This is a genomic window from Bradyrhizobium sp. NAS96.2 (genome assembly GCF_001908235.1).
In the GTDB taxonomy this organism is placed as follows: domain Bacteria; phylum Pseudomonadota; class Alphaproteobacteria; order Rhizobiales; family Xanthobacteraceae; genus Bradyrhizobium.
Genome location: NZ_LGHK01000082.1, coordinates 1 through 50,475, shown reverse-complemented (window position 1 = coordinate 50,475; position 50,475 = coordinate 1). Strand labels below are relative to the sequence as shown.

Here is a 50,475-nt window from a genome sequence, read left to right as displayed (position 1 = left end):
AGCCCCGCCGCGTCACAGACCCCGGCGCCGCCGCCGGCCGCCCCGGTGCAGACCGCCGATCCGTTCGGCGAGCCGTTCACGCTGGAGCCGAAGAAGGTCGTGATGCTGAAGGGCACGGCCAATTGGGATTCCGCCTTCGACGCGCTGATCGAGGCGTTCAAGCAGCTCACCGCCCTGCTCGACAAGGACGGCATCAAGGCATCGGGCAACCCGATGATCGTCTACACCTCGACCGACGACACCGGCTTCACCTTCATCGCCGAAATCCCGGTCGATCAGGATGCGAAGAACCTCGGCAAGAACATGAGCATGGGCAATTCCCCCGACGGCAAGGCGCTGAAGTTCGTCCATCGCGGTTCCTACGACAACATGGACAACACCTATGAGGCGATCACCAATCACCTCGACGACAAGAAGCTCGAAGCCAAGGACACCTTCATCGAGGAATACATCACCGATCCCTTGAAGACCGCCGAAGACAAGCTTGTGATCAACGTCTACGTACCCCTGAAGTGAACCAGATGACCAATCGCCTTCCTTTCGCCGCCACCCTCATCGCGACCACCCTGCTGGCGGCACCTGCATTAGCCGACAGCGACTTTCCCCCGGCGATCTCGGTCACCGGCGAGGCCACCGTATCGGCGGCGCCCGACCAGGCGCAGCTCGACGCAGGCGTTACGACCGACGGCAAGACCGCACGCGAGGCCACCGAAGCCAACAATGTGACGATGGGCAAGGTGCTGGCGGCGCTGAAGGGCGCCGGCATCGCGGAAAAGGATTATCAGACCTCGCGGCTGTCGCTGCAGCCGCAATTCGCCAACCGGCCGCCGTCGTCGCCTAACGCGCCGCCCAGCATCGTCGGTTATCACGCGAGCAATCGCGTCACGATCAAGCTGCACGATGTCAGCAAGGTTGCTGGTGTCATCGACGGGCTGGTGGGCGCCGGCGCCAACGATGTCGGCGCACTCAATTTCTCGGTGTCGCAGGCCTCGAAGCTGCTGGACGACGCGCGCGAAAAGGCTGTCGCCGACGCCCGCCGCAAGGCGGAGATCTACGCCAAGGCCGCCGGCGTCACGCTCGGCGCGCCGTTGAACATCGCGGAAGTCGGCTCGGCGCCGGTGCCGATGTTCCGCGCCAAGATGGCCACGGCCGGATTCGCCGCGGCACCGACGCCGGTGGCGCAGGGCGAGGAGACGCTGACGGTGAATGTGAGCGTGTCCTGGGCGATCAAGGAGAAGTAATTCGAGACGGCCCAATCAGTGTCGTCCCGACGAAGGCCGGGACGACGGTTAAATCTCGAATACCTGTCCCGGCTTCAGCGTCAAAAACTTCTCGCGCGGCACGCTCGCCGCGTCGAGCGCTTGGCCCAGCGCGATCGCGGGCGCGTCGATCGCTTCGTCGGTCAATTGGAACGTGCCGTGGTGATGCGCCAGCGCTTGCGCCGCGCCGCAATCGGCGAGCGCCTTCACCGCATCCTCCGGGTTCATGTGCTGGTCGCGCATGAACCAGCGCGGTTCATAGGCGCCGATCGGCAGGATCGCGAGCCTTAAGGGGCCGTGCGCCTCGGCAACCCGGCGGAAATGCCGCCCGTCGCCGTAACCGGAATCGCAGACGATGTAGAGCTTGCCGGCCGGCGTCTCCAGCACGAAGCTCGCCCACAGCGCCTTGTTGCGATCGAACAGGCCGCGCGCCGACCAGTGCCGCGTCGGCGCCAGCGTCGCCGCGAGTCCGTTGCCGAGCTCGACGCGCTGATGCCAGTCGAACGCCTCGGCCTTGATCGCGACATCGGACGCACGCATCGTCACATCATTGCCGAGCGGCGTGATCACCCGCGGCGCAAACGCGGCATGCAGCTTCGACAGCGTCGCGACGTCGAGATGGTCGTAATGGCCGTGCGACACCAGCACGACGTCGATGTGAGGCAATTTGTCGAAGGCAATGCCGGGATCATTGTGCCGCTTCGGCCCGGCAAAGCTGAACGGCGAGGCGCGCATCGACCACACCGGATCGACCAGAATGTTGCGGCCTGAGGTCTGGATCAGCCAGCTGGCATGGCCGACGAAGCAGAACCGCACTTTATCGCCCTCGACGCGCGGCGGCGGCGTATCGGCATGGGGGCTTGGCGCCCATTCCGGCCAGACTGCGCGTTTCCGGCCGCCCCCGAACTGCCAGCGCAGCACCTCGCCGAGCGATTTCGGCGGCGAGCCATCCGGATCGAAGAAGTGCAGGCCGTCGAAATGATCCGAGACGGGGCCGTCATAGGTTTTCATGGTAGTCATCCAGATCGAGGGCACGCCGATCGCAGCGGCGGCTCCGGTCAAGGTTGCGAAAAGGCGGCGGCGGGTGATGGGCAAGCGGGTTCCCGAATAGGAGGCAGGCTCCGTTTATATGGGTGGCAGCGGCGAATTCGGAATCGACGGAGCAAAACGACATAATTTCAATACCTTAAGGTCAAACCCAGACCGACTGCAGCGAAACTTTCCTTGACTTTGCCGCCCCGGCAGCGTTTAACGCCGCGACTTTCTCGGAAAGCTCCGTCTTTTCGACCCGCCGACTGGTCCTGGAGGCCAGAGGCCAACGCCCGACAGCGCGATGCGCCCTCGGGCGCGAAAGTGTTTGGATTTCCTTCTCCCTCGCCCCGCTCTTGCGGGGAGAGGGTCGGGGTGAGAGGCTCTCTCCGCGGATGATGCGCGTGGATAGTCCCGTACCCCCTCACCCGGATCGCAAGGGCGATCCGACCTCTCCCCGCAAGCGGGGCGAGGTGAAAAGAGGACAACGGCATTGTTCGACAATCTGTCGGAACGGCTTGGTGGCATTCTCGATCGTCTGACGGGGCGCGGTGCGCTGACCGAAAAGGATGTCGATGCCGCGATGCGCGAGGTGCGCCGCGCGCTGCTCGAAGCCGACGTCGCGCTCGAGGTGGTCCGCAGCTTCATCGACCGTGTCCGCGAGCAGGCGATCGGCGCAACCGTCGTCAAGTCGGTGACGCCGGGCCAGATGGTGGTGAAGATCGTCCATGACGAGCTGGTCGCCACGCTCGGTTCCGACGGCCAGACCATCGACATCAACTCGGTGCCGCCGGTGCCGATCATGATGGTCGGTCTGCAAGGCTCCGGCAAGACCACCACCACCGCAAAGCTCGCGCGCCGCATGGTCCAGCGCGACAAGCGCAAGGTGCTGATGGCCTCGCTCGACGTCTACCGCCCGGCGGCGATGGAGCAGCTCGCGGTGCTCGGCCGCGATCTCGACATTCCGACGCTGCCGATCGTCGCGGGCCAGATGCCGCCACAGATCGCGCGGCGCGCGCTCGAGGCCGGCAAGCTCGGCGGCTACGACGTCGTGCTGCTCGACACCGCCGGCCGCACCACGCTCGACGAGGACATGATGAAGGAGGCGGCCGAGATCAAGGCCGCCGCCAACCCGCACGAAGTGCTGCTGGTCGCGGACTCGCTCACCGGCCAGGACGCGGTCAACCTTGCGCGCTCGTTCGATGAGCGCGTCGGCCTCACCGGCATCGTGCTGACAAGAGTGGACGGCGACGGCCGCGGCGGCGCCGCGCTGTCGATGCGCGCAGTCACCGGCAAGCCGATCAAGCTGATCGGCACCGGCGAAAAGACCGACGCACTGGAAGACTTCCATCCGAATCGCATCGCCGGCCGCATCCTCGGCATGGGCGACGTCGTCTCGCTGGTCGAGAAGGCCGCCGCGAACATCGACGCCGAGAAGGCCGCGCGCACCGCCGAGCGCATGCGCAAGGGTCAGTTCGACCTCAACGACATGCGCGAACAGCTGCAGCAAATGGCCAACATGGGCGGCATCGGCGGCCTGATGGGCATGATGCCCGGCATCTCCAAGATGAAGAACCAGATCGCCGCGGCCGGCATCGACGACAAGATTTTGAAACGCCAGGTCGCGATCATCGATTCAATGACGCGGCAGGAGCGCAAGAACCCGGATCTCCTGAAGGCGAGCCGCAAGAAGCGCATCGCGGCCGGCGCCGGCCAGAGCGTCGAGCACGTCAACAAGCTTTTGAAGATGCACCGGAACATGGCCGACATGATGAAGGCCATGGGAAGCGGCAAGCGCGGCCCGCTCGCCGGCATCGCGCAGGCGATGGGCTTTGGCGGCGGCATGAAGCCGCCCTCGCCCGAGGAGATGAAGGCGATCGCCGAGAAGATGCAGGGCGGCGCCGGCGGCGGCCTGCCCAACCTGCCGAAAGATTTGCCCGCAGGGCTGCGCGGCGGCCTGCCGAACGTGCCGGGCCTGACCGGCCTTTCCGGCAAGCCGATGCTGCCGGGCCTCGGCGGCTTCCCGGGCAAGAAAAAATGACTCTCTTTCGTCATTGCGAGCGCAGCGAAGCAATCCATCTCACCGCCCGCGGAGACATGGATTGCTTCGTCGCTTCGCTCCTCGCAATGACGGCGTAACTGACCAATACAGACTTCAAACCAACACTTAAGGAGAACTAGATGTCCGTTGTTATCCGCCTCGCTCGCGCAGGCACCAAGAAGCGTCCGGTCTATCACGTCGTCGTCGCCGACTCGCGCTTCCCGCGCGATGGCCGCTTCATCGAGCGTCTCGGCCACTTCAACCCGCTGCTGCCGAAGGACAACGAAGCGCGCCTGAAGCTCGACATGGACAAGGTGAAGGCCTGGCTCGCCAAGGGCGCGCAGCCGTCGGATCGCGTGACCCGCTTCCTCGACGCCGCCGGCGTCAAGAAGCGCGCGCCGCGCAACAACCCCGAGAAGGCCGTGCCGCGCAAGGAGCGCAAGGCGCAGGCTGAAGCCGCCGCCAAGGCTTAAGCTGAACGGCGACCACGGTGGCTGCACCGGTCTGTGTCGCCCGTATCGGCGCTGCGCATGGTGTGCGCGGCGCCGTCCGGCTGTGGACCTTCACCGAAGATCCGCTGGCCGTGAAGGATTACGGCCCGCTGATGACCAAGGACGGCACGCGCCAGTTCGAGGTCACGCATGCGCGCGAGGCCAAGGACCATCTGGTGGTGACGCTGACGGGCGTCGCCACCCGCGACGACGCCGAACGGCTCAACGGTCTCGAGCTCTACGTGCCGCGCGACCGGCTGCCGGACACCGACGACGGCGAATACTACCACACCGATCTGATCGGGCTCGCCGCGGTGACGACGGCAGAGCAGCCGCTCGGCAAGGTGATCGCGATCCATAATTTCGGCGCTGGCGACATCATCGAGATCGCCCCGCCGCAGGGCGCGACGATGCTGCTGCCCTTCACCAACGCGGTGGTGCCGACTGTCGATCTTGCCGGCGGCCGCGTCGTGATCGACCTGCCGCAGGAAATCGACGGCGACGATCCGTCGGCGGCCTGACCAGGAAACACTCCTTTTTTTGAGCATGATCTTTTCTGAAAACCGGTTCCCACTTTTCCGGATCATGCTCTAGCCTGTCATTCTGCCCTGCTGCTCGAGCCAGTCGCAGAACACCGCGCTGTGCGGATCGTTGCTGCGGCCCGCCGGAAAATACGCGAAGTAGCTCCGCGCCGGCAGGCTGACGTCTGGAAACGGCGTCACCAGACGCCCGGCCGCGAGATCGTCCGCGATCAGCGCAGTCGGACCCATCGCGACGCCGAGGCCATCGAGCGCGGCTTGGATCGTCAAATAGAAATGATCGAACGTCAGCGCCGCTGCCGGCTCGAGCGCGGAGTGCCCCGCTTCGGTCAGCCAGTCGCGCCACAGCCGCGGCATCGACGTGACATGCAGCAGCGTGTGCCGCGAGAGGTCCGCGATCTCGTGCAGTGGCAATTGCGCGAGCAATGACGGGCTGCACACCGGCAACCGCCGCTCCGACACCAGGAAGCGCGACGAGAAACCGTGGAAGGTGTCGGGCCCGCCGCGGATCACGACGTCGAAGGATTCAGGCAGCGCATCCACCGGATCGTTCGACGTGCTCAGCCGCACCTCGATGTCAGGATGCTCGGCGCGAAACCGGCTCATCCGCGGCAGCAGCCACCGCAAACTGAATGTCGCGAGCGCGTTGACGCGCAACACCGCCACCGCGGCATCGCCGCGCCGCTCGCGATGCTGCTGTACGGCGGCCGAGATCCGGTCGAGCGCCGGCGCGAATTCCGCCAGCAGCGCCGCGCCCGCCGGCGTCAGCACCACCCGCCGCACCGAGCGCCGGAACAGCGCCGGCGCGCCCAGCCATTCCTCGAGCAGGCGGATCTGCTGGCTGACGGCCCCGTGCGTCACGCTGAGCTCGGCGGCGGCTTCCTTGAAGCTGCCGAGCCGCGCGGCGGCCTCGAAGGCACGGACCGCATTGAGCGGCGGCAGGCTGCGGCGTGGGACGAACATGCCCCCTCAATACCAGATTTTCTAACGCATGATCCGATTATTACTGATTTGTGACAGACGTTTAGGCGGCGCATAGTGTCTTGCAAGCTTCTCGTATCTCTTCTCTTTCTGGAAATCTCGCCTGATGCCCATCCGCCCAAACTTTAGATTTTCTTGTGCCGGATGGCTGCAATGAGCGTATCCGCAGAAGCCGGCGCATCCTCCCCCGGCAGCGTCAGGACGACCCGCACGTTGACGGTGACTGGGTTGAACCACGCCCTCCACGACGGCTACACCGACCTGATCTACGTGCTGTTGCCGGTCTGGCAGGCCGAGTTCGCGCTGAGCTACGCGCTGCTGGCGCTGCTGCGCGGGCTCTATGCCGGCGCCATGGCCGGCTTGCAGATTCCGGTCGGGCGCATCGCAGAACGGATCGACGGCAAGATCATCCTGATCGCGGGCACGGCGCTGTCGGCGCTCGGCTATGTATTCGCCGGCTTCTCCGGCGGCGTGATCGGACTTGGCCTCGCGCTGGCGCTCTCCGGCGCGGGCTCGAGCACGCAGCATCCGATCGCTTCATCAGCGGTGTCGCGCGCCTATGGCGCGGGCGCGCGCGGGCCGCTCGGCATCTACAATTTCTCGGGCGATCTCGGCAAGGCGGCGATCCCGGCGCTGACCTCGATCCTGCTCGTGATCATGTCATGGCGGCACACGCTGCTCGTGCTCGCATTGGCAGGATTGCTTGTCGCGATCTGCATCGCGCTCTGGATGCCGTGGGTCGGCAAGGGCGCCGGGCACAAGGCGACCACGGCATCGCGCCGCGAGGGTGCAGGCGGCGGCTTTCCCTGGCTGCTCGCGATCGGAATTCTCGACACCGCGGTCAGGATGGGCTTCCTCACCTTCCTGCCGTTCCTGTTGCGCGACAAGGGTGCGTCGCTGCCGACCAACGGCCTCGCGCTGGCGCTGGTGTTCATCGGCGGCGCCGCGGGGAAATTCACCTGCGGCTGGCTCGGCGAACGCGTCGGCACGCTGCGCACCGTGCTGATCACCGAAGGCGGCACGGCGGCGCTGATCGTTGCGGTCCTCGTATTGCCGCTGGCGCCAGCCATCGTGCTGCTGCCGCTGCTCGGCGTGATGCTCAACGGTACCTCCTCGGTGCTCTACGGCACGGTGCCCGAGCTCACGCCGGCGCATCAGACCGAGCGCGCTTTCGCGCTGTTCTATACCGGCACGATTGGATCGGGCGCGATCGCGCCGGTGCTCTACGGCCTGCTCGGCGACGCACTCGGCCCGACACTCGCCACCACCGCGACTGCGCTCACGGCGCTGGCGATCTGTCCGCTTGCGGTGGCGCTGGCGCGGCATCTCGCGGACGAGCCAAAGGCGGCGTGACGCACAGCGCGCCAAGCCCGGGCGACTGCCTGTCTTCTCCTTCCCCCTGAAAAGGGGGAAGGTCGGGATGGGGGTCAGCCGCAGGCGACGCTAGATGTGGAGAGACTTGATCCCCACCCGCTTTGCTCTGACGAGCAAAGCGACCTCCCCTTTTCAAGGGGAGGTTCGAGCTGTAGCCCGGATTGCGCTTCGCTCCATCCGGGCTACTTAATCGGGGTGTCGAGGAGCATACTAATGACAAGCACGCACAAGGCCTGGCGGTTGCACGCCCACAATGATCTTCGCTTCGAGGATGTCGCAACGCCCCAGCCCGTGCCCGATGGCGTCGTGGTGCGGATCGAGGCCGGCATGGTGCTGTCCTACACCAACAAGCTGCTCTCAGGCGCGCTGCCCTACAGCCTGCCGCCGATGCCGTTCGTGCCGGGCACCAATGCGATCGCACGCGTCGTCGCTGCCGGCGAGAACGTCACGCATGTGCGGAGCGGCGACCGCGTGTTCCTGAGCCCGCATCTGCGCGGCGACGTGCCGGATCGCGATCCGCCGCAGATCCTGATCGGCCTCACCGCGACGGTGACGACGCCGGAGGCGCTCGCCTTGCAGGCGCGCTGGCGCGACGGCGTGTTTGCCGAGATCGCGCACTGGCCGGCCGCCTGCGCCACGCCGCTCGCCAATCTCGACGACAAACCGGCGACCGAGCTGATCGGGCTAGCGAAACTGATCGTGCCGTTCGGCGGCTTGCAGCGCTCCGGCCTGCGCGGCGGGCAGACCATCATCGTCAACGGAGCGACCGGCTATTTCGGCTCGGGCGGCGTGATGCTCGCGGTCGCGATGGGCGCGGGCCGCGTCGTCGCCGTCGGACGCAAGCAGGCCGCACTCGAGCAGTTGCGCGATGCATTCGGCCCGCGCGTCATCCCCGCCGTCGTCAGCGGCGATGCATCGGCCGATCTTCAGACCATCCGCCGCGCCGCCGGCGGCAGCGCCGATGTCGCGCTCGATTTGCTCGGCACCGCGAAGAGCACCTCGACCACGCTCTCGTGCCTGCGCGCGCTCAAGCGCGGCGGCCGCATGGTGCTGATGGGCAGCGCCGAAGTGCCGCTCGAGCTCTCGTTCCGCGAGATGCTGGCCAATGACTGGGAGGTGGTCGGGCAGTTCATGTACGACCGTACCGCACCCGGCCAGCTTGCCGCTCTCGCCGCCGAAGGCCTGCTCGACCTGCGCAAGATCAACGTCGCGAGCTTCGCGCTCGCCGACTTCCGCCGCGCGGTCGACGCCGCCGCCATGATGCAGAGCCTCGACCTGACGGCCGTGGTGCCGTAACCAAAGGCCATGACATCGCAAGAGTCCCCATCCCAAGCGGCAGCATGGCGCGCCACCGTGCTGACCCTGTTCCCGGACATGTTTCCGGGACCGCTCGGCGTGAGCCTCGCCGGCAGGGCGCTGGCTGGCGGCCTCTGGTCGCTGGAGGCGCGCGATATAAGGGCATCGGCGACCGACAAGCACCGCAGCGTCGACGACACGCCGGCCGGTGGCGGCCCGGGCATGGTGCTGCGGGCCGACGTGCTGGCGGCGGCGATCGATGCCGCCGCGATCGCGCCTGATCGCCCACGCCTCTTGATGAGCCCGCGGGGTCGGCCATTGACCCAGACCCACGTCGCCGAGCTGGCGGCCGGGCCCGGCCCCCTGATCGTCTGCGGTCGCTTCGAGGGCATCGACCAGCGGGTGATCGAGGCGCGGGGACTGGAGGAGGTCTCGATCGGCGATTATGTGCTGTCCGGCGGCGAAATCGCCGCGATGGCGCTGATCGACGCCTGCGTCCGCCTGTTGCCGGGGGTGATGGGGAAGCCGGCCTCGGGAACCGAGGAGAGCTTCTCCGAAGGACTACTGGAATACCCCCAATACACCCGTCCGCAGGAGTTCGAGGGCCGCCAGATCCCGGAAATCCTGATTTCCGGCGATCATGCCAAGGTTGCGGCCTGGCGGCTGGCCCAATCCGAGGCCCTGACGGCGGCCCGGCGGCCCGATCTCTGGGCTAGGCGCGCCGGCCAAAAAGCCGCTCCGCGACGGACAAAAAACACGACAGACGGGTGACAAACCCTGCGCTTTGCCTTATAGGCACGGCCTAATCCGCACACGCGCAGGATAGATGGACGTTTGCGCAGCCCGCACAGGCTGGGCGCGCCGCCGATGGAGATTTCGATGAACCTTATTCAGCAGCTCGAAAAAGAGCAGTTCGACAAGCTTGCCGCCACCAAGGAAATCCCGGAGTTCGGCCCCGGCGATACCGTCATCGTCAACGTGAAGGTGGTCGAAGGCGAGCGCACCCGCGTGCAGGCCTATGAAGGCGTTTGCATCGGCCGTTCCGGCCAGGGCCTCAACGAGAGCTTCACCGTGCGCAAGATTTCGTACGGCGAAGGCGTCGAGCGCGTCTTCCCGGTGATGTCGCCGATGATCGACTCGATCAAGGTCGTGCGTCGCGGCAAGGTGCGTCGCGCCAAGCTCTATTACCTGCGCAACCTGCGCGGCAAGTCGGCCCGCATCGTCGAGAAGCAGGACCGCCAGACCGCCGTCGGCGAGTAACGTTTCCATCAAAAGGGGATGTGACCAAAAGCGCGGGGCCAGCCCCGCGCTTTTTTGTTGCGGCATACCTATCTGACGTAGCACCCCGCGCATCGATCGATTGTCGCGGGCGCGAGCCCTGTGTTAGAAATTTAGAATGGTTCCGGATCAAGCAAGCCAGCGCTGCCCAAGTCAGACCTGCAAGCGCGTCGTGATCGACGATCGCTCGCGGCTGCCCGGCCGCTTCTTCGGGCGCTTTGCGACGTCGGCAACGTCTGAGCTTAGACGCGCAGCTTAACGCTGCCTGGACGCTTTCGCCTGCTCGTGCGCCTAAGACGCGCTCAACGCCATTCACCACTGAATATCTTCTGGAGCTGAAGCTCATGTCCAAACCGACCACGCTGTACGACAAGATCTGGAACGACCATCTGGTCCATGAGGCCGAAGACGGCACCTGCCTGCTCTATATCGATCGCCACCTGGTGCACGAGGTGACCTCGCCGCAGGCGTTCGAAGGCCTGCGCGCCGCCGGCCGCAAGGTGCACGCGCCCGAGAAGACGCTCGCCGTCGTCGACCACAACGTCCCGACCACCGATCGCTCGAAGCCGAACCCTGACCCCGAGAGCATCGAGCAGATGCGGGTGATGGCGGAGAACGCCAAGGAATTCGGCATCGAATATTACAACGAATTCGACAAGCGCCAGGGCATCGTCCACGTCATCGGCCCGGAGCAGGGTTTTACGCTGCCCGGCACCACCATCGTCTGCGGTGACAGCCACACCTCGACGCATGGCGCGTTCGGCGCGCTGGCGCACGGCATCGGCACGTCAGAGGTCGAGCATGTGCTGGCGACGCAGACGCTGATCCAGAAGAAGGCCAAGAATATGCGCGCGATCGTCGACGGCAAATTGCCGGAAGGCGTGACCGGCAAGGACATCATCCTGGCGATCATCGGCGAGATCGGCACCGCCGGCGGCACCGGCTATGTGCTGGAATATGCCGGCGAGGCGATCCGTGCGCTGTCGATGGAAGGCCGCATGACGGTCTGCAACATGTCGATCGAAGGCGGCGCACGCGCCGGCCTGGTCGCGCCCGACCAGAAGGCGTTCGACTTCCTGCGCGACCGCCCGAAGGCGCCGAAGGGCGCCGCATGGGATGCCGCGATGCGCTACTGGGAGACGCTGCGCTCCGACGAGGGCGCGCATTTCGACCACGAGCTGCGGCTCGACGCCGCCAAGCTGCCGCCGATCGTCACCTGGGGCACGAGCCCTGAGGACGTGATCTCGATCACCGGCTTCGTGCCCGATCCCGACAAGATCGAGGATGAGGCGAAGCGGCTCTCCAAGCACCGCGCGCTGAAATATATGGGCCTGACCGCCGGCACCAAGATCACCGACATCAAGCTCGACCGCGTCTTCATCGGCTCCTGCACCAACGGCCGCATCGAGGATTTGCGCGCTGCTGCGAAGATCGCCGAGGGCAAGACCGTCAACGCCAGCGTCAACGCGATGATCGTGCCGGGCTCGGGCATCGTGAAGGAGCAGGCGGAAGCCGAAGGCCTCGACAAGATCTTCATCAAGGCCGGCTTCGAATGGCGCGAGCCGGGCTGCTCGATGTGCCTTGCGATGAACCCGGACAAGCTGAAGCCGGAGGAGCGCTGCGCCTCGACCTCGAACCGCAACTTCGAGGGCCGCCAGGGCTTCAAGGGCCGCACCCATCTGGTGTCGCCCGCGATGGCCGCGGCCGCCGCGATCGCCGGTCACTTCGTCGACGTCCGCGACTGGCGGTAAGGAGAGGTTTCGCCTCAAGCTCGAGCCGTTGCGGAAACGGCTCGTTAACGGAGCGCACGCACACTGCCTCCTTGCGAAAGCAACCTTCGCAAGGAGCGCGTGCCGTGGCCGATAAACCCGAATTCGTCGACATGATCAGCGACGCGACGCGCCAGAAACGCCGTCGCCGCGCCGCGCCGCGCATCATCGATCCGCTTCCCGAGGTGAAGGAGACCTCGCGCCTCAGCCACTGGCCGCCGGAGCGCTGGACGCAATGGCGGATGGAGAACCTGACGCCGTGGAAGATCAAATCCTGGAAGCTGAAGAACTGGGACTAGGTGCATGATCCGGAAAAGTGCGAAGCGGTTTTCCGAAAAGATCATTCTCAAACAAGAGTCTAAGGCGCGATCAACCTCATCTCATCGCGCTTCAGCTTGACAAGCCGGGCGCCGCGAGGCGCCCGCTGTCATTTTCAGGCCTTACCAATAAACCCCGTACGGCCGCCAATGGTGACGGTGATGCCACCACGGCCGGCAGATCCGCCGCGGCCCGTAATAGGTCCAGACCACCCGACAGTGCCGGTGGTGATAATAGGCCGGGTAATAATACGACGGTCCGTAGAAGTAGCGCCGGTGATGGAAGTGCCGGCGATAGCCGTAGCGGTAACCGCCGCCATAGAAGCGGTGGTAGCCGCCGTAATGGCGATGGAAGCCGCCGTAGCGATAGCCGCCATGAAACGCCGGCGCGGCGCGGAAGCCGCCACCATGGAAGCCGCGAAAACCGCCGCCATGGAAGCCACCGCCGTGAAATCCGCCACCGTGGAAACCGCCGCCATGAAAGCCTCCGCCGTGGCCACCGCCACCGCCATGCCGAACCTGGGTCGTCATTCCGTCTGCCGCGGATTTCGCCGCAGGCGCGGTGCCCGGGCTCGCCAGCGACAGCGCTTCGGCGCGTTGCTGCGCGGCGATCGACAATGCGAACAACGCGGCCGCCGCAACACCAAGGCGGCGCACCAGTCGACGCCGCAAAGAGCTCTCCCTCATCTCCGAACTTCCCTGACAACAGCAATGACAGCCGTGCTGCATGGCAGCCGGTCGCATTGCGTTCATTGCAGTCGCTCCCGGCATGACGCTAAGAATGCGCAACTGAATGCGTCATGAACGCGCAAGGCGCGCACGACGGAAAATCCGGAGAGAAGCCCCGTGACTGTCTATGTGGTCGTGCAGCTCAAGATGACCGATCGGGCCGCCTATGACCGGTATCAGGCGCGCTTCTTCGACGTGTTCAGGAAGTTCAACGGGCGGCTGCTGTCGGCCGACGAACATCCCGCGGTGCTCGAAGGCAATTGGGATCGCGACAAGCTTGTGCTGATGTCATTCCCCGACGAAGCCGCATTCCGCGCCTGGTCGGAATCGCCTGAGTACGTCGAGATCTCCAGGAATCGCAAAGCGGGTGCGCAAGGCATCGTGCTGCTGGCGAAGGGCTTTGCGCCATGACGCCGCCGGAGCAGCTCCGATCGGAGCCGCTCTGCCGTTGCACCACGTGTGTCGCGCGCCGTGCGACGACGTTTTTCACCAGAATGGGCCGAACCCGAAGCCGAAGGTAAACGGCGCCGGCGAAGCGTAAGGATACGGCCGATAGTAGTAGGGCCGTCCGTAATAATAGGAGCCGTACGGCCGATAATAGGAATAGGGCTGATAGTACGGCCGGTAATAGGGCCGGTAGCCGTGGTGATGATGGTGACGATGATAATGGCGATGATGGCGCTGCGCGCTGAAGTCAGTCGCCTTGCCCGCTTGCCGCCCTTGTGCCGCAGCCTGCGGCTTGGCTGATGCCGCGGCGGTCGCCGATGCCGGCGCCGTCAACGCGAATGCACAAGCGACAGCGGCGACAACGATCCATCTCATCATGATCAACTCCTGCAGATTTCGATTGATATCATCTCACGCGCGCGAATCTGCCGGTTTGATGGCTGAGAACGACGACAGGCCCGCTGCTCACGGGCCTGTGTCTCAACCGCGCTGATACGCCGCGCGATCAGCGGCGCCAGTGGCGGCGATGGCCCCAGCCACGGTGATGTCCGCGACCCCAGCCGCGATGCCAGCCACGACCATGGCCCCAGCGCACCTGCGTGGTGGTCTGGTTCGCGTTGTCCTGAACCGTTGCGGCGGTGCCTGGCGTGGCGAGCGACATCGCGTTCGCGCGCTCGGCCGGCGCCGCCAAAACCAGCCCGGCACCGACGGCCGCAAGCCCCAGAACCTTCATCACCTGCATGAGTTATCTCCTTGATCCCTTGAGGTCACGTCTTGCAACGACGATTGGTTTTCGAATCGACCCCGTTGCCGCGACGCAGATCGCGAACTGGATGCGGATGACGTGAGTGGGGAAATGAATATCTGCGCCACAATCATGAATGCCGGTGGCGCGCGCAGGTTCCGACGGGCCGCACGATTTTTCGCGCAGATGCGCAAAACCCGGCATGGACTATGGTCGTATCTCGCGTGCTCTCTGTTGCAGGAGATTGCCGTGACACACACAGGCACACGCAGCCGCGTGCTTCGAACTGCCGTTGCGACGCTCACTGGTTCCATGCTCGCCGATGTCGCGCTCGCCTCGCAAGGACCGGGCGGCGGCATGGGAACGGCGAGCCATCTCACGCAAATGCTGATGGCGCTCGCGGTCTATGGAACGATGGGAGCGATCGCAGCCGTCGCGCTGATCAGTGCGACACGCCAACGTATGCGCAGCTAGCCCGGGCGCCAGAAGCAGTTCATGCGCGGCGTGATCACGGTGCCGCTCGGCCGGTGCTCCTGCACATAGGTCGCGGTGCAATCGCGCACGGCGTTCGGGCCGGGATTGTAGCGCGGGATCACATCCGGTTCCCAATGATCGGGCCGCGACCGGTAGATCGGCACGCGCCTCAGGTGGCGGCGCTCGACGACCCGCTCGCGGACGACCGGTGCCTCGCCGATGCGCGCTTCGGCCGCCGCGCTCTGCGCGCGCGCCTCTCCGGCCGGAAGCAAGAGCCCGACTGATGCCGCCAACAGCGCTGCCGCCACGATCCTCTTCATCACGCCACCCGAGCCCCAATTATTGGCCGCACGGTCTCCCATTGCGCCGCCAAGGTCAACTGCGCTGGCGCCGCTGGAGGCACTCGCGCTAAAGGAGTGTCATGTGGACCACAGCAAAAGCCCCCTCGCTCGCCGAGATGGAGGCCATGGCGCACGAGGTTTTCGCGCGCCTGCCGGAGACGTTCCGGGCCCTCTGCGAGGGCCTGATCATCCGTGTCGACGATTTCCCGACCGACGAGGTGCTCGACGAGATGCAAGCCGAGAGCGAGTTCGACCTGCTCGGCTTGTTTCACGGCATCGGGCTGCCGCAGCAGAGCTATGGCGACGTGGCCCGGCTCCCCAACCTGGTCTGGCTCTACCGCCGGCCGATCCTGGACTACTGGGCGGAGCACGACGAGACCCTCGGCCACATCGTCCGCCACGTGCTGATCCATGAGATCGGGCACCATTTCGGCCTCTCGGACGCCGATATGGAGGCGATTGAGGCCGATGCGGGCTAAAGCGTTTTCGAGCGCAAGCCTGTCCCGGACTTGACCGGGATGGACCCCGGTTCGCGTGAAGAAAACGCGTCAAAACGAGAATCTGGAGCCCGTTCCGCTTCCATCGGAACGGAATGGGCTCCAGCTTTGCAGAAATGGCCCTTTTACCGCTGTTACATTCGCGATAGATATCCGGCCCGTATCCCCATTTTTTGCCCGGGAAGAGCACCGATGGACAAGTTCACCACGCTGGAAGGCGTCGCGGCACCGCTGAAGATCATCAATGTCGACACCGACATGATCATTCCGAAGCAGTACCTGAAGACCATCAAGCGCACCGGCCTTGGCAAGGGGCTCTTCTCCGAGCAGCGCTACAAGGATGACGGCAGCGAGAACCCGGATTTCGTCCTCAACCAGTCGGCCTATCGCAACGCGAAGGTGCTGGTCGCCGGCGACAATTTCGGCTGCGGTTCGAGCCGCGAGCACGCGCCCTGGGCGCTGCTCGACTTCGGCATCCGCTGCGTGATCTCGACCTCGTTCGGCGACATCTTCTACAACAACTGCTTCAAGAACGGCATCCTGCCGATCCGCGTGTCGCAGGAGGACCTCGACAAGCTGTTCGACGATGCCGAGCGCGGTGCCAATGCGACGCTGACCATCGACCTCCCCAACCAGGAGATCCGCGGTCCCGACGGCGGCAAGGTGAAGTTCGAGATCGACCCGTTCCGCAAGCACTGCCTGATCAACGGCCTCGACGACATCGGCCTGACGATGGAGAAGAAGAAGTCGATCGACACCTATGAGGCCAAGCTCAAGGAACGTGCCTGGGCCTGAGGCCCGGCGTATCATCGCGCCCCGGTGCCCTCAGGCCGCCGGGGTTTTTCTTTGCGAACTTGTCCCGTCCCAAACCTGCTGATAGCTGACGCGCATGCTGCCTGACATCGTCACCTTCTGGCATGGCTCCATGGACGCGCTGCGCCAGACCTGCCTGCGCTCGCAGGTGGCGACAGGCCACAAGGTCACCGTCTACAGCTTCGACCCGATCCCCGGCCTGCCCGAGGGCGTCGGCAATGCCGAGGCCGAGGCCGTGCTGCCGCACGCGTTCTCGGAGAAGCTGCGTCCTGCCGAGCGCGACGGTTCGTGGCGCGACTGGACCATCCTGCAATTCAGCGACTTCTTCCGGATGCGGCTGATGGCGCAGCGCGCAGGCGTCTGGCTCGATGCCGACGTGCTGCTCCTGAAACCTGTCGAGATCGATCCGGCAAAACCCTATTTTGCCTGGGAGCGGCCGCAGCAGCTCGGCAACTCCGTGCTGTATCTGCCGCCACACGATCCAATCGTGCGCGCATTCGAAGCCTTGATGCGGCAGGACGAGCTGACGCCGGACTGGCTGGCACTGCGTCACCGCCTGACCTTTGCGATGCGCAAGCTGCGCGGCAAATCCAATCGCCTCTCCGACATCCGCATCGCGATCTACGGGCCGGCTGCGCTGACCGCGCTCGCGCGCCGCGAAGGCGAATTGCAATACGCGCTGCCGAAGCGTGCGTTCTATGCGGTGCACGCCGAGCCAAGGCTGTTCTTCGAGCCGTCGGATTTCTCGCATTACCTGAACGATCCTGGGATCATCGGCTTGCACATCTCGCCAAAGGGACGCGGCAAGGAGGCGCCGATCCCCGGCAGCCTCTATGCCTGGGCAGCGGAGCGTTTTCGGTAAGCCCGAGCCAAATTGATCTGTCACAAGGTCGAGCCTGGCAGATGGCCTCATATTGGGCTGCCACTCTGTATTGGAGGCGTCCCATGACCACCGAAGCTCGGACGTACCCTGTCGTCGAGTATCTGATCGATGTGTTCGGCAGCTGGCTGAAGCATCGGCGGGAGCTTGGCGAACTGCGCGAACTAGACGATGCAAGTTTCAGCCAGATCGCAGCCGATTTGCGGATCAGCACCGGCGACCTCACCGAGTTGGTGCGCCGGGGGGCGCACAGCGCCGACGAACTGCCGAAGCTGCTCGAGGCACTCGGGATCGATCAGCAGAAGCTGGCACGTACCGAGCCCTTGGTGCTGCGCGACATGGAGCGGGTCTGCAGCCTGTGCGGCCACAAGCGGCAATGCGACCATGATCTCGCCGCCGGCACGTCCAGCGGGCGCTATCATCAATACTGCCTGAATGCCGCGACGATCGATGCATTGGGTGAGGCTGCCGGTACCCGCAAGTCAACGTCATGAGGTGCGTCGATGCTGAATCAGCACGCCGTCTGGCGTCGTGCATTGCTGATCGTCGTGATCGTGATGGCTGCGCTCTTCTTGCTGCGCCAGCATCAGGCCAATGGCGCGGGACTGCCTTCAGAGAGCATTGCCGCCGGACATCGGCTGGCTGAAGCGTGGTGCATGGAATGCCATGTTATTGGCGAGATCGCCACAGGCGCGAAGAAAGTGCCGCCGGACTTCGTCGCCGTCGCCAACCGGCCCTCGACCACCACGCTCTGGCTGAAGGTATTCTTGAAGACCAGCCATCCGACGATGCCCAACATCATCGTCGGCCCAAGCGAGGCCGATGATCTCGCGAACTACATCATGAGCCTGAAGCGCGACTAGCGCGCTTCGCATTCTGCGGGCGCGGCCGGTGGCCGTCAATGTCTCATCGCGGCGATTGCGTCGGCGATTGCGATGGTGCGCTTCGCCATCTCGGCGTGCAGGCGCTCCACCATACGGCCGTCGAGCTGGATCGCGCCGCGCGAGGCGTTCTCCGGCTGTGCGAAGGCGGCGATGATCTTGCGCGCCTCGGCGACCTCGGCCTCCGGCGGCGTGAAGATCGCGTTGCAGGCGTCGATGTGGCTCGGATGGATCAGCGTCTTGCCGTCGAAGCCGAGATCGCGGCCCTGCGCGCATTCCTCCGCGAAGCCGTCGACATTGCTGATGTCGCCGTAGGGCCCGTCGAGAATCTCGAGTCCATGCGCGCGCGTCGCCAGGATGCAATGCGTGATCATCGGGATCATCGCCGCGCGGCCCGGCTTCATGCGGATCCGGGTTTCACGCGCAATGTCATTCGGGCCGAACACGAATCCGGCGAGCCGGATTTTGGAATCCTTCGAGGCCGCAGCAAGCTTGTCGGCGTCGAGCACCGCGCGCGCGGTCTCGATCATCGCCCAGACCCGGATCGAGGCAGGAGCGTTGATGTCGCTGAGGCGATCGGCGACGGCGTTGAGATCGTCGACCGTGGAAATCTTCGGAACCAGGATCCCGTCCGGCTGCGCCTTGCCAGCCATGCCGATGTCGTCGACCCACCAGGGCGTATCGAGCGCGTTGATGCGGATCAGGACCTCGCGCTTGCCAAAACCCTTGGCGGCAACCGCCTTGGCGATCTGCTCGCGGGCCACCGCCTTGGCATCGGCGGCAACGGAATCCTCGAGATCGAGGATAATGCCGTCCGCCGGCAGCGTGCGGGCCTTCTCCAGCGCCCGTGCATTCGATCCCGGCATGAACAACAGGCTGCGGCGCGGACGGGTCATCGGCATTCTCCTCGGGGCCTGGGCTCCGCCGCTGTCCATTGTTTGGGCATTGGGCAGGAACCATCCTTCAACGCTGCCGTATCATCTCAGGCGGCACGCCGAAAGTCTTGTTCCCGTCATTGGCATGTGGTTAGCCAGAGGCCATGAAATTCTTTCCGAAGCAGTTGATCGACGGCTACCGGACCTTCGCGACCCAGCGGTTGCCGACTGAACAGTCGCGCTACCGAGATCTGTCGGAACGCGGCCAGTTTCCCGAAACCATGGTGATCGGCTGCTGCGATTCCCGCGTCTCGCCCGAGGTGATCTTCGACGCAGGCCCGGGTGAGCTGTTCGTGGTGCGGAACATCGCCAACCTGGTTCCGGTCTATCAGCCCGACAGCAACGCCCACGGCGTGTCGGCCGCGCTGGAATACGCCGTGACCGTGCTGAAGGTGAAAAACATCGTGGTGCTGGGCCATGCCCAGTGCGGCGGCATCCGCGCCTTCGTCGACAAGATCAAGCCGCTGACGCCCGGCGACTTCATCGGCAAATGGATGCAGATGTTCATCAAGCCGGGCGAGGTGGTCGAGCAGCGCGACCATGAGAGCATGCAGGACTTCGTCACCCGCATCGAGAAGGCGGCGGTGTTCCGCTCGCTGGAGAACCTGATGACCTTCCCGTTCGTCCGCGAACGCGTGGAGAGCGGCGAGACGCAACTGCACGGCGCCTATTTCGGCGTCGCCGAGGGCTCGCTGTTCGTGCTCGACCGGGCTGCGAAGGAATTCATCAGCGTCACTGACGCCCTGAAGGCCGGCGAGTAGCGCCCTTCAGTTACTCCTCGTCGTGGGCGTTGCCCCAGCGATCGGACAGCGCGAGCAGCAGCGCCGAGATCACGAACACCAGGTGCACGGCGACGAGCCAGGTCATCCGCGTCGCGTCGAACGCGGCATCGATGTTCAGGAACGCTTCCAGCACATGGATCGCCGAGATCGCGACGATCGATGCCAGCAGCTTCTGCTTCAGCCCGGCAAAATCAATCTTGGTGATCCAGATCGGCCAGTTCGGGTTGCCCGACGTGTCGATGCGCGAGACGAAGTTCTCGTAGCCCGAGAACACCACGATGAGAATGAGATTTGCGACCAGCGTGACGTCGATCAGCGCCAGCGCGTCGAGGATGACTTCAGTCGACTTGTAGCCGGCCGCATGCAGGACGAACTCCCACAGCATGCGGGCGAATTTCAGCAGCAGCACGGCAAGCGCGACGACCAGGCCGACATAGAACGGCGCCATCAGCCAGCGGCTGTTGAACAGCACGTATTCGAAGCCGCGCATGATGCGCGGCGTCGCCGGACTTGCTGGGGTGGGGACCGATTGTTCCGACATGGCTCAGCCCCCCCGTTTTGGTCTGTCTTAAGCCGCTTTTTGCTTGGCGGTGATCAGCTTGCGGTTGATCAGGACTTCGGCGATCTGCACGGCGTTCAGCGCCGCGCCCTTGCGCAGATTGTCCGACACGCACCAGAACGCCAGGCCGTTCTCCACCGTCGCGTCCTCGCGGATGCGGCTGATATAGGTCGCGTCCTCGCCGGCGGCCTCGTAGGGCGTGACGTAACCGCCCGGCTCGTGCTTGTCGATCACAAGGCAGCCCGGCGCATTGCGAAGGATGTTGCGCGCCTCGTCGGCGGTGATCGGATTGGCGAACTCGACATTGACGGCTTCGGAGTGACCGACGAAGACAGGCACGCGCACGCAGGTCGCGGTCAGCTTGATCTTGGGATCAAGGATCTTCTTGGTCTCCGCCATCATCTTCCACTCTTCCTTGGTGAAGCCGTCTTCCATGAAGACGTCGATCTGCGGAATGACGTTGAAGGCGATGCGCTTCGGAAACTTCTTATTGATCAGCTCGTCATTGGTGTAGACGGCCTTGGTCTGCGAGAACAATTCGTCCATCGCATCCTTGCCGGCGCCCGAGACCGATTGATAGGTCGAGACCACGACGCGGGTGATCGTCGCCTTGTCGTGCAGCGGCTTCAGCGCGACGACGAGCTGCGCGGTCGAGCAGTTCGGGTTGGCGATGATGTTCTTCTTGGTGAAGCCGGCGGCGGCATCCGCGTTCACCTCCGGCACGATCAGCGGCACGTCGGGATCCATGCGCCAGGCTGACGAATTGTCGATCACGACCGCGCCGGCGGCGCCGATCTTGGGCGACCATTCCTTGGAGACCGAGCCACCGGCCGACATCAGGCAGATGTCGATGTCGGAGAAATCATAGTGCTCGAGCGCCTTCACCTTCAGGGTGCGGTCGCCATAGGACACTTCGATGCCGACACTGCGGCGCGAGGCCAGCACGACGACCTCGTCGGCGGGGAATTTGCGCTCATCGAGAATGTTGAGCATTTCGCGCCCGACATTGCCGGTCGCACCGACCACCGCGACTTTGTAACCCATCGTTCACTCTCCGACGAAATATGCCCGTTCCCCCGCAATGCGCGGAAAGGGAAGAGGCAGCGCTTCTATGCGAGAAACCCCGTCAAGACAACGTTGCGTAGCGTTTGAGCGTTTTGATGCGTTTATTTCGGGCCGATCCGGCCGCACCCCATCATACGAGAAATCCGTCAGCGCTGACGAGCTTCGTCGACGAGGTGCACGCCACGCTCTCCGGGCTGTTCGCCTATGCCGCCGTGCTCGCGCTGTTCGTCGTCCTCGGCGTCTATTTATGGAGGCAACTGCCGGACGCAACGGCGATGCGGGCCCCCGCTGCCGCGGGCTGGAGCCTAGCCGGCCGCCAAGCGCCGGCCTTCGTCATTAGCAAGCTAGATCAGCGAGACAAAACAGAGACTTACGAAGTCTTCCGGCATCCCGAGGGCGGCCGCAAGGACATCTTCCGCTGGGCCGATGCCAATGGCGCGCTGGCTGCAGAGCTCGAGATCTACCGCCCCGGCGGCGAGGCCGCGGGGCCTGCGGTCGCCGAGATCGCCGGGCGGCTCGACCCAGGTGGCGTTCGTGAGCTCGAGGCCGCCGGTATCGTTGACAGCAAGTTCGGCAGCGTCACCTTGCTGCGCCCGGCGCGGCAGGACGGCAGCCGGACCTGCCTCGGCTTCCTCAAGCAGGCCGACGCACCCGATCTCAGAATTTCCGGCTGGACCTGCCAGGGCGCGAGCCTACCGGCCCAGCGCGCCGCGATCGTTTGCATGCTGAACCGCCTGACCCTGCTGGCCGCCGGCAATGACCCGAGGCTCGCCGCGCTGTTCGCGCATGCCGAGCTCAAGCGCACCGACTGCGTTACCTCCGGCCCGCCCGCTCTGTCGGCGGATTGGGTGATGGGCAGCGAGAACCCGCTGCTGCGCGGCGCGCTTTGATGGCGAGACCGTGGCAAGGCACTGGTTTTCATGAAACTTTTGCGCTTGGACACGCATTATCTCGCCCGGTGTGGCGCAATTGACCTAGTGACGGCCTCCCCACCATGGCTACAATGTGTTCCGAGTGATTTTGGCGGACGCGCCAGCCCCGACGGGGCCGTAATGACGAGGATGCGATGTCTTTGAAATTCCCTGCCGCGAACAAGCTCGTGGTGTTGCTTGCCGCGGCTGCCGTCACCGCAACCGCATTCGGCATGACCGCGGCCAGCGCGCAGAGCCAGACCCCGAGCAAGCGCAAGCAGCAGGAGCAGTATGACCGCGACGGCCGCCGCTATTACGGCGCGCAGGGTCCGAACCGGGTCTATCAGCAAGGTCCGCGTACCCGCGTTTACGTCACCACGCGCTCGTGGCTGGATGCCGGCACCGAAGTGCTGCCGGGCGACCGCAAGTTCAACGACTATGCCTATCCGCCTGATGTCGGCTATCCCTCGTTCGGACGCGAGAACAACAACCGCCCGATCGACCGCCAGCCGCTCAGCCCGCCGTCCGACCTCGGCGGCTATCCGCGGACCTTCCCGCTGTACTGAGACATCAAGCTGCGCGTCGTCCCGGCGAAAGCCGGGACCCATAACCACCGCTGGTGGTTATGATGCTCGTCTGGCAGTCATTTTCAAATCGAGAAGCCGCGGAGTATGGGTCCCGGCTTTCGCCGGGACGACATCGAATTTGTGGCTAAAGCGTAACCTTTACGCATGCAGCTTCTGCAATTCCTTCAGGATCGCTTCGCCCATCTGGCTCGTGCTGGCAGGCGTGGTGCCTTCCGACTTGATGTCGGCGGTGCGCAGGCCGCTGGCGAGCACCGCCGCGATCGCGGCGTCGACCTTGTCGGCGAGATCGCCCATGTCGAAGGAATAGCGCAGCGCCATGCCGAACGACGAGATCATCGCGATCGGGTTGGCGAGACCCTTGCCCGCGATGTCGGGCGCCGAGCCGTGCACCGGCTCGAACAGCGAGCGCCGCTTCTTGGTCTTGGAATCGACTTCGCCGAGCGAGGCCGACGGCAGCATGCCGAGCGAGCCGGTCAGCATCGCCGCGATGTCGGACAGCATGTCGCCGAACAGATTGTCGGTGACGATGACGTCGAACTGCTTCGGCGCCTTGACCAGGTTCATACCGCCGGAATCGGCAAGCTGGTGCTCCAGCGTGACGTCCTTGTATTCGCGCGCGTGAACCTGGGTCATGACCTCGTTCCAGAGCACGCCCGACTTCATGACGTTGCGCTTCTCCATCGACGTCACCTTGTTGCGGCGCTTGCGCGCCAGGTCGAAGGCGACGCGGCCGATGCGCTCGATCTCGTAGGTGTCGTAGACCTGGGTGTCGACCGCGCGCTTCTGGCCATTGCCGAGATCGGTGATGGTCTTCGGCTCGCCGAAATAGACGCCGCCGGTGAGCTCGCGGACGATCATGATGTCGAGCCCCTCGACAACGTCGCGCTTCAGGCTCGAAGCCTCCGCCAGCGCCGGATAGCACACTGCCGGGCGCAGGTTGGCGAACAGGCCGAGATCCTTGCGCAGCCGCAGCAGGCCGGCCTCGGGCCGCACCTCATAGGGCACGCTGTCCCACTTCGGACCGCCGACCGCGCCGAAGATCACGGCATCGGCCGCGGTCGCCTTGGCCATGTCGGCTTCCGAGATCGACACCTTGTGGGCGTCGTAGGCGGAGCCGCCGACCAGGCCCTGCTCGGTCTCGAATTTGGCAATGCCCTGCGCATTGAGCCAGTCGATCACGCGCTGCACCTCGGCCATCACTTCGGGGCCGATGCCGTCGCCGGGGAGAAGCAGCAGTTTATGGGTCGCCATGGTCGTTACCTCGAGATAGCTGATTGTTGTCATTGCCGGACTTGCCCCGGCAATCCATCCCGCTTCGAAAAGCTCTGAAGATGGATGGATGCGCGGGTCGGGCCCGGGCATGACGAGCGAGAAAATCCGGGGAGTGCTAAAACGCCCCGGGCGGATTGGCAAGGTGCCCCTCGCAGGGCCAAAATGGCCGGGAAAGAGCCCGCCGCGCCCCAAGAAACCAAGAAGAAGCCAACAAGACGGACCTCATGACCGCAGCCATCGTCTACGCCTTCGCCTCGGCGATTTTCCTCGGCGCCGGGGTGGTGCTGGCGCAGCTCGGCCTGCGCACCGTCGAGCCGCTGTCGGGCGCCGCGATCAGCGTGCCCTCCTTCACCCTGCTGTTCTTGTTGCTGTCGCCGCTGATCCTGCATGGCGAGCCGGTGGTCTGGCGCGCGCTGCCGATCTTCATGGCGATCGGGCTGTTCTTCCCGGCTTCGCTGACGCTATTGACCTTTGCCTCGAACCGGGCGCTCGGGCCGGTCATCACCTCGACGCTGGGCAATCTGGCGCCGCTGTTTGCGGTCACCGCCGCCGTGGTGCTGCTGCATGAGCCGCTGCAGCCGCAGCAACTCATTGGCCTCGTGGTCGCGGTCGCGGGCGCCGCCGTCATCACCGTGACCCGGCCGCGCGACCTCGGCCATTGGCGAAGCTGGGCCTTGCTGCTGCCGCTGACGAGCGCGCTGGTGCGCGGCATCGTGCCGCCGATCGCCAAGCTCGGGCTTGCGATCTGGCCGAGCCCGCTATGGGCCTGCCTGGTCGGCTATGTCATGTCCTCGCTAGTAGTGCTGGTCGTGCAACGGATCCGCAAGGGCAGCTTCATGGTGCAGGCGCCGCGCGAGGGGCGGTTCTGGTTCGCACTGACCGGGATCAGCAACGGGCTCAGCGCGCTCAGCCTGTTCGCCGCGGTCCGCAACGGCCCGATCACGCTGGTGGCGCCGCTCGCTGCGATCTACCCGCTGGTGACTGTGGCGCTGAGCGCTGTCATGCTCAAGCATGTCGAGATATCAGCGCGGATCGTCGCCGGAACCCTGCTGACCGTGATCGGCGTCGCGCTGGTCCTGATCGCCTGATTGCCCGATACGCAAGACAGTATTGCCGCCCGCGGTGCTGGGCAGGACCGTCGCGGCCTGCCACAATGCCGGCATTGCCGGAGTGAATTGTGAGAGCCCCCGCCCCATCCTATCCGCATCCCGCGCGGTTGATCCTGATTTTATCGCTCGCACCGACGGTCGGTCTCGGCATCGGCCGTTTCGCCTATTCGCTGGTGCTGCCTGACATGCGCGACTCGCTGGCCTGGTCGTATTCGGCCGCCGGCTTCATGAACACGATCAATGCCGCCGGCTATCTGGTCGGCGCGCTGCTTGCATCGCGGCTGATCCAGCGCTTCGGGCTTGCGACGTCGGTGCGCTGGTCGACGCTGGCCTGCGTGCTGTCGCTGGCGCTTTGCGCCCTCTCGGGCAATTTCGTGGTGCTGAGCTTTGCCCGCCTCCTGGTCGGCTTCGCCGCCGCGATCGGCTTCGTCGGCGGCGGCGCGCTTGCGGCAACCATTGCGCAGTCGCGGCCGGAACGCGCCAACTTCCTGCTCAGCCTGTTCTATGCCGGGCCTGGCATCGGCATCCTGGCGTCCGGCCTGATCGCGCCCTTCGTGTTGCAGGGTTTTGGCGCCGGCTCATGGTGGATCGTGTGGTGGGCGATGACCTTGCTCTCGGTGATCATGACGGTGCGGCTGCTGCTCGCGCCATTCCACGCTGGAGCTGCTGCAGTCGGCATCGTACGGACCAAATTCGCCGTCACGCCGGTCCTGATCTACCTCGCCGCCTACTTCCTGTTCGGTGCCGGCTACATCGCCTACATGACCTTCATGATCGCCTATGTCCGCGACGGCGGCGGCGGCGCGGTGGCGCAGAGCGCGTTCTGGAGCCTGATCGGCGTCAGCGCATTCGTCACGCCCTGGGTGTGGCGGCGGGTGCTGGCGCTCGACCGCGGCGGGCTCGCTACCACCATCATCCTCGGCGTCAACGCGCTCGGCGCGGCTCTGCCGATCTTCGGCCATTCGCCGCTGCTGCTTGCGATCTCGGCGCTGGTGTTCGGCGTCGCGTTCTTTGCCGTGGTCGGCTCGACGACCGCCTTCGTGCGCTACAACTACCCGCCGGAAGCCTGGCCGACGGCGATCGCGGCGATGACCATCGCCTTCGGCATCGGCCAGACGCTCGGGCCGATCGTGGTCGGCGCCATCACGGATGCGGTCGACAGCCTGTCATTTGCGCTGAATGTCTCGGCCGCGATGCTCGCGCTCGGCGCAGTGCTGTCGGCGTTTCAGAGGAAGGTTGGGCCGTAGCCCTCCGTCGTCCTAGGCCGGGACGACAGCAGACTAGCTTCCGCTGAACGAATTATACCCCTGGTCTTCCCAGTAGCCACCCTTGTAGTCGTTGGTGACTTCCATCGAGAGCACGTATTTCGGGTTCTTGAAGCCGAGTTTGGTCGGCACCCGGATCTTCATCGGGAAGCCGTAGGCGCGCGGCAGGATCTGGTCGGCGAACTTGAACGTCATCTGGGTCTGCGGATGCAGCGCCGAGCGCATGTCCAAAGGTGAATTGTAGCCGTCCTTGTCGGCGCACTGGAACCAGACATAGTTGGCGCGCGTGTCCGCACCGACGAGCTTGAGGAAATCGCGCAAGGGCGTGCCGGTCCAGCTGCCGATCGCGCTCCAGCCCTCGACGCAGATATGGCGGGTCACCTGCTTGACCTGCGGCAGCTTGTACAATTCGTCGAGCGTCCACGACTTCTTGTTGTCGACCAGCCCGCGCACCTCGAGCTTCCAGTCCGCGCCCGCGATCTCGGGCGCATCGTCGAGATCGTAATAGGCATTGAACGGGAACGGCTTGGTGATCATGCTCTCGGGGAAGGTCGGCGCCAGCGCATCCGGATTGAACATCCAGGCCTGCACCGCGTCGTTGAACTTCGAGACCTTCTTCAGCAACTCTTCCGCCGACGACGAATCGACCACGTCGCAGCCGGTCAGCAGCGTCAGCGCGCCGAGGCTGGTGCCGGCCGTGATGAAGCGGCGGCGCGTCAGCTCCGGCATCGTCTTCACCGCATCGCGCAGCAGCAGCTTCTTGTCGACACCGGGGATCAGGAGCTTTCTGAGACGACCCATCGTACCCTCCCTCAACGCCCAATGAGCATCGCGCGCAGGCTCTTCGGCACCAGCAGCGCGAGCGCGACATGGATCACCAGGAAGACGACGATCAGCGCCATGCAGGTGAAGTGAACATAACGCGCGAAGTCGTAGCCGCCGAACAGCGCCACCAGCCAGTGCAGCTGCACCGGCTTCCACATCGACAGGCCGGACAGCACGATGACGACGCCGACGGTGATGATGCCGGCATAGAGCAACTTCTGCACCGAATTGTATTTGCTGAGATCGTCATGCGACAGCTTGAAGGTCAGCGCCGCCTTGGTGTCGGCAATCACGCCGCCGGGGGTGATCGGCAGCAGCTTCTTGCGGAAGCGGCCGGTCGCAAAACCCAGCGCCAGATAGGTCAGGCCGTTGACCATCAACAGCCACATCGCGGCAAAGTGCCAGAGCAGCGCGCCGCCGAGCCAGCCGCCGAGCGTGATGCTCCGGGAGAAGGTGAAGCCGAACAGCGGCGAGGCGTTGTAGATCTGCCAGCCGGACATGATCATCAGGATCATCGCGAAGGCGTTGGTCCAGTGCACGATCCGCACCCAGACCGGCTGGATCACCTTTGCGGGTGCCGCGGTCTCTGCCTGGTGGTCGTTGACGGCAAGGCTCGTCATGGAAGTATCTCTGCTCATGGTCGTTACCGGTTTATACGCCCGGAACCGGCGTTCCGTTACGGGGTCTCGCGTTATCAGTTTGATATACGCCACCTCGGATGGTCACAAAAATGCGAGCCGGGGCGAGGCTCCGGCTCGCTGTTTCGGAAGGCGTTCAGGGACTAAATCGGGCCGCCGGGTGTTACGACGCCGGCATCAGCACGGTGTCGACCACATGGATGACGCCGTTCGACTGGTTGACGTTGGAGATCGTCACCATCGAGGTGCCGCCCTTGGCATCGACGATCCAGACCTTGCCGTCCTGCCGCTTCACGGTCAGCTCCTCGCCCTCGGCGGTCTTCAGCATCTTGCCGTTGGTGAGGTCGGAGGCCTCGAGCTTGCCGGGCACCACATGGTAGGTGAGGATCTTGGTCAGCGTCGCCTTGTTCTCGGGCTTCACGAGACTGTCGACGGTTCCGGCCGGCAGCTTGCCGAACGCGGCGTTGGTCGGCGCGAACACCGTGAACGGGCCCTTGCCTTCCAGCGTGCCGACCAGGCCTGCGGCCTTCACCGCGGCGACGAGGGTGGTGTGGTCCTTCGAATTGACGGCGTTCTGGATGATGTTCTTGGACGGGAACATCGCGGCGCCGCCGACCATCACGGTCTTTTCCTCGGCGCGGACCGGCGCGATGACGGTGGCAGTGATCGCGAGCGCGCTGAAGGCGGCGGCAGCGAGATAGGCAATACGCTTCGACATGATTTCGTCTCCCGATGGGTAATCTGGCCGGCGCGTCTCCGCCGGCGATGAAGGGGCAACAACGGCGCGGGTTGGTTGATGAAAGCGCCGTCGTTGAGCAGAGCTACGCGAGGTTTTCCGGGCGGTTTCCGGAAATAATTCTTTGTGATTCCTGAAACCGGCTGCGCCGCGCTTCGTACACGCGCGCATCGCACGACCTGCGCGCCATTCCATTCAGCGGAATGGACGGGTGCGCTGCCGCGAGCAATTTGCTTGCCGCCCTTGTTCGATTGGTTCAGCCTGAGATTGCGGCGCAGCTTCGCCGCCGGCGGTCGTGGGGATGCCAATCATGAGCAGCATTACGGCGGATGGGCGCGCCGCGCCTATGGTGAACGATGCCGGCAGCGACGTCGGCCCGCTCGAACAGAAACATCTGCAATTCGCCAACTACCGCGCTGTCGCGGGCAGCGCCGAGCTCACCAAGACGCACTGGCACATCGCCACCGCCAACGCGCTCGGCTGGGGCTTCGACGGCATGGACGGCGTGATCTTCGCGCTGATCTCGCCGATGGTGATCAAGGAGTTTGCGCTAAGCCTGCCGGAATATCGCTCCGGCATGCAGATCGCGCTGTTCGTCGGCATCGCCGGGCTCTACTTCTGGCCGTGGCTCGCCGACCGCTACGGCCGCCGCACGCTGCTCGCGGTCAATATCGCACTGTTCTCGCTGTTGATGCCGGTGGCGGCGCTGTCGCCGACCTTCGCGGTGTTCGTGATCGCGCGCTCGCTGCTGTTCTTCGCGCTCAACGGCGAATGGTCGCTCGGCTCGATGCTGGTGGCGGAGACCTGGCCGGCGCGCTTGCGCGGCCGCGTCATCAGCATCACGCGCTCGGCCTGGTGCCTGGGCGCGACGCTCGCCGGTGCGATCACCGGCCTCGTCGCCGCCAATTTCGGCTGGCGCATCGCCGTCATGGTGCCCGGCGTGATCGCGCTGCTCGCGATCTATATCCGTTCCACCTGTCCGGAATCGCCTTATTGGGTGCGTTCGCAGGACCGCAAGCGGCGCATCTCGGAGACGCTGGCGCGCGGCGGCACGGTCAGCGACGACGACCGCAACTGGTTCACCAAGGCCAAGTCGGTCGGCATCAGCCAGGTGTTCATGCCCGACGTGCTGCCTTCGACATTGGTCGCGCTGTTCGTCGCCTGCGCCTCGACCTGCATCTACGGCACGGTCGGCGCCTGGATGCCGCTGTATCTGTCGACCGAGAAGCACTGGTCGACCGCCGAATACAGCCTGTTCTACGTGTTCTACGGCCTGTGCGGCTTCCTTGGCCTGTGCGTCGTCGGCTGGCTGATCGACAAGATCGGGCGCCGCCGCACCTTCATTATCACCCTGATCGAGGGCGCGATCTTCATGACGCTCTGGGTCTATTCTGAAGACCGCGTCCTGCTGTGGACGTTCGGGCTTCTCTGGTGTCTCGGTTTCCTCGGCTTCTGGGGCCCGAGCACGACACTGACCGCGGAAATCTTCCCGACGCGAATCCGGGGCGCCGCCAACGGCGTGGTCTGGGCGATCGCGTATTTCGTCGGCTTCGTGCTGTTCCCCTTCGTCTCGATCGCGCTCCAGCAGCACACCGGCTCGTTCGCGCTGGCGTTCCTCTGCATCCCCGTGCTGATGATCGCGATGGCGATCGGGGTGTTCCTGTTCGTGCCGGAGCATACCGGCAAGGAGCTGAACGAGATCAGCGAGTGAGGTCGATCGGATGAAGCGCAGCGAAACCCGGAAACAGCCTCTCCCCGGAAAGACCGTCCCCGGATTACGCTTCGCTCCATCCGGGCTACGCTGCTCCACCTCCCCTTGAAAAGGGGAGGTCGCTTTGCTCGCCAGAGCAAAGCGGGTGGGGATCTGCTCTCTCCGCTTGCAGCATCGCCTGCGGCTGGACCCCCATCCCAACCTTCCCCCTTTCAGGGGGAAGGAGAAGACCGAGTACGCCTAATCCCTGTTCGCCGGCGTCTGGATGAAGCCGCGGTTGTGGGTCGGGCTGATCAGGATCTCGTTCATGCAGACCCGCGCCGGCATGCTGGCGACGAAGGCGATGGTACGGCCGCAATCCTCGGGCTGCAGCATCTTGGCCTGCTCGGCCTCGCTCGGCACCACCGGCCGCTGCTTCAGGATCGGGGTCGCGACCTCGCCCGGCGACAGGCAGCAGGCGCGCAGGCCGTTGATGCATTCGTCCATGTTGAAGGAATGGGTCAGCGCCAGCACCGCGTGCTTGGTCGTGGTGTAGGCCGGGCCCGGCATCTTCGAGACGTGGCGGCCGGCCCAGGAGGCGACGTTGATGATGCAGCCGTCCTGCTGCTTGCGCATGGTCGGCAGCACCGCGCGCATACAGTAGAGCACGCCGTTGAGGTTGACCTCGACCAGCTTGTCCCAGCCTTCCAGTTCCATGTCGGCCCAGCTGCGCTTCGGCACGTTGATGCCGGCGCTGTTGACCAGAAGGTCGATACGGCCGTGCCTGGCGACGATCGCCTCGGCCGCCTTGTTGACGTCGGCCTTGTTGCTGACGTCGAGCGGGATCGCCTCGGCCTTGCCGCCCTTTTTCGTGATGTTGGCCACCACGCGGTCGAGTTCTTCCTTGCGGCGGCCGGAAACCACCACCGTCCAGCCGTCCGCAGCCAGGAATTCCGCCCCGGATTCACCGATTCCCGTTCCACCGCCGGTGACCCAGGCCACGCGTTTCCCATTATTTGTCATGCAAACTGTCTCCGTTGCTTTCCGAAGGGCGTTTTTGCTAATCCAGCCAGACCTTTCCGGCTCTTTTTCGCCCTTCGGGGGATGTTGCATGAACACGACCACCAACGCCAACCTGTTTTCCCGCCTGTTCGACGGCCTCGACGATCCCAATCGGCTCGCGATCGAGCAGCTCGACGGCAGCCGCATCTCCTATGGCGATCTGATCGCGCGCGCCGGCCAGATGGCGAATGTGCTGGTTGAGCGCGGCGTCAAGCTGGGCGACCGCGTCGCCGCGCAGACCGAGAAGTCGGTCTCGGCGCTGGTGCTTTATCTTGCGACCGTGCGCGCCGGCGGCGTCTATCTGCCGCTCAACACCGCCTATACGCTGAACGAGCTCGAATACTTCATCTCAGACGCCGAGCCGGCGCTGGTGGTCTGCGATCCCTCCAAGCTCGAAGGCATCAAGGCGATCGCCGCCAAGGTGGGTGCGAAGGTCGAAACGCTCGATTCCAGCGGCAAGGGTTCGCTGACCGAAGCCGCCGACAAGGCGCCGAAGGAATTCGCCACCGTGCCGCGGGCAAACAACGATCTCGCCGCGATCCTCTACACCTCGGGCACCACCGGCCGGTCCAAGGGCGCGATGCTCTCGCACGACAATCTGGCGTCGAACTCGTATTCGCTGGTCGACTACTGGCGCTTCACCGACAAGGACGTGCTGATCCACGCACTGCCGATCTATCACACCCACGGCCTGTTCGTGGCGAGCAACGTGACGCTGTTCGCGCGCGCCTCGATGATCTTCCTGCCGAAGTTCGATCCGGACGCGATCCTCAAGCTGATGGCCCGCGCCACCGTGATGATGGGCGTGCCGACCTTCTACACCCGCCTGTTGCAGAACCCCGGCCTGAACAAGGACGCGACAAAACACATGCGGCTGTTCATCTCGGGCTCCGCGCCGCTGCTCGCCGACACCCACCGCGAATGGTCGGCCCGCACCGGACACGCCGTGCTCGAGCGCTACGGCATGACCGAAACCAACATGAACACCTCGAACCCCTATGACGGCGATCGCGTGCCCGGCGCAGTCGGCTTCGCGCTGCCCGGCGTGACGGTGCGAGTCACCGATCCCGAAACCGGCAAGGAGCTCGCGCGCGAGACCATCGGCATGATCGAGGTCAAGGGCCCGAACGTGTTCCAGGGCTACTGGCGCATGCCGGAGAAGACCAAGTCCGAATTCCGCGGCGACGGCTTCTTCATCACCGGCGATCTCGGCAAGATCGACGACAAGGGCTACGTCCACATCCTCGGCCGCGGCAAGGATCTCGTGATCTCCGGAGGCTTCAACGTCTATCCGAAGGAGATCGAGAGCGAGATCGACGCCATGCCCGGCGTGATCGAATCGGCCGTGATCGGCGTGCCGCATGCCGATTTCGGCGAGGGCGTCACCGCCGTGCTGGTCTGCAGCAAGGGCGCCGATGTCAGCGAGGCCTCGGTGCTGAAGGCGCTCGACGGGCGGCTCGCCAAATTCAAGATGCCCAAGCGAGTGTTCGTCGTCGACGAATTGCCGCGCAATGCGATGGGCAAGGTGCAGAAGAACATTCTGCGGGATTCGTATAAGGATATTTATTCGAAGGCTTGAGGAATGCGGAATTTCGCGAGGGAACGATGAACCGCGAGTATGCCGAGAGGATTTGTCTGCAAGTCTTCGATGCTTTGGACGCAATGTACAAGGCTGAAATGGCCATTGCAGGGCTCGGCAAGCAGGAACAGATCCGATTCCATGATTCGGTTCAGGAGATCATTGCGGACCTCGAGGACAAGCTTCTCGTTCCGATTTGCGAACAATATCCGGACTTGCTGCCACCCACGGAGGAACGGAGTCCACGCATACTTTGCAGCGAATTGACATGGAGCGAGGTGACGCTTCCGCCGTCGGTAACCGAAGGTCAGCTCGACGAGGTCATTATGTCGCTTTTGAAGCCGCGGTGGCGGAAGCTCCTGCGGTTCGTGACCGAGGCAGAAGAACGCTACAAGGAGCTTGGCTGGACTATCAGTTACGAAGCGACCGCGGCTCGATTGAAGGTGCTCGCCGACATGGATCGTATCGAGGGGATCGGCGACATGCGGTACTGGGGCAACAGCGAGGTCCGGTTGAAAGACTGAGTGCGGCTAATGCCCGCCCAGCAGGCTGATCACAAATCGTCCGCCGACGATGAAGAGATACGCCCCGAACGCCACCTCCAGCGCCCGCTTCGACAGCGCGTGCGCGACCTTCACGCCGAGCGGCGCGGTGACGAGCGTCGTCGGCATCACCAGAATCGCGCCGATCAGCGAGACGTAGCCGAGCGCGAACGGCAATTGCAGCGCGGCGACGTCGGGAAAGCGCGCGGCGGCGGGCCAGCCGGCATAGACGTAACCCAGCGCGCCGGGGATCGAGATCAGCACTGCGAGCGCCGACGAGGTCGCGACCGCCTGATGGATCGGCCGGCCGTAGAACGTCATCAGCAGATTGGCGAACAGGCCGCCGCCGATGCCCATCAGCGTCGACAGCAAGCCGACGAAGAAGCCGTAGACGCGCATCAAAACTCCCTTCGGCACGTCGTCGCCGAACTTCCAGGTCTCGCGCGCCAAAAGCAGCCGCGCCGCGGCCGACCAGGCCACCATCACGAACACGATCTTGAACAGCCGCTCCGGCGCGAAGCGCGCGGTGACGCTGCCGGCGGCGACGCCGATCACGATCGGCAGCCACCAGCGCTTTAATATCTCCATGTCGACGGCGCCGCGCCGGTAATGGGCGCGGAACGAACTCAGCGAGGTCGGGATAATGATCGCCAGCGAGGTGCCGATGCAGAGCGGCATCCGCACCTCGAGCGGCACGCCGGCGAGGCGGAAGCATTCGTAGAACACCGGCACCAGGATCGCGCCGCCGCCGATCCCGAACAGGCCGGCGAGAAAGCCGGACAGCGCGCCGACCGCAACCAGCAGCAGCGCAAGCTCGAGCAATTCCTTGGGGTCCAGGCCGGCCATCATGTCCTTCGTGCAGTGTTTGGCGGGCGGTCGCAGCGCATGGCTTTGCACGCGCTGGCGCCGTCTTCGGTTGGTTCGCGGAGAGCAATAGCCCCTTTTGAGATTCGGGAGTATCTATGCTGTTGAGCAGGGTCTCTTGCGAAATGCGGAAGGATCGAGCTTGGACCAGCTTGCGGCGATGGCAGCGTTTGTCCGCGCGGTCGAAACCGGCAGCCTGTCGGCGGCGGCACGGTCGCTGCCGAGCTCGCTGACCTCGGTCAGCCGTCAGATCAGCGCGCTCGAAGAGCATTTCGGCACCCGCCTGCTGCTGCGCACCACGCGCCAACTCGCGCTGACCGACGACGGCAGGATTCTCTACGAGCGCGCGAAATCGATTCTTGGCGAGGTGAAGGAGATCGAGGCGGCGTTGGCGCGGGACCCGCATCAGCCGTCGGGCCGGATTCGGCTGAGTTCACCGAGTCTGGTCGGACGGCTGGTGATCGCACCGACGCTGGTCGAGTTTCTGCGCCGCTATCCGGCAATCTCCGTCGACCTGCTGTTGATCGACCGCACGGTCGATATGATCGAGGAGGATATCCATCTCGCTGTCCGCATCGGCCGCTTGCGCGACTCGCAGCTCGTCACGCGCAAGCTCACCGACCTGCAGATGATCGTATGCGCGGCGTCGGACTACCTGGCGCGACGCGGCGAACCACGCACGCCGGACGATCTTGCCGATCATGACTGCCTGGTGTTCTCCGATTCGCCCGGCAGCGCCGCGTGGCGTTTTGCCGACGGCTCGAGGACGGGTCGCAAATTCCGCATATCCGGTCGGCTCTGGATGAATAGCCTCGAGGCGCTGGTCAACGCCGCGCGAGAGGGCGCAGGCATCGTCCGCGTGCCGTCCTGGCAGGTGCAATCCGAGCTCGCGAGCGGCCGCCTGCGACGACTGCTGTTGGATCACGAGCCAGCCCCGACGCCACTGCATCTCATGCTTCAGCCGTCACGTCTCGCATCGCCTAAGATCAGGGCATTCGTCGACTATCTGGTGGAACAATGGGGCAAAATCGATGCCTTCCGGGCTCCGTCCGCGCGCCAATGAATACGCCGCCCGGCGCTGCGGATTTGGATTCATTTCTTGGTTCGCCGATGCTTGCATCTGGTATACCACACTGCGGATCAACCAGAATTCGGCAAAGCTAGTAATGAACTTCGGTTCGACCGAAGGCTATTTGGCCGTTGCGCGGGCTGATCCTAGTCCGTAAATAGAACTCCTCTACCGCGTTCCCCGATGGGCCGGGCGCGGTCCCTCACATCATAAAGCCCGCCGATGACCGCCAGGATCGAACGACCGCTTTCGCCCCATATTCAAACCTATCGCGTGACCCTGACGATGGCGTTGTCCGTCATCCATCGGGCGACCGGGATCGCGATGTATTTCGGCACGCTGCTGCTGGCCTGGTGGCTGATCGCGGCCGCCTCCGGCCCCACCGCCTACGCCAACGTCCAGGCCTTTACCGGCAGCATCATCGGCAAGCTGATCCTGTTCGGTTACACATGGGCGCTGCTGCATCACCTGGTCAGTGGCATGCGCTACTTCGTCTGGGACCTCGGCTACGGCTTCAAGCCCAATGAGCGCGAGGCCCTGACCTGGGGCGCGCTGATCGCCGGCATCTCGCTGACCGTGCTCGTCTGGATCATAGCCTACGCCGTTGGAGGTGGACGATGAGCGGCCATTCCTCGATGCGCACGCCGCTAGCGCGCGTCCGCAATCTCGGTTCCTCGCATACCGGCACCTCCGATTTCTGGCGTCAGCGCCTCACGGCGGTTGCCATGACGCTGCTCATCGTGCCCGTTCTAGTCGTCATTCTGATGCTGATCGGCCGCAATCACGCCGGCGCGGCGCAAATCCTCGGCTCGATCCCGATCGCCATCATCCTGCTGCTCTTCATCATCGCCAGCACCTGGCACATGAAGATCGGCATGCAGATCATCATCGAGGACTATGTCCATAACGAGAAGGCGAAGCTCGCCTGCGTGATGGCGAACAACTTCTTCTGCGTCGCGGTCGCCATGGCCTCGATCTACGCAATTCTCAAATTGTCATCGGGAGTTTGACCCATGGCCGGTGAAGGTAACGGCAAGGCCACCAACGGCAGTGGCCCGGCCACGAACGGCAAGGCCTATCCGATCCAGGACCACACCTACGACGTCGTCGTGGTCGGCGCTGGCGGCGCGGGCCTTCGCGCCGTGGTCGGCTGCTCGGAAGCGGGGCTGCGCACCGCCTGTATCACCAAGGTGTTCCCGACCCGCTCGCACACGGTTGCGGCGCAGGGCGGCATCTCGGCTTCGCTCGGCAACATGCATCAGGACGACTGGCGCTGGCACATGTACGACACCGTGAAGGGGTCGGACTGGCTCGGCGACCAGGACGCGATCGAATACATGGTGCGCAACGCGCCCGACGCGGTCTACGAGCTCGAACATTGGGGCGTGCCGTTCTCGCGCACCGAAGACGGCAAGATCTATCAGCGCCCGTTCGGCGGCATGACCATGGACTACGGCAAGGGCCAGGCGCAGCGCACCTGCGCCGCCGCCGACCGTACCGGTCACGCCATGCTGCACACGATGTATGGCCAGTCGCTGCGCCATTCGGCGGAGTTCTTCATCGAGTTCTTCGCCATCGACCTGATCATGGACGATCAGGGCGTTTGCCGCGGCGTGATCGCGCTCAAGCTCGATGACGGTACGCTGCATCGCTTCCGTGCCCAGACCACGATCCTGGCGACCGGCGGCTATGGCCGCGCCTACGCCTCCTGCACCTCGGCGCACACCTGCACCGGCGACGGCGGCGGCATGGTGCTGCGCGCCGGCCTGCCGCTGCAGGACATGGAGTTCGTCCAGTTCCATCCGACCGGCATCTACGGCTCGGGCTGTCTCGTCACCGAAGGCGCCCGCGGCGAAGGCGGCTATCTCGTCAATTCCGAGGGCGAGCGCTTCATGGAGCGTTACGCGCCGTCGGCCAAGGACCTCGCCTCGCGCGACGTCGTCTCGCGCGCGATGACGATCGAGATCCGCGAGGGCCGCGGCGTCGGCAAGAAGAAGGATCACATCTTCCTGCACCTCGATCACCTCGATCCGAAGGTGCTGCATGAGCGGCTGCCGGGCATCTCGGAATCGGCGAAGATCTTCGCCAATGTCGACGTCACCCGCGAGCCGATCCCGATCGTGCCGACCGTGCACTACAACATGGGCGGCATCGCCACGAACTATCACGCCGAGGTGCTGACCAAGCGCAACGGCGACGACAATTCGGTGGTGCCGGGCCTGATGGCGATTGGCGAAGCCGCCTGCGTCTCGGTGCATGGCGCCAACCGCCTCGGCTCCAACTCGCTGATCGACCTCGTGGTGTTCGGCCGCGCCGCCGCGCTGCGGCTGGCCGACAAGCTGACGGCGAACGCCAAGCAGCCGGAGCTGCCGAAGGATTCGGCCGATCTCGCGCTCGGCCGCCTCGATCACTTCCGCCACGCCTCCGGCGGCACACCGACCGCCAAGCTGCGCGACAGCATGCAGCATGTGATGCAGAACAATTGCGCGGTGTTCCGCACCGGCGACGTGCTGCAGGAAGGCCAGAACCTGATCCACAAGGTCTATGGCGGCGTCGGCGACATCTCGGTCTCGGACCGCTCGCTGGTGTGGAATTCCGACCTGGTCGAGACGCTGGAATTCGACAATCTGATCGTGCAGGCGGTCGTGACGATGGATTCGGCGGCGAACCGCACCGAGAGCCGCGGCGCGCATGCCCGCGAGGACTTCCCGGACCGCAACGACAAGGACTGGATGAAGCACACGCTGACCTGGATCGATCCGGCCGGCAAGACCGCGATCGAGTACCGTCCGGTGCACAGCTACACGATGACCAATGACGTGCAGTACATCCCGCCGAAGGCGCGGGTCTACTGAGAACGAAGGCGAGCAAGCATGGTTGAATTCGCACTTCCGAAGAATTCGAAGATTTCCGGCGGCAAGACCTGGCCGAAGCCGGCCGGCGCCACCGAGACCCGCGAGTTCCGGGTGTATCGCTGGAACCCGGACGACGGCAAGAATCCGAGCGTCGACACCTACTATGTCGACACCCACGATTGCGGTCCGATGGTGCTGGACGGTCTGATCTGGATCAAGAACCACGTCGACCCGACGCTGACCTTCCGCCGCTCCTGCCGCGAAGGCGTCTGCGGCTCCTGCGCGATGAACATCGACGGTCAGAACACGCTGGCCTGCACCAAGTCGATGCACGACGTCGGCGCCGGCGGCGCGGTGAAGGTCAATCCGCTGCCGCACCAGCCTGTCGTGAAGGACCTGGTCCCCGACCTCACCAATTTCTACGCCCAGTACGCTTCGATCGAGCCGTGGCTGAAGACCACGACGCCGACGCCGCAGAAGGAGTGGAGGCAGAGCCACGAGGACCGCGAGAAGCTCGACGGTCTCTACGAGTGCATCCTGTGCGCCTGCTGCTCGACCTCGTGCCCAAGCTACTGGTGGAACAGCGAGCGCTTCCTCGGCCCTGCCGCGCTGCTGCAGGCAACGCGCTGGGTCACCGACTCCCGCGATGAAGCGACCGGCGAGCGCCTCGACAATCTCGAGGATCCGTTCCGCCTCTATCGCTGCCACACCATCATGAACTGCGCCAAGGCGTGCCCGAAGGGACTCAATCCCTCCGAAGCGATCGCCGAGCTCAAGTTCAAGATGGTCGAACGCCAGATCTGATCCGACGCGACCGCGGCTGGCGCAGATGTCAACGGCCAGCCGCCGCTGATCGAATCAGGATATCCGAGCCGACCGCATCGACCCCCGGCTTGCGGAGGTCGAGCACGACGTCGACGATGCTGTGATCCTCCGGATCCATCGTGACGGTGAAGCCGAGATCGCGGCACATCCCGATCATCGTGGTATTCTCGGTCAGCACCTGGCCGGACAGGCGCTTCAGTCCCTCCGACTGCGCATAGTGGATCAGGAGCTGCATCAGCGCCCAGCCAAGGCCTTTGCCCTTGAGATCGGACTGCAGCAGGATCGCGTATTCGGCGGTCTCGTACAGCGAGTCCGAATGCAGCCGGACCGCGCCCATCATCTCGCCGGTGGTTGGATCGAGCGCCACAAACGCCATCGCGCGCGCATAGTCGAGCTGGGTGAGGCGCGCGATGAACGCGTGCGAGAACTCCTTCATCGCGTGGAAGAAGCGCAGCCTGAGATCTTCGGCGGAGACGCGCCGGAAGAACGCCTCGACCATCGGCTCGTCCTCCGGCCGCATCGGGCGCGCCGTGACGCGCGAGCCATCGCGTAACGCAAGCTCGCCCTCCCATTGCGAGGGATAGGGCCTGACCGCGAGCCGGGTCTGACCGGCGAACAGCCGCGCAGGTTTGCGGATCGCGACGCGCGCATCGAGCGCGAGCACGCCGCTCTCGTCCGCCAGCATCGGATTGATATCGAGCCCGGCGACCTCGGGAATGTCGGCGGCCATCTGCGCGAGCTTGACGAGGGTGAGCGGCACCAATTCGGCCGGCACGGCCGGCACATCGCCATAGCCGCCGAGCAGCCGCGAGACGCGGGTGCGTCCGACCAGCTCACGGGCGAGATTCATGTCGAGCGGCGGCAGCGCCAGCGCCTTGTCGTTGATCACCTCGACCGCCGGACCGCCGCGGCCGAACACGATCACCGGACCGAAGGTCGGATCGTCGGCGATGCCGAGGATCAGTTCGCGCGCCGCGCGCCGCACGATCATCGGCTGGATCGTCACGCCCTGCAGCGTGGCGTCAGGCCGCGCGCTTCGCGCCCGCGCCATGACGGTCCTGGCGGCCTCGATGACGCTGTCCTTGGTGCGGAGGTCGAGGATGACGCCGCCGACGTCGGAGGCGTGCCTGATGTCGCGCGAGAACACCCTGACCACGATCGCGCGGCCCTCGGCGAGGAACGGCGCCGCCTTCTCGGCGGCGTCCTCGGCACTGTCGGCGACGAGCGTCGTCACGATCGGAATGCGATAGGCCTCGAACAGCGCGACGATCTCCGCCGGATCGAGCCATGCCCGTCCCTCCGACAACGCTTTCACGACCACGTGCCGCGCCGCCGCCGTCTCCGGCGTGAACACCGATGCGACGCCGGGCGGAGTCGCGGCGAGCGCCGTGGAGGCCTCGCGATAGCGCACCAGATACATGAAGGCGCGGACCGCGTCATCCTCGGTCGGGAAGTGCGGAATCCGCGCCGCCTCGAAGATCGCGCCGGTGCGCTCGTCGGCGCCGACCCACGCCGCAAGCACCAGTGCGGCGACCGCACTCCGTTTTGACCGGCGGTCGCGCACGCATTGCGCCACCGCCTCGGCAATCCCCACGGCCGGCGCCACCGCCGTCTCGACGTTCGCGACCAGGACGGCGTCGCTGTTCGCATCATCGAGCAGCGCGTTGAGCGCCACCACGTAGCGGGCGGCATCGGCATCGCCGGCGATGTCGACCGGATTGGCGCATGACCATCCCGTCGGCAGCATCTTGTCGAGCCGTTCGATCGTCTCGGTCGCGAGCGTCGCGGGGACGCCGCCGAGCTCGGCCAGCCGGTCGGTCGCGAGGATACCGAGCCCGCCGCCATTGGTCAGGATCGCGAGCCGGTTGCCGCGCGGGACGAAGCCGCGGCCGAGCAGCTCGGCACAATCGAACAGCTGACGAAGGTCGTAGACGCGCAGCATGCCGGCGCGGCGGAACGCGGCATCATAGACCGCGTCGGAGCCGGCCAGCGCGCCGGTATGGGTCGCGGCGGCCTTCGCCCCCTGCGCCATCCGGCCGGACTTGACGATGATCACCGGCTTCATGCGCGCCGCGGCGCGCGCCGCCGACATGAACTTGCGCGCGTCCTTGACCGCCTCGAGGTAGATCAGGATCGCGTTGGTATGATCGTCGAGCGCGAAATAATCGAGCAGGTCGGCGACGTCGACGTCGAGCTGGTCGCCGATCGAGGCGATGCCGGAGAAGCCGAGCCGCCGCTCCGCCGCCCACTCGATCATCGCCGACGCGACCGCGCCGGACTGCGAGATCAGCGCGACATGGCCATCCGACGGCTGATGCGAGGAGAAGCTCGCATTGAGTTTCGCGCGCGGCACCATGACGCCGAGGCAGTTCGGCCCGATCAGGCGCATGCCGTGCCGCCGCGCCGTCTGCTCCACGATCTCCGCGAGCGAACCCGCACCATGACCGAGACCGGCCGACAGGATCGCCGCACCGGCAACGCCGGCGGCACCTGCTTCCGCCACGATCTCCGGAACCGCAGCCGCCGATGCGCTGATGACGACGAGGTCCGGCGTGAACGGCAGCGACTTCAGGTCGGGAACGGTCGGCGCGCCATCGACATCCGCATAGTTCCGGTTGACGACGCCGAACTCGCCGGCGAAGCCGCTCGCCTTGATGTTCCGGAGCACCGCCGCGCCGAGCGACGACGGGCGTGGGCTGCCGCCGACCACCGCGATGCTTCGCGGCGAAAATACCCGCTCCAGGCCGAACGTCGACATAGCGTGGTCCCGCAGGAAGCGCGTGGTGCGCTTCGAATGAACTCTACTTCCTCGTTCGACCCATTGTACCCGTTGCGACCTTTGGCTGGTATGACGGAACCCACTACTCCGTCTAATGCAGGCCTAACGCCTGCGCCAGGTTGAAGGTCAGGAAGCTCGCGACATAGGCCAGCGCGAGCATGTACAGGAACGTCACCACCATCCACTTCGCGCCGCCGGTCTCGCGGCGGATCACCGCCAGCGTCGAGGCGCATTGCGGAGCGAAGATGTACCAGACCAAGAGCGAGAGCGCTGTCGCCAGCGTCCATTTCTGCGCCAGCACCTGGCCGATCGCATCCGCCGCTTCCTTGCCGCCCTCGATCGAATAGACGGTGCCGAGCGCCGCGACCGCGACCTCGCGCGCCGCCATGCCCGGGATCAACGCCACCGCGATCTGCCAGTTGAAGCCGATCGGCCGCAGCAGCGGCTCGAGCGCATGGCCGATCATCGCCGCGAAGCTGTAGTTGATCGCCGGTCCCTCGGCGCCGGCGGGCGCGGTCGGGAACGAGGCCAGGAACCAGATCAGCACCATCATCGAGAGGATCGTGGTGCCGGCGCGATACAGGAACATCTTGGCGCGGGTGAACACACCGATCGCGATGCTGCGCAGACGCGGCATCTTGTAGTCGGGCAGTTCCAGCATGAACGGCGCCGGCGCATGGTCGCGCCACAGGAAGAACTTTGCGATCGCCGAGACCGTCAGCGCGCTGGTGATCCCGGCGGCATAGAGGCCGAACATCACGAGCCCCTGCAGATTGACGACCCCCCACACCGTGGTCGCCGGAACGAATGCCGAGATGATCAGCGTGTAGACCGGAATGCGCGCCGAGCAGGTCATCAGCGGCGCGATCAGGATCGTGGTAAGGCGGTCGCGCCGGTTGTCGATCACCCGCGTCGCCATGATGCCGGGAATGGCGCAGGCGAAGCTCGACAGCAACGGAATGAAGGCGCGGCCATGCAGCCCGGCGCCGCCCATGATGCGGTCCATCAGGAATGCGGCGCGCGCCATGTAGCCGAAATCTTCCAGCAGCAGGATGAACAGGAAGATGATGATGATCTGCGGCAGGAACACGATGACGCTGCCGACGCCCGAGATCAGGCCGTTCTGCAGGAAGCTCTGCAGCAGGCCCCAGCTTGCGGGCATCACGTCATGGATCAGTTGCCCGAGCGCGGCAAAACCGTCCGACAATAGCTCCATCGCCGGCTGCGCCCAGGTGAACACCGCCTGGAACATCACGAACAGGATCACGGCCAGGATCACGAGACCCCAGACCGGATGCAGCACGACCGAATCGATCCGGTTGGTCAGCGTGTCCGGCTTGGTCGGCAGCGTCACCACCGCTGCGATGATGCGATCCGCCTCGCGCTGCGCCGCCTTGAGGTCGGCAATCGTCGGCGTCGTCCACTCGCTGGCCGCCGCCTCATGCGACTTCGCCAGGAATTCGTCGGTCCGCTTGAGGAGTTCATCGACGCCGCCCTTGCGGACCGCGACCGAGGTCACGATCGGCAGGCCGAGCTCCTGCGACATCCGGTCGAGATTGATCGTCACGCCGCGGCGCTTTGCGATGTCGATCATGTTGAGCACGAGCATCATCGGCCGGCCGACCCGCTTCAGCTCGAGCACTAGCCGCAGGGTCAGCCGCAGATTGGTGGCGTCCGCGACGCAGAGCATGAGATCGGGCACCGCCTCGCCGTCGAAGCGGCCGAGCACGATGTCGCGGGTGATCTCCTCGTCCGGGCTGCGGCCGCGCAGCGAATAGGTGCCGGGCAAATCGAGCACGGTGACGCTGCGGCCCTCCGGCGTGACGAAGCCGCCGGATTTGCGCTCGACCGTGACGCCCGGATAATTGGCGACCTTCTGGCGGCTGCCGGTCAGGCTGTTGAACAGCGACGTCTTGCCGGTGTTCGGCGCGCCCACCAGCGCCAGACGCAGGGATGCAGTTGTCATTCGACGATCACGGCCATGGCTTCGCTCCGGCGCAGCGCGATCGTGATGTTGTCGACGCGCACCGCGATCGGATCCCGCCGGATCGTGCCTTCATGCAGGATTTCCACGCGCGCGCCCTCGACAAATCCCATCTCCACCAGGCGCTGCTCCAGCTCCTGCGGAGAGAGCGATGAGCCCGTCACGAGCGCATCGAGCCTGATGATCTTTCCGACAAAACCGCGATCCGCATGTCCGAGCCGGATGTCCTGAAGATTATCCTGGGAGGTGTCTGGATCGCCTGTCATGCGGCCTGTTTTTCAGCAGGTAGTCACAGGGTCAAGCATTTGCCCGTGAGAGGTTTTAGAACCCCTAAAAACAGCACCCGAGATCGTCATCCCGGCCGATTTTCCACTTGACTGCCGCGCTCCAGCTAACGAGGTCGTGATCCTCCGGGTCCCTCCGGGCGTCGCCTTCGCCGCGTGGCAGGCTGGCCGAAACTCGGCCAGCCACGCCGGCGGTATCGCCCTTCCACGCCGGGCCTGAATTTGAGCCGGCAGCCGACCGATCGCTCCGCAAGGACTTTCGTTACCACGAACTGCGGACGAGCTTCGATACGGCCATCCGGGACGGGGATTTGCTTCCTCCGGCACAATGGTTTGCGTTAAGGTCTGCAAGGAGCCGGAGCGCCCGTGCCGACCGCACAACGCAATTCGCTGAAACTTCTGCAATGGATGATGGCCGCCTCGCTGGCCCTTCCGCTGGCGCTGTTCCTGTTCGCCTCGGCGATGTCCCGGATCTCGACCAGCGAGGCCGCCGACCAGGAGATCCAGCGGACCCTCGACGTCACCCATGAACACGCGCTCAAGGTGTTCGAGACCATCGACCGCAGCCTGGCCGAAGTCACCGAGGTCGTCCGCGGCATGAGCGATGCCGAGATCGTCGCGCGCGAGAAGAGCCTGCACGAGCGGCTGCGCCAGGTCGCCGAGACGCTTCCCCAGGTAAAATCGATCTGGATATTCGACGCCAGCGGCCATGCCCTGGTCAACAGCCTGGTGGAGCCGGCTCCGGACATCGATTTCTCGGATCGGGACTACTTCCGGATCCATGCCGAGCGCGACATCGGCACCTATATCGGCGAGGTGCTGACCCCACGGCCGCCCTATCAGGGCGCGCGGTTCTTCAGCGTCGGCCGGCGCCGCAGCAACGCGGACGGCAGCTTTGGCGGCGTGATCCAGGCTTCGGTGCTTCCGGAGTATTTCGAGAACTTCTATGCGCGGATCGGCCGTGAGCCCGGCAGCTTCCTGGCGCTGATCCGGACCGACGGCGCGGTGCTGGCGCACTACCCGGTTGTCGACCACGAGGCCCGGTTCGAGCCGAGCGGGCCGCTCGGACAACAGATGGCCGCCAATCCGCAGGCCGGCACCATGACGATCCGCTCCCCCGTCGACGGCATCGAACGGCGCATGCGCTATGAGCGGCTGTCCGAATACCCGATCTATGTCAGCGCCGGCCTCGAAACCTTGGCGATCCGGGCGCGCTGGATCACGACCATGGCCCAGCACCTGATCTTCGGCATCCCGGCCACCGCGCTGCTGTTTGGCTTGCTGGTGCTCGCCTATCAGCGAACCGAGCGCCTGGAGGAGGAGGCCAGCAAGCGCATCGAAGCCGAGGAGGCATTGCGGCATGGCCAGCGGCTCGAGGCACTCGGGCAACTGACCGGCGGCGTCGCGCACGACTTCAACAATCTGCTCACCGTGATCCGCGCATCGGTCGACATGTTGCGGCGGCCGGACCTGCCGGAGCCGCGGCGGCAGCGTTACATCGATGCGATCTCCAACACGGTGAACCGTGCCGCCAAGCTGACCAACCAGCTGCTCGCGTTCGCACGCCGGCAAACCCTCAAGCCCGAGGTGTTCGACGCCTGCCAGAACGTCCGCACCCTGAGCGAGATGATCGCGACCCTGATCGGCTCGCGCATCGAGATCACGGCGCAGGTGCCGGACCAGACCTGCCTCGTCAACGCCGATGCCGGCCAATTCGAGACCGCCCTCATCAATATGGCAGTGAATGCGCGCGATGCGATGGACGGCGTCGGCCGGCTCACGATCGCGGTCCGCGCCGTCGACAAGCTGCCGTCCGAGTCCAGCACGCCGCCGAGCCCGCACGGTCATGTCGCGGTGTCGGTGGCCGATACCGGCGTTGGAATCCCGCAGGAGCTGTTCGGCCGCATCTTCGAGCCATTCTACACCACAAAGGAGGTCGGTCACGGCACCGGCCTCGGCCTGTCGCAGGTGTTCGGCTTCGCCAAGCAATCCGGCGGCGAGGTCACCGTCACCAGCGAAGTCGGCAAGGGCTCGACCTTCACGCTGTATCTCCCGCGCGTCGTTGGCAGACACAACGCGCAATCACAGCTCACGGAGGATGCGCCTCCGGTCGATCCGACCAGCGCGTCGGTCCTCATCGTCGAGGACAATGCCGAGGTCGGAAAGTTCGCTGCCGACACGCTGACCCAGCTCGGATGCACCTGCGTGCTGGTGGAGAACGCCACCCACGCGCTGGAGGAGCTGGCCGTCGACCCCGGCAGGTTCGATCTTGTGTTCACCGATGTCGTGATGCCCGGCATGAGCGGCATCGAGCTTGCGGAGGAGATCCGCCGGCAGCGGCTCGATCTGCCGATCGTGCTCGCCTCCGGCTACAGCCAGGTGCTGTCGCAACAGGGCAGCGGCGGCTTCGAGCTGCTGCAAAAACCCTATTCGGCCGAGCAGCTGGCGCGCGTGCTGCACAAGGCCGCGCGCTCGCGCCGTCTGCGGCGGGATCAGGCGCCCGCGGAGTGAGGTGATTGCGCTGGCACAGCTCAGCACGCTGTCGTCCTGGCGAAAGCCAGGACCCATTACCCCAGCCGATCGTTGTTGCGCGATGCTGGGGCCACAATCCCGTTCATCACCGAATGTGGTGGTCATGGGTCCTGGCCTTCGCCAGGACGACGATGGGGATGGCTCTCGATTCAAGATGTCAAAGACGCGGCGTCATCACCCGCGAAGGCGAAGGCGGTGATCCAGTATGCCGGAGGCAGCAGTGCTTGGACCGAAGGGCCGCGGCGTGCTGGACCGCCCGGTCAAGCCGGGCGATGAAGGGAGAGGATGGGACCCAGCTCCGCATTCTCGTCGCGAGGGATTGACAGGATTTTGTTGAGTTGCCCGTCGGGTCATTCTGTCGCGCCGCCTCGGAACCAGAACGGAACCGTCTGATTTGCCTCGCGTTGTCGTGACATGGGCAAAGCCGCGGCAGAATCCAGATCTTCGCGCAAGCCATCTTCGGCGAACGCCGCCGCGCCTCAAAATGGACGCGCGACGCGCGCCCGCACCGAGGACGACGGCGACGCGCCCAGCAAAGCGGACGACAAGTCCGAACTCGTCGAAGTCGTCGCCGAAGGCGATGACCATGTCGAACCGCCGCCGCCGGAAACCCTCGAACCCGATCCTGAACTGTCGCCCGAAGAGGCCGAACGGGCGCGCAAGGATTATTTGCTGACGCGGTTCTGGATCGCCGCGCGTGGCTACTGGGGCCGCAATGGCGACCGGCTGGCGTGGCTGTTCACGATCGGCCTGCTGCTGCTGATCGTCGCCAACGTCGCCGTTCAATACGGCATCAACGTCTGGAATCGCGCGATCTTCGATGCGATCGAGAAGCGCGATTCGGCGACCGTCTTCCACCTCACCGCCATCTTCTTTCCGCTCGCAATCGGCAGTGCCCTGCTGGGCGTCGCGCAGGTATTCGGCCGCATGGGGATTCAACGGCGCTGGCGCGCCTGGCTGACCAACGCCGTCGTATCGCGCTGGCTGACCAACGGCCGCTACTACCAGCTCAATTTGGTCGACGGCGATCACAAGAATCCGGAGTACCGCATCGCGGAGGACCTGCGGATCGCGACCGACTCGCCGGTCGACTTCATCGCCGGGGTGACTTCGGCGCTGCTGTCCGCCATCACATTCATCGTCGTGCTCTGGACGATCGGCGGTGCCCTGACGCTGACGCTCGGCGGCTCGTCTATCAGCATTCCCGGCTTCCTGGTCATTGCCGCGATCATCTATGCGGCGATCGCGTCGGGCTCGATCACGGCGATCGGCCGCAGCTTCGTGCAGATCTCCGAGGACAAGAACCAGGCGGAAGCGGAATTCCGCTACATCCTGACCCGCGTCCGCGAAAACGGCGAAAGCATCGCGCTGCTTGGCGGCGAAACCGAGGAGCGCGACGGCATCGACAAGACGTTCTCGAACGTGCTGCGGCAATGGGCGCGGCTCGCCGGGCAGCACATGCGCACGACGCTGGTCTCGCATGGATCGAACCTGATCGCGCCGGTGGTCCCGCTGTTGCTTTGCGCCCCGAAATTTCTCGATGGCAGCATGACGCTCGGCCAGGTGATGCAGGCAGCATCCGCCTTCACCATCGTGCAGACGGCGTTCGGCTGGCTGGTCGACAATTATCCGCGGCTCGCCGACTGGAACGCATGCGCACGCCGCATCGCATCGCTGATGATGTCGCTCGACGGACTCGAACGTGCCGAGACCGGCGACGGCTTCGGACGCATCGAACGCGCCGAGACTGAGGGCGAGGCGATGCTGAGCCTCAACGACCTCTCGGTCACACTCGATGACGGCACCGCCGTGGTCGCCGAGACCGAGGTCGTCGTCGAGCCTGGAGAACGGCTATTGGTCGCCGGCGAATCCGGCACCGGCAAGAGCACGCTGGTCCGCGCCATCGCCGGCCTGTGGCCGTGGGGCGGCGGCAGTGTCGGCCTGCATGCGGACCGCCGCCTGTTCATGCTGCCGCAAAAGCCCTATGTGCCCTCGGGCACGCTGCGGCGCGCAGTGGCCTATCCCGGCGCGGCGGAGGATTGGAGCGTCGAGGAGATCGGCGATGCCCTGCACAAGGTCGGCCTCGACCATCTCAAGGACAAGATCGAGGAGGATGCGCCGTGGGACCAGACCCTGTCCGGCGGCGAGAAGCAGCGGCTCGCCTTTGCCCGCCTGCTGCTGCACAGCCCCGACATCGTCGTGCTCGACGAGGCGACCTCGGCGCTCGACGAGAAAAGCCAGGACAAGATGATGGAGACCGTGACGACGGAATTGCCGAAGGCGACCATCGTCAGCGTCGCCCATCGCGTCGAGCTCGAAGCGTTCCATAGCCGCAAGATCGTGCTGGAGCGCCGCAAAGGCGGCGCCAAGCTGGTCAGCGACGTCGACCTGATCCCGCGCAAGGGCAAGCGAAAGCTGCTCGGCCGCTTCCTGGGCCAGCGGCAGGCATCGGGCAAGGCGGCGTAACGGGCGTTGGCGCTCCGGTCAAAACCGGCTATGCATGCGCCGCTTTTGACGAGGGCAATGCGTGATCCCCAGCAACGACATTTCGCCGGCGCCGTTCGGCGCCCTGGCGCCCAATGCGGCGCAGGCCGCCATCATCCGGCTTGCGCATGGCACCGGATTGAAGCGTGGCGCGTTCCGACCGTGGCTGTCGCGGCTGGTCAATCTGTTCGGTTCGGGGCCGCTTGATGTGACCTATCAGGGCGCGTCGTTCCGCTTCTATCACCAGCACAGCGCAACCGAGCGCGGCGCGTTGTTCAATCCCGACTACAACCTCGAAGAGCTCGCGTTCCTGCGCCGCCATGTCGGCACTGGCGGCACCTTCGTCGATCTCGGCGCCAATGTCGGCACCTATGCGCTGGCGCTGGCGCGCGATGTCGGCCCCGATGGCAAGGTGATCGCGATCGAGCCGCATCCGATGACGCATGCGCGGCTCAAATTCAACACACAGGCCTCCGGCTTTCCGCAGGTGCGCCTGGTTGCGGCGGCCGCAGGCCCCACCGACGGCGAGCTGATGATCGAGACCGACGGCGACAATCTCGGAGCCAGCCACATCGTCACCGGCACGCCCACGGGCAAGGCATTCAAGGTGCCGTCGCTGCGGCTGCAACGGATCCTCGAGGAAGCCGGCGCTGACAAGGTCGATGCGCTGAAGATCGACGTCGAAGGTTTCGAGGACCGCGTGCTGATCGGCTTCTTCCGCGACGCGCCGGAGCAACTCTGGCCGCGCGCGGTCGTGATCGAACATCTGTCAAAGGACGAATGGACCGACGACTGCATTGCGGACATGCACACGCGTGGTTACGTCGATCAGGGCCGGACGCGAAGCAACACGCTGCTGGTGCGGAGTTGAGCTGCGCGTGCGGCCGAGCTCGGTCGCGCCGGAAGACTGATCGTAGCCCGGATGAAGCGCAGCGCAATCCGGGACCAGACCATCCGCGGTTAGAGCAGCCCCGGATTGCGCTTCGCTTCATCCGGGCTACACCTTCACCTCCCCTTTAAGAGAAGGTGAAACGAGAACGCAGATACCAATACGGCACAAC

52 protein-coding genes are annotated in these 50,475 nt (G+C 65.1%); 34 read left to right on the top strand and 18 right to left on the bottom strand.

Annotated features, from left to right (window positions below):
• Both AC628_RS19375 and AC628_RS19370 read left to right on the top strand, forming a co-directional pair.
• On the top strand, positions 1-516 hold a 516-nt coding region (locus AC628_RS19375), incomplete at its 5' end, for a GyrI-like domain-containing protein (RefSeq protein WP_074128357.1).
• Between the two features lie 5 nt (positions 517-521).
• Complete coding sequence (locus tag AC628_RS19370; RefSeq protein WP_074128366.1) at positions 522-1,241, top strand: SIMPL domain-containing protein; 720 nt, start codon at positions 522-524, stop codon at positions 1,239-1,241.
• Positions 1,242-1,289: 48 nt separating this feature from the next.
• Here the strand turns inward: AC628_RS19370 and AC628_RS19365 are convergent, their stop codons facing one another.
• Positions 1,290-2,354: an MBL fold metallo-hydrolase gene (locus AC628_RS19365; protein ID WP_074128356.1), complete on the bottom strand. Its 1,065-nt coding sequence runs from the start codon at positions 2,352-2,354 to the stop codon at positions 1,290-1,292.
• A 427-nt stretch (positions 2,355-2,781) separates the two neighbouring features.
• Between AC628_RS19365 and ffh the strand changes: the two genes are divergently transcribed.
• The 3 genes from ffh (at position 2,782) to rimM (ending at position 5,341) form a co-directional block, all read left to right on the top strand.
• On the top strand, positions 2,782-4,329 hold the full coding sequence (gene ffh, locus AC628_RS19360) for a signal recognition particle protein (RefSeq protein ID WP_074128355.1): 1,548 nt from the start codon (positions 2,782-2,784) through the stop codon (positions 4,327-4,329).
• 140 nt (positions 4,330-4,469) lie between these two features.
• The gene (gene rpsP, locus AC628_RS19355) at positions 4,470-4,802 is read left to right on the top strand and encodes a 30S ribosomal protein S16 (RefSeq protein WP_050424979.1); all 333 of its coding nucleotides are present in this window, start codon (positions 4,470-4,472) and stop codon (positions 4,800-4,802) included.
• Between the two features lie 17 nt (positions 4,803-4,819).
• Complete coding sequence (gene rimM, locus AC628_RS19350) at positions 4,820-5,341, top strand: ribosome maturation factor RimM (protein ID WP_074128354.1); 522 nt, start codon at positions 4,820-4,822, stop codon at positions 5,339-5,341.
• A 69-nt stretch (positions 5,342-5,410) separates the two neighbouring features.
• Here rimM and gcvA read toward each other — a convergent pair whose 3' ends face one another.
• Positions 5,411-6,322, bottom strand: coding sequence for a transcriptional regulator GcvA (gene gcvA, locus AC628_RS19345; protein ID WP_074128351.1), 912 nt, complete (start codon positions 6,320-6,322; stop codon positions 5,411-5,413).
• 171 nt (positions 6,323-6,493) lie between these two features.
• Here gcvA and AC628_RS19340 point away from each other — a divergent pair, with 171 nt between their 5' ends.
• The 6 genes from AC628_RS19340 to AC628_RS19315 all read left to right on the top strand — a co-directional run bounded on the left by AC628_RS19340 (position 6,494) and on the right by AC628_RS19315 (position 12,356).
• Positions 6,494-7,693: an MFS transporter gene (locus tag AC628_RS19340; protein WP_074128349.1), complete on the top strand. Its 1,200-nt coding sequence runs from the start codon at positions 6,494-6,496 to the stop codon at positions 7,691-7,693.
• Between the two features lie 234 nt (positions 7,694-7,927).
• Positions 7,928-9,010 carry a zinc-binding dehydrogenase gene (locus AC628_RS19335; RefSeq protein ID WP_074128348.1) on the top strand — a complete coding sequence of 361 codons (1,083 nt, stop codon included), beginning with the start codon at positions 7,928-7,930 and terminating at the stop codon, positions 9,008-9,010.
• A gap of 9 nt (positions 9,011-9,019) precedes the next feature.
• Positions 9,020-9,781 carry a tRNA (guanosine(37)-N1)-methyltransferase TrmD gene (gene trmD / locus AC628_RS19330; protein ID WP_074128347.1) on the top strand — a complete coding sequence of 254 codons (762 nt, stop codon included), beginning with the start codon at positions 9,020-9,022 and terminating at the stop codon, positions 9,779-9,781.
• 108 nt (positions 9,782-9,889) lie between these two features.
• Positions 9,890-10,270, top strand: a complete 381-nt coding sequence (rplS, locus tag AC628_RS19325) for a 50S ribosomal protein L19 (protein ID WP_028336277.1) — start codon at positions 9,890-9,892, stop codon at positions 10,268-10,270.
• Positions 10,271-10,632: 362 nt separating this feature from the next.
• Positions 10,633-12,039, top strand: coding sequence for a 3-isopropylmalate dehydratase large subunit (gene leuC / locus AC628_RS19320; RefSeq protein WP_074128345.1), 1,407 nt, complete (start codon positions 10,633-10,635; stop codon positions 12,037-12,039).
• 104 nt (positions 12,040-12,143) lie between these two features.
• The gene (locus tag AC628_RS19315) at positions 12,144-12,356 is read left to right on the top strand and encodes a hypothetical protein (protein ID WP_074128344.1); all 213 of its coding nucleotides are present in this window, start codon (positions 12,144-12,146) and stop codon (positions 12,354-12,356) included.
• Positions 12,357-12,497: 141 nt separating this feature from the next.
• Here AC628_RS19315 and AC628_RS19310 read toward each other — a convergent pair whose 3' ends face one another.
• Positions 12,498-13,061, bottom strand: a complete 564-nt coding sequence (locus AC628_RS19310) for a hypothetical protein (protein WP_074128343.1) — start codon at positions 13,059-13,061, stop codon at positions 12,498-12,500.
• A gap of 159 nt (positions 13,062-13,220) precedes the next feature.
• Between AC628_RS19310 and AC628_RS19305 the strand changes: the two genes are divergently transcribed.
• Positions 13,221-13,514 (top strand): DUF1330 domain-containing protein, encoded by a 294-nt coding sequence (locus AC628_RS19305; protein WP_074128342.1) that lies wholly within the window; start codon positions 13,221-13,223, stop codon positions 13,512-13,514.
• A gap of 75 nt (positions 13,515-13,589) precedes the next feature.
• Here AC628_RS19305 and AC628_RS19300 read toward each other — a convergent pair whose 3' ends face one another.
• Positions 13,590-13,928, bottom strand: a complete 339-nt coding sequence (locus AC628_RS19300; protein WP_143201688.1) for a hypothetical protein — start codon at positions 13,926-13,928, stop codon at positions 13,590-13,592.
• Positions 13,929-14,055: 127 nt separating this feature from the next.
• Positions 14,056-14,292, bottom strand: coding sequence for a hypothetical protein (locus tag AC628_RS19295; RefSeq protein WP_074128340.1), 237 nt, complete (start codon positions 14,290-14,292; stop codon positions 14,056-14,058).
• Between the two features lie 114 nt (positions 14,293-14,406).
• On the opposite strand from AC628_RS19295, the gene AC628_RS42990 reads away from it, so the two are divergent.
• Complete coding sequence (locus tag AC628_RS42990) at positions 14,407-14,769, top strand: hypothetical protein (RefSeq protein ID WP_143201687.1); 363 nt, start codon at positions 14,407-14,409, stop codon at positions 14,767-14,769.
• On the opposite strand, the gene AC628_RS19290 is transcribed toward AC628_RS42990, so the two are convergent.
• The gene (locus tag AC628_RS19290) at positions 14,766-15,089 is read right to left on the bottom strand and encodes a hypothetical protein (RefSeq protein WP_074128339.1); all 324 of its coding nucleotides are present in this window, start codon (positions 15,087-15,089) and stop codon (positions 14,766-14,768) included. The genes AC628_RS42990 and AC628_RS19290 overlap by 4 nt on opposite strands.
• A gap of 101 nt (positions 15,090-15,190) precedes the next feature.
• Between AC628_RS19290 and AC628_RS19285 the strand changes: the two genes are divergently transcribed.
• The 5 genes from AC628_RS19285 (at position 15,191) to AC628_RS19265 (ending at position 18,163) form a co-directional block, all read left to right on the top strand.
• Complete coding sequence (locus tag AC628_RS19285) at positions 15,191-15,589, top strand: metallopeptidase family protein (protein ID WP_074128337.1); 399 nt, start codon at positions 15,191-15,193, stop codon at positions 15,587-15,589.
• A gap of 210 nt (positions 15,590-15,799) precedes the next feature.
• Positions 15,800-16,402 carry a 3-isopropylmalate dehydratase small subunit gene (leuD, locus tag AC628_RS19280; RefSeq protein WP_074128336.1) on the top strand — a complete coding sequence of 201 codons (603 nt, stop codon included), beginning with the start codon at positions 15,800-15,802 and terminating at the stop codon, positions 16,400-16,402.
• A gap of 94 nt (positions 16,403-16,496) precedes the next feature.
• Positions 16,497-17,282 carry a glycosyltransferase family 32 protein gene (locus AC628_RS19275; protein ID WP_074128335.1) on the top strand — a complete coding sequence of 262 codons (786 nt, stop codon included), beginning with the start codon at positions 16,497-16,499 and terminating at the stop codon, positions 17,280-17,282.
• Positions 17,283-17,365: 83 nt separating this feature from the next.
• Positions 17,366-17,794, top strand: a complete 429-nt coding sequence (locus tag AC628_RS19270; protein WP_074128334.1) for a hypothetical protein — start codon at positions 17,366-17,368, stop codon at positions 17,792-17,794.
• Between the two features lie 42 nt (positions 17,795-17,836).
• Complete coding sequence (locus AC628_RS19265) at positions 17,837-18,163, top strand: c-type cytochrome (RefSeq protein ID WP_502689752.1); 327 nt, start codon at positions 17,837-17,839, stop codon at positions 18,161-18,163.
• A 35-nt stretch (positions 18,164-18,198) separates the two neighbouring features.
• Here AC628_RS19265 and AC628_RS19260 read toward each other — a convergent pair whose 3' ends face one another.
• Positions 18,199-19,077, bottom strand: coding sequence for an HpcH/HpaI aldolase/citrate lyase family protein (locus tag AC628_RS19260; protein ID WP_143201686.1), 879 nt, complete (start codon positions 19,075-19,077; stop codon positions 18,199-18,201).
• Between the two features lie 143 nt (positions 19,078-19,220).
• Between AC628_RS19260 and AC628_RS19255 the strand changes: the two genes are divergently transcribed.
• Positions 19,221-19,877, top strand: coding sequence for a carbonic anhydrase (locus tag AC628_RS19255; protein ID WP_050424963.1), 657 nt, complete (start codon positions 19,221-19,223; stop codon positions 19,875-19,877).
• Positions 19,878-19,887: 10 nt separating this feature from the next.
• On the opposite strand, the gene AC628_RS19250 is transcribed toward AC628_RS19255, so the two are convergent.
• Both AC628_RS19250 and AC628_RS19245 read right to left on the bottom strand, forming a co-directional pair.
• On the bottom strand, positions 19,888-20,439 hold the full coding sequence (locus tag AC628_RS19250; RefSeq protein WP_074128331.1) for a TIGR00645 family protein: 552 nt from the start codon (positions 20,437-20,439) through the stop codon (positions 19,888-19,890).
• Between the two features lie 27 nt (positions 20,440-20,466).
• The gene (locus AC628_RS19245; RefSeq protein WP_050424961.1) at positions 20,467-21,501 is read right to left on the bottom strand and encodes an aspartate-semialdehyde dehydrogenase; all 1,035 of its coding nucleotides are present in this window, start codon (positions 21,499-21,501) and stop codon (positions 20,467-20,469) included.
• A 116-nt stretch (positions 21,502-21,617) separates the two neighbouring features.
• Here AC628_RS19245 and AC628_RS19240 point away from each other — a divergent pair, with 116 nt between their 5' ends.
• Together AC628_RS19240 and AC628_RS19235 are read left to right on the top strand one after the other, a co-directional pair.
• Entirely contained in the window at positions 21,618-22,412 is a 795-nt protein-coding gene (locus AC628_RS19240; RefSeq protein WP_074128330.1) for a hypothetical protein, read from the top strand.
• 176 nt (positions 22,413-22,588) lie between these two features.
• Positions 22,589-22,999, top strand: coding sequence for a hypothetical protein (locus AC628_RS19235; RefSeq protein WP_074128329.1), 411 nt, complete (start codon positions 22,589-22,591; stop codon positions 22,997-22,999).
• A 159-nt stretch (positions 23,000-23,158) separates the two neighbouring features.
• Here AC628_RS19235 and leuB read toward each other — a convergent pair whose 3' ends face one another.
• Positions 23,159-24,271, bottom strand: a complete 1,113-nt coding sequence (leuB, locus tag AC628_RS19230) for a 3-isopropylmalate dehydrogenase (RefSeq protein WP_074128363.1) — start codon at positions 24,269-24,271, stop codon at positions 23,159-23,161.
• Between the two features lie 245 nt (positions 24,272-24,516).
• Here leuB and AC628_RS19225 point away from each other — a divergent pair, with 245 nt between their 5' ends.
• Entirely contained in the window at positions 24,517-25,380 is an 864-nt protein-coding gene (locus AC628_RS19225) for an EamA family transporter (protein ID WP_074128328.1), read from the top strand.
• Between the two features lie 89 nt (positions 25,381-25,469).
• Positions 25,470-26,648 carry a YbfB/YjiJ family MFS transporter gene (locus AC628_RS19220; protein ID WP_074128327.1) on the top strand — a complete coding sequence of 393 codons (1,179 nt, stop codon included), beginning with the start codon at positions 25,470-25,472 and terminating at the stop codon, positions 26,646-26,648.
• A gap of 33 nt (positions 26,649-26,681) precedes the next feature.
• On the opposite strand, the gene AC628_RS19215 is transcribed toward AC628_RS19220, so the two are convergent.
• The 3 genes from AC628_RS19215 to AC628_RS19205 form a co-directional block, all read right to left on the bottom strand.
• Positions 26,682-27,467, bottom strand: a complete 786-nt coding sequence (locus AC628_RS19215) for a molybdopterin-binding protein (RefSeq protein ID WP_074128326.1) — start codon at positions 27,465-27,467, stop codon at positions 26,682-26,684.
• A gap of 11 nt (positions 27,468-27,478) precedes the next feature.
• Positions 27,479-28,111: a cytochrome b/b6 domain-containing protein gene (locus tag AC628_RS19210; RefSeq protein ID WP_074128325.1), complete on the bottom strand. Its 633-nt coding sequence runs from the start codon at positions 28,109-28,111 to the stop codon at positions 27,479-27,481.
• A gap of 181 nt (positions 28,112-28,292) precedes the next feature.
• Positions 28,293-28,847 carry a fasciclin domain-containing protein gene (locus AC628_RS19205; RefSeq protein WP_074128324.1) on the bottom strand — a complete coding sequence of 185 codons (555 nt, stop codon included), beginning with the start codon at positions 28,845-28,847 and terminating at the stop codon, positions 28,293-28,295.
• A gap of 328 nt (positions 28,848-29,175) precedes the next feature.
• Here AC628_RS19205 and AC628_RS19200 point away from each other — a divergent pair, with 328 nt between their 5' ends.
• Entirely contained in the window at positions 29,176-30,576 is a 1,401-nt protein-coding gene (locus tag AC628_RS19200) for an MFS transporter (protein WP_074128362.1), read from the top strand.
• 240 nt (positions 30,577-30,816) lie between these two features.
• Here the strand turns inward: AC628_RS19200 and AC628_RS19195 are convergent, their stop codons facing one another.
• Complete coding sequence (locus tag AC628_RS19195) at positions 30,817-31,578, bottom strand: SDR family oxidoreductase (protein ID WP_074128323.1); 762 nt, start codon at positions 31,576-31,578, stop codon at positions 30,817-30,819.
• Between the two features lie 88 nt (positions 31,579-31,666).
• Between AC628_RS19195 and AC628_RS19190 the strand changes: the two genes are divergently transcribed.
• Together AC628_RS19190 and AC628_RS19185 are read left to right on the top strand one after the other, a co-directional pair.
• Positions 31,667-33,196, top strand: a complete 1,530-nt coding sequence (locus tag AC628_RS19190; protein WP_074128322.1) for a malonate--CoA ligase — start codon at positions 31,667-31,669, stop codon at positions 33,194-33,196.
• Positions 33,197-33,222: 26 nt separating this feature from the next.
• Positions 33,223-33,720, top strand: coding sequence for a hypothetical protein (locus AC628_RS19185; RefSeq protein WP_074128321.1), 498 nt, complete (start codon positions 33,223-33,225; stop codon positions 33,718-33,720).
• 6 nt (positions 33,721-33,726) lie between these two features.
• On the opposite strand, the gene AC628_RS19180 is transcribed toward AC628_RS19185, so the two are convergent.
• Positions 33,727-34,587 carry a sulfite exporter TauE/SafE family protein gene (locus tag AC628_RS19180; RefSeq protein ID WP_074128361.1) on the bottom strand — a complete coding sequence of 287 codons (861 nt, stop codon included), beginning with the start codon at positions 34,585-34,587 and terminating at the stop codon, positions 33,727-33,729.
• Between the two features lie 157 nt (positions 34,588-34,744).
• Here AC628_RS19180 and AC628_RS19175 point away from each other — a divergent pair, with 157 nt between their 5' ends.
• The 5 genes from AC628_RS19175 (at position 34,745) to AC628_RS19155 (ending at position 39,330) form a co-directional block, all read left to right on the top strand.
• Positions 34,745-35,665: a LysR family transcriptional regulator gene (locus AC628_RS19175; RefSeq protein WP_074128320.1), complete on the top strand. Its 921-nt coding sequence runs from the start codon at positions 34,745-34,747 to the stop codon at positions 35,663-35,665.
• A 228-nt stretch (positions 35,666-35,893) separates the two neighbouring features.
• Positions 35,894-36,292 (top strand): succinate dehydrogenase, cytochrome b556 subunit, encoded by a 399-nt coding sequence (gene sdhC / locus AC628_RS19170; protein ID WP_074128319.1) that lies wholly within the window; start codon positions 35,894-35,896, stop codon positions 36,290-36,292.
• A gap of 14 nt (positions 36,293-36,306) precedes the next feature.
• Positions 36,307-36,681 (top strand): succinate dehydrogenase, hydrophobic membrane anchor protein, encoded by a 375-nt coding sequence (sdhD, locus tag AC628_RS19165; RefSeq protein WP_083633013.1) that lies wholly within the window; start codon positions 36,307-36,309, stop codon positions 36,679-36,681.
• Between the two features lie 3 nt (positions 36,682-36,684).
• Positions 36,685-38,526 (top strand): succinate dehydrogenase flavoprotein subunit, encoded by a 1,842-nt coding sequence (gene sdhA, locus AC628_RS19160; RefSeq protein ID WP_074128317.1) that lies wholly within the window; start codon positions 36,685-36,687, stop codon positions 38,524-38,526.
• An 18-nt stretch (positions 38,527-38,544) separates the two neighbouring features.
• Positions 38,545-39,330 (top strand): succinate dehydrogenase iron-sulfur subunit, encoded by a 786-nt coding sequence (locus tag AC628_RS19155; protein ID WP_050424944.1) that lies wholly within the window; start codon positions 38,545-38,547, stop codon positions 39,328-39,330.
• A 28-nt stretch (positions 39,331-39,358) separates the two neighbouring features.
• Here the strand turns inward: AC628_RS19155 and AC628_RS19150 are convergent, their stop codons facing one another.
• The 3 genes from AC628_RS19150 to AC628_RS19140 all read right to left on the bottom strand — a co-directional run bounded on the left by AC628_RS19150 (position 39,359) and on the right by AC628_RS19140 (position 44,380).
• Positions 39,359-42,109: a bifunctional acetate--CoA ligase family protein/GNAT family N-acetyltransferase gene (locus AC628_RS19150; RefSeq protein ID WP_074128316.1), complete on the bottom strand. Its 2,751-nt coding sequence runs from the start codon at positions 42,107-42,109 to the stop codon at positions 39,359-39,361.
• A 112-nt stretch (positions 42,110-42,221) separates the two neighbouring features.
• Entirely contained in the window at positions 42,222-44,096 is a 1,875-nt protein-coding gene (feoB, locus tag AC628_RS19145; RefSeq protein ID WP_074128315.1) for a ferrous iron transporter B, read from the bottom strand.
• Positions 44,093-44,380: a FeoA family protein gene (locus AC628_RS19140; protein WP_050424942.1), complete on the bottom strand. Its 288-nt coding sequence runs from the start codon at positions 44,378-44,380 to the stop codon at positions 44,093-44,095. The genes feoB and AC628_RS19140 overlap by 4 nt, the downstream gene beginning before the upstream one ends.
• Positions 44,381-44,764: 384 nt before the next feature.
• Between AC628_RS19140 and AC628_RS19135 the strand changes: the two genes are divergently transcribed.
• The 3 genes from AC628_RS19135 (at position 44,765) to AC628_RS19125 (ending at position 50,285) form a co-directional block, all read left to right on the top strand.
• Positions 44,765-46,909 (top strand): hybrid sensor histidine kinase/response regulator family protein, encoded by a 2,145-nt coding sequence (locus AC628_RS19135; RefSeq protein ID WP_143201685.1) that lies wholly within the window; start codon positions 44,765-44,767, stop codon positions 46,907-46,909.
• A gap of 435 nt (positions 46,910-47,344) precedes the next feature.
• Complete coding sequence (locus AC628_RS19130; protein ID WP_074128314.1) at positions 47,345-49,396, top strand: ABC transporter ATP-binding protein/permease; 2,052 nt, start codon at positions 47,345-47,347, stop codon at positions 49,394-49,396.
• A gap of 61 nt (positions 49,397-49,457) precedes the next feature.
• On the top strand, positions 49,458-50,285 hold the full coding sequence (locus AC628_RS19125) for an FkbM family methyltransferase (RefSeq protein WP_074128313.1): 828 nt from the start codon (positions 49,458-49,460) through the stop codon (positions 50,283-50,285).
• Positions 50,286-50,475: the final 190 nt, after the last annotated feature.

What these genes read in the sequence shown, in the direction of transcription:
- AC628_RS19370 (WP_074128366.1), top strand. Translation starts at nt 522, where the DNA reads ATGACCAATCGCCTTCCTTTCGCCGCCACCCTCATCGCGACCACCCTG.
- rpsP (WP_050424979.1), top strand. Translation starts at nt 4,470, where the DNA reads ATGTCCGTTGTTATCCGCCTCGCTCGCGCAGGCACCAAGAAGCGTCCG.
- gcvA (WP_074128351.1), bottom strand. Translation starts at nt 6,322, where the DNA reads ATGTTCGTCCCACGCCGCAGCCTGCCGCCGCTCAATGCGGTCCGTGCC.
- AC628_RS19340 (WP_074128349.1), top strand. Translation starts at nt 6,494, where the DNA reads ATGAGCGTATCCGCAGAAGCCGGCGCATCCTCCCCCGGCAGCGTCAGG.
- AC628_RS19335 (WP_074128348.1), top strand. Translation starts at nt 7,928, where the DNA reads ATGACAAGCACGCACAAGGCCTGGCGGTTGCACGCCCACAATGATCTT.
- trmD (WP_074128347.1), top strand. Translation starts at nt 9,020, where the DNA reads ATGACATCGCAAGAGTCCCCATCCCAAGCGGCAGCATGGCGCGCCACC.
- rplS (WP_028336277.1), top strand. Translation starts at nt 9,890, where the DNA reads ATGAACCTTATTCAGCAGCTCGAAAAAGAGCAGTTCGACAAGCTTGCC.
- leuC (WP_074128345.1), top strand. Translation starts at nt 10,633, where the DNA reads ATGTCCAAACCGACCACGCTGTACGACAAGATCTGGAACGACCATCTG.
- AC628_RS19310 (WP_074128343.1), bottom strand. Translation starts at nt 13,061, where the DNA reads ATGAGGGAGAGCTCTTTGCGGCGTCGACTGGTGCGCCGCCTTGGTGTT.
- AC628_RS19300 (WP_143201688.1), bottom strand. Translation starts at nt 13,928, where the DNA reads ATGATGAGATGGATCGTTGTCGCCGCTGTCGCTTGTGCATTCGCGTTG.
- AC628_RS19295 (WP_074128340.1), bottom strand. Translation starts at nt 14,292, where the DNA reads ATGCAGGTGATGAAGGTTCTGGGGCTTGCGGCCGTCGGTGCCGGGCTG.
- AC628_RS42990 (WP_143201687.1), top strand. Translation starts at nt 14,407, where the DNA reads ATGAATATCTGCGCCACAATCATGAATGCCGGTGGCGCGCGCAGGTTC.
- AC628_RS19290 (WP_074128339.1), bottom strand. Translation starts at nt 15,089, where the DNA reads ATGAAGAGGATCGTGGCGGCAGCGCTGTTGGCGGCATCAGTCGGGCTC.
- AC628_RS19285 (WP_074128337.1), top strand. Translation starts at nt 15,191, where the DNA reads ATGTGGACCACAGCAAAAGCCCCCTCGCTCGCCGAGATGGAGGCCATG.
- leuD (WP_074128336.1), top strand. Translation starts at nt 15,800, where the DNA reads ATGGACAAGTTCACCACGCTGGAAGGCGTCGCGGCACCGCTGAAGATC.
- AC628_RS19275 (WP_074128335.1), top strand. Translation starts at nt 16,497, where the DNA reads ATGCTGCCTGACATCGTCACCTTCTGGCATGGCTCCATGGACGCGCTG.
- AC628_RS19270 (WP_074128334.1), top strand. Translation starts at nt 17,366, where the DNA reads ATGACCACCGAAGCTCGGACGTACCCTGTCGTCGAGTATCTGATCGAT.
- AC628_RS19260 (WP_143201686.1), bottom strand. Translation starts at nt 19,077, where the DNA reads ATGACCCGTCCGCGCCGCAGCCTGTTGTTCATGCCGGGATCGAATGCA.
- AC628_RS19255 (WP_050424963.1), top strand. Translation starts at nt 19,221, where the DNA reads ATGAAATTCTTTCCGAAGCAGTTGATCGACGGCTACCGGACCTTCGCG.
- AC628_RS19250 (WP_074128331.1), bottom strand. Translation starts at nt 20,439, where the DNA reads ATGTCGGAACAATCGGTCCCCACCCCAGCAAGTCCGGCGACGCCGCGC.
- AC628_RS19245 (WP_050424961.1), bottom strand. Translation starts at nt 21,501, where the DNA reads ATGGGTTACAAAGTCGCGGTGGTCGGTGCGACCGGCAATGTCGGGCGC.
- AC628_RS19240 (WP_074128330.1), top strand. Translation starts at nt 21,618, where the DNA reads ATGCGTTTATTTCGGGCCGATCCGGCCGCACCCCATCATACGAGAAAT.
- AC628_RS19235 (WP_074128329.1), top strand. Translation starts at nt 22,589, where the DNA reads ATGTCTTTGAAATTCCCTGCCGCGAACAAGCTCGTGGTGTTGCTTGCC.
- leuB (WP_074128363.1), bottom strand. Translation starts at nt 24,271, where the DNA reads ATGGCGACCCATAAACTGCTGCTTCTCCCCGGCGACGGCATCGGCCCC.
- AC628_RS19225 (WP_074128328.1), top strand. Translation starts at nt 24,517, where the DNA reads ATGACCGCAGCCATCGTCTACGCCTTCGCCTCGGCGATTTTCCTCGGC.
- AC628_RS19215 (WP_074128326.1), bottom strand. Translation starts at nt 27,467, where the DNA reads ATGGGTCGTCTCAGAAAGCTCCTGATCCCCGGTGTCGACAAGAAGCTG.
- AC628_RS19210 (WP_074128325.1), bottom strand. Translation starts at nt 28,111, where the DNA reads ATGACGAGCCTTGCCGTCAACGACCACCAGGCAGAGACCGCGGCACCC.
- AC628_RS19205 (WP_074128324.1), bottom strand. Translation starts at nt 28,847, where the DNA reads ATGTCGAAGCGTATTGCCTATCTCGCTGCCGCCGCCTTCAGCGCGCTC.
- AC628_RS19200 (WP_074128362.1), top strand. Translation starts at nt 29,176, where the DNA reads ATGAGCAGCATTACGGCGGATGGGCGCGCCGCGCCTATGGTGAACGAT.
- AC628_RS19195 (WP_074128323.1), bottom strand. Translation starts at nt 31,578, where the DNA reads ATGACAAATAATGGGAAACGCGTGGCCTGGGTCACCGGCGGTGGAACG.
- AC628_RS19190 (WP_074128322.1), top strand. Translation starts at nt 31,667, where the DNA reads ATGAACACGACCACCAACGCCAACCTGTTTTCCCGCCTGTTCGACGGC.
- AC628_RS19185 (WP_074128321.1), top strand. Translation starts at nt 33,223, where the DNA reads ATGAACCGCGAGTATGCCGAGAGGATTTGTCTGCAAGTCTTCGATGCT.
- AC628_RS19180 (WP_074128361.1), bottom strand. Translation starts at nt 34,587, where the DNA reads ATGATGGCCGGCCTGGACCCCAAGGAATTGCTCGAGCTTGCGCTGCTG.
- sdhC (WP_074128319.1), top strand. Translation starts at nt 35,894, where the DNA reads ATGACCGCCAGGATCGAACGACCGCTTTCGCCCCATATTCAAACCTAT.
- sdhD (WP_083633013.1), top strand. Translation starts at nt 36,307, where the DNA reads ATGCGCACGCCGCTAGCGCGCGTCCGCAATCTCGGTTCCTCGCATACC.
- sdhA (WP_074128317.1), top strand. Translation starts at nt 36,685, where the DNA reads ATGGCCGGTGAAGGTAACGGCAAGGCCACCAACGGCAGTGGCCCGGCC.
- AC628_RS19155 (WP_050424944.1), top strand. Translation starts at nt 38,545, where the DNA reads ATGGTTGAATTCGCACTTCCGAAGAATTCGAAGATTTCCGGCGGCAAG.
- AC628_RS19150 (WP_074128316.1), bottom strand. Translation starts at nt 42,109, where the DNA reads ATGTCGACGTTCGGCCTGGAGCGGGTATTTTCGCCGCGAAGCATCGCG.
- feoB (WP_074128315.1), bottom strand. Translation starts at nt 44,096, where the DNA reads ATGACAACTGCATCCCTGCGTCTGGCGCTGGTGGGCGCGCCGAACACC.
- AC628_RS19140 (WP_050424942.1), bottom strand. Translation starts at nt 44,380, where the DNA reads ATGACAGGCGATCCAGACACCTCCCAGGATAATCTTCAGGACATCCGG.
- AC628_RS19130 (WP_074128314.1), top strand. Translation starts at nt 47,345, where the DNA reads ATGGGCAAAGCCGCGGCAGAATCCAGATCTTCGCGCAAGCCATCTTCG.